51 protein-coding genes and 1 tRNA gene are annotated in these 57,671 nt (G+C 65.3%); 40 read left to right on the forward strand and 12 right to left on the reverse strand.

The genetic code is table 11. The features are described 5' to 3' along the window. Window positions 1-299 precede the first annotated feature (299 nt). Complete coding sequence (locus EB835_RS11705) at window positions 300-794, reverse strand: GNAT family N-acetyltransferase (RefSeq protein WP_135809654.1); 495 nt, start codon at window positions 792-794, stop codon at window positions 300-302. A gap of 97 nt (window positions 795-891) precedes the next feature. Then, window positions 892-1,647 carry a lipoate--protein ligase family protein gene (locus tag EB835_RS11710; protein ID WP_240688706.1) on the reverse strand — a complete coding sequence of 252 codons (756 nt, stop codon included), beginning with the start codon at window positions 1,645-1,647 and terminating at the stop codon, window positions 892-894. Window positions 1,648-1,756: 109 nt separating this feature from the next. On the opposite strand from EB835_RS11710, the gene tmk reads away from it, so the two are divergent. Both tmk and EB835_RS11720 read left to right on the forward strand, forming a co-directional pair. Further along, a complete protein-coding gene (gene tmk / locus EB835_RS11715) occupies window positions 1,757-4,666 on the forward strand; it encodes a dTMP kinase (protein ID WP_135809655.1) in 2,910 nt (969 codons plus the stop codon). A gap of 1 nt (window position 4,667) precedes the next feature. Continuing rightward, entirely contained in the window at window positions 4,668-5,825 is a 1,158-nt protein-coding gene (locus EB835_RS11720; protein WP_135809656.1) for a DNA polymerase III subunit delta', read from the forward strand. 38 nt (window positions 5,826-5,863) lie between these two features. Here the strand turns inward: EB835_RS11720 and EB835_RS11725 are convergent, their stop codons facing one another. Further along, window positions 5,864-6,991, reverse strand: coding sequence for a M20/M25/M40 family metallo-hydrolase (locus EB835_RS11725; protein WP_346763152.1), 1,128 nt, complete (start codon window positions 6,989-6,991; stop codon window positions 5,864-5,866). Window positions 6,992-7,221: 230 nt separating this feature from the next. Here EB835_RS11725 and EB835_RS11730 point away from each other — a divergent pair. Next, window positions 7,222-7,294, forward strand: a tRNA-Thr gene (locus tag EB835_RS11730). Window positions 7,295-7,454: 160 nt separating this feature from the next. Here the strand turns inward: EB835_RS11730 and EB835_RS11735 are convergent. Further along, window positions 7,455-8,063, reverse strand: a complete 609-nt coding sequence (locus EB835_RS11735; protein ID WP_135809657.1) for a TetR/AcrR family transcriptional regulator — start codon at window positions 8,061-8,063, stop codon at window positions 7,455-7,457. On the opposite strand from EB835_RS11735, the gene EB835_RS11740 reads away from it, so the two are divergent. Together EB835_RS11740 and EB835_RS11745 are read left to right on the forward strand one after the other, a co-directional pair. Further along, a complete protein-coding gene (locus tag EB835_RS11740; protein ID WP_135809658.1) occupies window positions 8,041-8,655 on the forward strand; it encodes an HXXEE domain-containing protein in 615 nt (204 codons plus the stop codon). The genes EB835_RS11735 and EB835_RS11740 overlap by 23 nt on opposite strands. Before the next feature lie 82 nt (window positions 8,656-8,737). Then, window positions 8,738-9,172 carry a hypothetical protein gene (locus tag EB835_RS11745; protein ID WP_135809659.1) on the forward strand — a complete coding sequence of 145 codons (435 nt, stop codon included), beginning with the start codon at window positions 8,738-8,740 and terminating at the stop codon, window positions 9,170-9,172. 199 nt (window positions 9,173-9,371) lie between these two features. Here EB835_RS11745 and EB835_RS11750 read toward each other — a convergent pair whose 3' ends face one another. Together EB835_RS11750 and EB835_RS11755 are read right to left on the reverse strand one after the other, a co-directional pair. Continuing rightward, window positions 9,372-9,683 (reverse strand): hypothetical protein, encoded by a 312-nt coding sequence (locus tag EB835_RS11750; protein ID WP_135809660.1) that lies wholly within the window; start codon window positions 9,681-9,683, stop codon window positions 9,372-9,374. An 88-nt stretch (window positions 9,684-9,771) separates the two neighbouring features. After that, window positions 9,772-10,173, reverse strand: a complete 402-nt coding sequence (locus EB835_RS11755) for a hypothetical protein (protein WP_135809661.1) — start codon at window positions 10,171-10,173, stop codon at window positions 9,772-9,774. A gap of 297 nt (window positions 10,174-10,470) precedes the next feature. Here EB835_RS11755 and EB835_RS11760 point away from each other — a divergent pair, with 297 nt between their 5' ends. The 3 genes from EB835_RS11760 (at window position 10,471) to EB835_RS11770 (ending at window position 14,876) form a co-directional block, all read left to right on the forward strand. Beyond that, window positions 10,471-11,679: an acetyl-CoA C-acetyltransferase gene (locus EB835_RS11760; RefSeq protein ID WP_135809662.1), complete on the forward strand. Its 1,209-nt coding sequence runs from the start codon at window positions 10,471-10,473 to the stop codon at window positions 11,677-11,679. Between the two features lies 1 nt (window position 11,680). Then, the gene (locus EB835_RS11765; protein ID WP_135809663.1) at window positions 11,681-13,858 is read left to right on the forward strand and encodes a 3-hydroxyacyl-CoA dehydrogenase NAD-binding domain-containing protein; all 2,178 of its coding nucleotides are present in this window, start codon (window positions 11,681-11,683) and stop codon (window positions 13,856-13,858) included. Between the two features lie 97 nt (window positions 13,859-13,955). Then, entirely contained in the window at window positions 13,956-14,876 is a 921-nt protein-coding gene (locus tag EB835_RS11770) for an NADP-dependent oxidoreductase (RefSeq protein ID WP_135809749.1), read from the forward strand. Here the strand turns inward: EB835_RS11770 and EB835_RS11775 are convergent, their stop codons facing one another. Further along, a complete protein-coding gene (locus EB835_RS11775; RefSeq protein ID WP_135809664.1) occupies window positions 14,877-15,503 on the reverse strand; it encodes a TetR/AcrR family transcriptional regulator in 627 nt (208 codons plus the stop codon). 132 nt (window positions 15,504-15,635) lie between these two features. Here EB835_RS11775 and EB835_RS11780 point away from each other — a divergent pair, with 132 nt between their 5' ends. From EB835_RS11780 to cls, 4 genes are all read left to right on the forward strand, one after another. Next, complete coding sequence (locus EB835_RS11780; RefSeq protein WP_135809665.1) at window positions 15,636-17,249, forward strand: carboxyl transferase domain-containing protein; 1,614 nt, start codon at window positions 15,636-15,638, stop codon at window positions 17,247-17,249. Window positions 17,250-17,257: 8 nt separating this feature from the next. Continuing rightward, entirely contained in the window at window positions 17,258-19,282 is a 2,025-nt protein-coding gene (locus EB835_RS11785; RefSeq protein WP_135809666.1) for an acetyl/propionyl/methylcrotonyl-CoA carboxylase subunit alpha, read from the forward strand. Window positions 19,283-19,329: 47 nt separating this feature from the next. Beyond that, window positions 19,330-20,502 carry an acyl-CoA dehydrogenase family protein gene (locus EB835_RS11790; protein ID WP_135809667.1) on the forward strand — a complete coding sequence of 391 codons (1,173 nt, stop codon included), beginning with the start codon at window positions 19,330-19,332 and terminating at the stop codon, window positions 20,500-20,502. Window positions 20,503-20,641: 139 nt separating this feature from the next. Next, window positions 20,642-22,114, forward strand: a complete 1,473-nt coding sequence (gene cls, locus EB835_RS11795) for a cardiolipin synthase (protein WP_135809668.1) — start codon at window positions 20,642-20,644, stop codon at window positions 22,112-22,114. Window positions 22,115-22,219: 105 nt separating this feature from the next. Here the strand turns inward: cls and EB835_RS11800 are convergent, their stop codons facing one another. Then, window positions 22,220-23,041 (reverse strand): HAD-IIA family hydrolase, encoded by an 822-nt coding sequence (locus EB835_RS11800; RefSeq protein WP_135809669.1) that lies wholly within the window; start codon window positions 23,039-23,041, stop codon window positions 22,220-22,222. A 192-nt stretch (window positions 23,042-23,233) separates the two neighbouring features. Here EB835_RS11800 and EB835_RS11805 point away from each other — a divergent pair, with 192 nt between their 5' ends. Then, a complete protein-coding gene (locus EB835_RS11805; protein ID WP_135809670.1) occupies window positions 23,234-23,572 on the forward strand; it encodes an ArsR/SmtB family transcription factor in 339 nt (112 codons plus the stop codon). A 23-nt stretch (window positions 23,573-23,595) separates the two neighbouring features. Continuing rightward, window positions 23,596-24,075, forward strand: coding sequence for an SRPBCC family protein (locus EB835_RS11810; RefSeq protein ID WP_135809671.1), 480 nt, complete (start codon window positions 23,596-23,598; stop codon window positions 24,073-24,075). Between the two features lie 62 nt (window positions 24,076-24,137). On the opposite strand, the gene EB835_RS11815 is transcribed toward EB835_RS11810, so the two are convergent. Continuing rightward, the gene (locus EB835_RS11815) at window positions 24,138-24,836 is read right to left on the reverse strand and encodes a histidine phosphatase family protein (RefSeq protein WP_135809672.1); all 699 of its coding nucleotides are present in this window, start codon (window positions 24,834-24,836) and stop codon (window positions 24,138-24,140) included. Window positions 24,837-24,932: 96 nt separating this feature from the next. Here EB835_RS11815 and EB835_RS11820 point away from each other — a divergent pair, with 96 nt between their 5' ends. From EB835_RS11820 to EB835_RS11865, 10 genes are all read left to right on the forward strand, one after another. Then, window positions 24,933-25,457, forward strand: a complete 525-nt coding sequence (locus tag EB835_RS11820) for a MaoC family dehydratase (protein WP_135809673.1) — start codon at window positions 24,933-24,935, stop codon at window positions 25,455-25,457. An 8-nt stretch (window positions 25,458-25,465) separates the two neighbouring features. After that, the gene (locus EB835_RS11825) at window positions 25,466-26,269 is read left to right on the forward strand and encodes an HpcH/HpaI aldolase/citrate lyase family protein (protein WP_135809750.1); all 804 of its coding nucleotides are present in this window, start codon (window positions 25,466-25,468) and stop codon (window positions 26,267-26,269) included. Window positions 26,270-26,289: 20 nt separating this feature from the next. Then, entirely contained in the window at window positions 26,290-26,955 is a 666-nt protein-coding gene (locus EB835_RS11830) for a peptide deformylase (protein WP_135809674.1), read from the forward strand. An 85-nt stretch (window positions 26,956-27,040) separates the two neighbouring features. After that, window positions 27,041-28,219 carry a hypothetical protein gene (locus EB835_RS11835; RefSeq protein ID WP_135809675.1) on the forward strand — a complete coding sequence of 393 codons (1,179 nt, stop codon included), beginning with the start codon at window positions 27,041-27,043 and terminating at the stop codon, window positions 28,217-28,219. 82 nt (window positions 28,220-28,301) lie between these two features. After that, window positions 28,302-28,832 (forward strand): peptide-methionine (S)-S-oxide reductase MsrA, encoded by a 531-nt coding sequence (gene msrA, locus EB835_RS11840; RefSeq protein WP_135809676.1) that lies wholly within the window; start codon window positions 28,302-28,304, stop codon window positions 28,830-28,832. After that, window positions 28,820-29,692, forward strand: a complete 873-nt coding sequence (locus EB835_RS11845) for a nitroreductase family protein (protein WP_240688707.1) — start codon at window positions 28,820-28,822, stop codon at window positions 29,690-29,692. Before msrA ends, EB835_RS11845 begins: the two co-directional genes overlap by 13 nt. Beyond that, a complete protein-coding gene (locus EB835_RS11850) occupies window positions 29,689-30,990 on the forward strand; it encodes an MFS transporter (protein WP_240688708.1) in 1,302 nt (433 codons plus the stop codon). Before EB835_RS11845 ends, EB835_RS11850 begins: the two co-directional genes overlap by 4 nt. A 189-nt stretch (window positions 30,991-31,179) precedes the next feature. Beyond that, a complete protein-coding gene (locus EB835_RS11855) occupies window positions 31,180-35,037 on the forward strand; it encodes an efflux RND transporter permease subunit (RefSeq protein ID WP_240688709.1) in 3,858 nt (1,285 codons plus the stop codon). Window positions 35,038-35,061: 24 nt separating this feature from the next. Beyond that, entirely contained in the window at window positions 35,062-35,823 is a 762-nt protein-coding gene (locus tag EB835_RS11860) for a CPBP family intramembrane glutamic endopeptidase (RefSeq protein WP_135809677.1), read from the forward strand. A gap of 190 nt (window positions 35,824-36,013) precedes the next feature. Continuing rightward, window positions 36,014-38,521 (forward strand): PhoX family protein, encoded by a 2,508-nt coding sequence (locus EB835_RS11865; RefSeq protein ID WP_135809678.1) that lies wholly within the window; start codon window positions 36,014-36,016, stop codon window positions 38,519-38,521. 96 nt (window positions 38,522-38,617) lie between these two features. Here the strand turns inward: EB835_RS11865 and EB835_RS11870 are convergent, their stop codons facing one another. Continuing rightward, on the reverse strand, window positions 38,618-39,259 hold the full coding sequence (locus EB835_RS11870; protein WP_135809679.1) for a VOC family protein: 642 nt from the start codon (window positions 39,257-39,259) through the stop codon (window positions 38,618-38,620). Between the two features lie 161 nt (window positions 39,260-39,420). Next, a complete protein-coding gene (locus tag EB835_RS11875) occupies window positions 39,421-39,909 on the reverse strand; it encodes an inorganic diphosphatase (RefSeq protein WP_135809680.1) in 489 nt (162 codons plus the stop codon). 108 nt (window positions 39,910-40,017) lie between these two features. Here EB835_RS11875 and dacB point away from each other — a divergent pair, with 108 nt between their 5' ends. Genes dacB through tilS form a run of 3 tightly spaced genes read left to right on the forward strand, consistent with a single transcriptional unit; the run spans window position 40,018 to window position 43,557 of the window. After that, entirely contained in the window at window positions 40,018-41,535 is a 1,518-nt protein-coding gene (gene dacB / locus EB835_RS11880; protein WP_240688710.1) for a D-alanyl-D-alanine carboxypeptidase/D-alanyl-D-alanine endopeptidase, read from the forward strand. After that, a complete protein-coding gene (locus tag EB835_RS11885; protein WP_135809681.1) occupies window positions 41,532-42,548 on the forward strand; it encodes a zinc-dependent metalloprotease in 1,017 nt (338 codons plus the stop codon). Before dacB ends, EB835_RS11885 begins: the two co-directional genes overlap by 4 nt. Continuing rightward, a complete protein-coding gene (tilS, locus tag EB835_RS11890; protein WP_240688711.1) occupies window positions 42,535-43,557 on the forward strand; it encodes a tRNA lysidine(34) synthetase TilS in 1,023 nt (340 codons plus the stop codon). Before EB835_RS11885 ends, tilS begins: the two co-directional genes overlap by 14 nt. Window positions 43,558-43,560: 3 nt before the next feature. Here the strand turns inward: tilS and EB835_RS11895 are convergent, their stop codons facing one another. After that, window positions 43,561-44,838, reverse strand: coding sequence for an amidohydrolase family protein (locus tag EB835_RS11895; RefSeq protein ID WP_135809683.1), 1,278 nt, complete (start codon window positions 44,836-44,838; stop codon window positions 43,561-43,563). 102 nt (window positions 44,839-44,940) lie between these two features. On the opposite strand from EB835_RS11895, the gene EB835_RS11900 reads away from it, so the two are divergent. The 13 genes from EB835_RS11900 (at window position 44,941) to EB835_RS11960 (ending at window position 57,511) form a co-directional block, all read left to right on the forward strand. After that, window positions 44,941-46,212, forward strand: coding sequence for an MFS transporter (locus EB835_RS11900; RefSeq protein WP_135809684.1), 1,272 nt, complete (start codon window positions 44,941-44,943; stop codon window positions 46,210-46,212). 47 nt (window positions 46,213-46,259) lie between these two features. Beyond that, window positions 46,260-46,811 carry a hypoxanthine phosphoribosyltransferase gene (hpt, locus tag EB835_RS11905; protein WP_135809685.1) on the forward strand — a complete coding sequence of 184 codons (552 nt, stop codon included), beginning with the start codon at window positions 46,260-46,262 and terminating at the stop codon, window positions 46,809-46,811. A 179-nt stretch (window positions 46,812-46,990) separates the two neighbouring features. Further along, the gene (gene ftsH, locus EB835_RS11910) at window positions 46,991-49,183 is read left to right on the forward strand and encodes an ATP-dependent zinc metalloprotease FtsH (RefSeq protein ID WP_135809686.1); all 2,193 of its coding nucleotides are present in this window, start codon (window positions 46,991-46,993) and stop codon (window positions 49,181-49,183) included. Then, window positions 49,183-49,806 (forward strand): GTP cyclohydrolase I FolE, encoded by a 624-nt coding sequence (folE, locus tag EB835_RS11915; RefSeq protein WP_135809687.1) that lies wholly within the window; start codon window positions 49,183-49,185, stop codon window positions 49,804-49,806. The genes ftsH and folE overlap by 1 nt, the downstream gene beginning before the upstream one ends. A gap of 57 nt (window positions 49,807-49,863) precedes the next feature. Further along, window positions 49,864-50,709 (forward strand): dihydropteroate synthase, encoded by an 846-nt coding sequence (folP, locus tag EB835_RS11920; protein WP_135809755.1) that lies wholly within the window; start codon window positions 49,864-49,866, stop codon window positions 50,707-50,709. Further along, window positions 50,706-51,623 carry a 2-amino-4-hydroxy-6-hydroxymethyldihydropteridine diphosphokinase gene (gene folK, locus EB835_RS11925; RefSeq protein ID WP_135809688.1) on the forward strand — a complete coding sequence of 306 codons (918 nt, stop codon included), beginning with the start codon at window positions 50,706-50,708 and terminating at the stop codon, window positions 51,621-51,623. Before folP ends, folK begins: the two co-directional genes overlap by 4 nt. Window positions 51,624-51,651: 28 nt before the next feature. Then, window positions 51,652-52,113, forward strand: a complete 462-nt coding sequence (locus EB835_RS11930) for a DUF3180 domain-containing protein (protein ID WP_135809689.1) — start codon at window positions 51,652-51,654, stop codon at window positions 52,111-52,113. Then, window positions 52,110-52,610 carry a PH domain-containing protein gene (locus EB835_RS11935; RefSeq protein WP_135809690.1) on the forward strand — a complete coding sequence of 167 codons (501 nt, stop codon included), beginning with the start codon at window positions 52,110-52,112 and terminating at the stop codon, window positions 52,608-52,610. The genes EB835_RS11930 and EB835_RS11935 overlap by 4 nt, the downstream gene beginning before the upstream one ends. Window positions 52,611-52,612: 2 nt before the next feature. Continuing rightward, window positions 52,613-54,475, forward strand: a complete 1,863-nt coding sequence (locus tag EB835_RS11940) for a PH domain-containing protein (RefSeq protein ID WP_135809691.1) — start codon at window positions 52,613-52,615, stop codon at window positions 54,473-54,475. Continuing rightward, window positions 54,472-55,362 (forward strand): Rossmann-like and DUF2520 domain-containing protein, encoded by an 891-nt coding sequence (locus EB835_RS11945; protein ID WP_135809692.1) that lies wholly within the window; start codon window positions 54,472-54,474, stop codon window positions 55,360-55,362. Before EB835_RS11940 ends, EB835_RS11945 begins: the two co-directional genes overlap by 4 nt. Window positions 55,363-55,405: 43 nt before the next feature. Next, the gene (gene lysS, locus EB835_RS11950; protein WP_135809693.1) at window positions 55,406-56,965 is read left to right on the forward strand and encodes a lysine--tRNA ligase; all 1,560 of its coding nucleotides are present in this window, start codon (window positions 55,406-55,408) and stop codon (window positions 56,963-56,965) included. Window positions 56,966-56,970: 5 nt separating this feature from the next. Continuing rightward, the gene (locus EB835_RS11955; RefSeq protein ID WP_135809694.1) at window positions 56,971-57,216 is read left to right on the forward strand and encodes a hypothetical protein; all 246 of its coding nucleotides are present in this window, start codon (window positions 56,971-56,973) and stop codon (window positions 57,214-57,216) included. After that, the gene (locus EB835_RS11960) at window positions 57,182-57,511 is read left to right on the forward strand and encodes a histone-like nucleoid-structuring protein Lsr2 (protein ID WP_039206464.1); all 330 of its coding nucleotides are present in this window, start codon (window positions 57,182-57,184) and stop codon (window positions 57,509-57,511) included. Before EB835_RS11955 ends, EB835_RS11960 begins: the two co-directional genes overlap by 35 nt. The last annotated feature ends 160 nt before the right edge of the window (window positions 57,512-57,671 follow it).

The following is a 57,671-nucleotide window of genomic DNA, read 5'->3' on the forward strand; positions in this document are numbered from 1 at the left end:
TAACCCTGTCCTGATCAGGTCCCAGAATTGGGCCTCGACCGTGCTTGGCAGGGAACGGGGTCCGGGACGGACCATGGCAACATCCTCCTCACTGGAGGTGTTGCGACGACTCCTTGAACCCAAGCGCCGAGAACGCGTTGGATCGACCAGACAATCGCGGGTTCCTGAGACTGACCTCGACATAGAGGCCACCGCAGCCGCAGCAGCGGCGTCAGCTGTGCGACTCGGCCGGCCGGTAGACACGAGACGTCGCCGCTCGGAGCCGTTGAGGTTTCTCGACGTGCGTTCCTGCGATCGCGTCAGCCGCGCGACGAATCCGCGAAGTCGGTGAGTGCCTGCCCATCGAGGCGATAGGTCTCCCATTCGTCCTGCGGCTCGGCTCCCAGCGATTCGTAGAATCCGATCGAGGGTGTGTTCCACTTGAGCACGCACCACTCGAGCCGAGTCAGTCCACGCTCCTGGCAGATCTGGGCCAGCCGACCGAGCAGCGCCTTCCCAGCACCCGAGCCACGATGTTCGGGAGCCACGAAGAGATCCTCGAGCCAGATGCCGTTCTTGCCCGTCCAGGTAGAGAACGAATGGAACCAGATCGCGATGCCGATGACCTCGCCGGCCGACTCGGCCACGACCCCGAACGTGTTCGCACGGCCATCGTCGGGGAACATCACTGCCGCGAAATCCGCCTCGGTGGCCTCGACAGCATCCGGCTCCTTCTCATAGACGGCCAGTGCATGGACGAGTCGCAGGATGTCAGGCAGGTCCGCAGACCCTGCTTCACGAACGGTGACGGTCATGGTGTCTGCTCCCAATGTCGTTCGGTCAATGTCATTCGGGTTCCGAAATTCGTACTGAGTCCCCGACCTTCGCCGCACTCAGCATCCGCCACCGGCTTCAGAGCCGGTGCCTGTCCGCATGGGCGGCCACCTCGGCGAGCTCCTCGGCGGTGGGGGACAGGGGTGAATGCGGATCCGCGTCGGAGTAGAAGGCGGCGAATGCCTCGGCGACGGAATCGATCGTCACCTCGGGATGGATCTCACTGATCGATCCGCCCGTCGACGGGTCCCATTCGATTCCGAGTGCGGCTTCGACATCGGTGAGCACTGCGCGGATCGGATCGGGGTCCTCGACGACGACGGACGAGGAGAAGAGCCAGGCGCCGGAGACCACCCTCTGAGCGGTGCCGATCGCCTTGATCCGTCCAGCCACGTTGACGCTGTGCTCGCCGGGACAGTATTCGCCGGGAATCTCACCGAGGCGGGCATCGATGCCCAGCCCCAGCAGCACCTCGACATAGTCCTGCCCGAAACCGGTGAACCGGGCATTGGTGTTCGTGATGAATGAATCACTCGGTTCGATGTGATCGATGACCAGCGAACCCGGATGATACGCCGCCGCACGCCCGCCGAGGCTGCGCAGGGCAGGCGTGAAACCGTGGTCCCGTGCCGCTTCGATCGCGGTGGCGAAACCGGGCAGGAAACGATCCCGGGCACCGAACGCCAAGGTCGGGGCCGGTCGGTACATCCGCAGGGTAGCCCCGCGACGTCCCGCCTTGACCGAATCGAGGAGGACGCGGGCGAAGGCGAGTTCCTCCACGGGTCCCAGGCCTTCTGCAGCCACCGTGGTCATCGCCAGTCTGTCTGTGTGCACGAGTTCAAGAGTAGAGGATCGGCAGGCTTCAGCCGTGTTCGGGATGTCGCAGATCGCACTCCGTTCCAAGAGATATGTCAGTCGGGGCAGATAGTGTAGGGCTGTGAGCATGTTGACGACTACAGGACACCGACTGCCCGGAGCCCCCGGCCGATTGGTCACCGAGACCGCCGCCTGGGGTGCCCTGATCGCGCTTGTCGCGATCGGCTACGTCGTGGCAGGAACCAGCGGACTCGTCGCGACGGTGGGCGGACGCGCCTTCACCGCGATGGGGGAGTCCATCAGCGCCGGAGGGTTCGACAATCAGATGGGCAGTCTGTCGCTGCTCATCGTCTTCGCCCTCTCCTGTGCCGGTCTCTTCATCCCCGCAAAGGTCTTCGCCTCCCGACCGCCGGCGGTGCGCAAGACCGCTCTGAGCATCTCCGCGGTCATCGAAGCCGCACTCCTCGTCGTCCTCAGCCTTGCGCCCAGCGCCTGGCTGACCTGGGTCGCAGCATTGTTCCTCGGTGCCGTGGTGGGCCTGCTCATGAGTATCAACCCGTTCAGACACGAGAAGCCGTGGCGCCGTGTCGGCATTCCCGCAGCGGTCCTCGTCTTCGTCTCCTGTGCCTTCCAGATCCTCGGCGGATCCACTGCCGGCACTCAATCGCTCGGGTGGGTGGCTCTGCTGGTGGGCATCGGCATGGCCGCCGGCTCCGTCATCATCTTCCTCACGCCCGAACGCGCGCTGCACGCGGAGTCCGCGACGACCGGACAGTTCCCCGAACTCAAAGCCCGGGTGGCACGTCCCGCCGAAGCGATCGCGAATCCGTGGGTGTGCATCGGCCTCTTCGTCGTCCTCGGCGCCACCTTCATGCTCGCTCAGCCGACAGCGATCGGCCACGGCTACGGTCAGGCCGGTTTCGCGCTCATCATCGCCTGCTGCCTCGTCGGATGGGCCATCGGATTCGAGATGGGACCGACGTTCGCCCCCGGAATGTCCCGTCCGCGTGTGTCGACGTTCGCTCTGCTCGTCTCGGGAGTGCTGTTGCTGGCCACCGGCGGAATCAACGAACTCTCCGGCAAGGTCGTGCTCTCGGCCGCGATCGCGTTCCTCGTCGGCATCGGCGTGCGTGCTCAGCCCTATGACTTCTCCCGCCGTTACGGGGCGGTCGCCGGTGCCGGCCTGGCACTGGTGATCAACGCACTCGACCTCGGCGGCACGGTCGAAGTCGGATCGAGCCCCGACTGGGTGCTGGCGCCCAGCGACGTGGCATTCCTCATCTTCGGCATCGCCGCCCTCATCGCCGGAACCATCGGACTCTTCACCTTCGACCCGCACAAACTGCAGGGACTGTCCGTCGACATCGTCCACGGATTCCGGCCACCCACCCAGCCCGAGACCGCAGCCGGCGGACTCGGAAATTCGGCCGAACGCCTCGGCGCAGGGTTCTTCATCGCCATCGAAGGCGGCGACGGATCCGGCAAGTCCACGCAGATCAAACGCATCTCCGCTGCCCTGGCCGATGACGGCTATCACGTGGAATCCACTCGCGAACCCGGCGGCACCGAACTGGGGACGAAGATCCGTTCCGTCCTCTTCGACTCGGACCCGCCGAGCCCACGCACCGAAGCCCTGCTCTTCGCCGCCGACCGCGCCCATCATGTGGCGTCCTTAGTCGATCCCAGCCTCGACGCCGGAAATATCGTCATCACCGATCGGTACATCGATTCGACGATCGCCTACCAGTCGGCCGGTCGCAGCTTCGACGAGAAGACGATCCTCGCGCTGAGCCGGTGGGCCACCCAGGGACTCGTGCCGAACCTGACGATCGTCCTCGACATCGAACCCGAGGTTGCCGCGGAGCGGATGGGCAGACGCGGTGAAAGCAACTACCTCGACGAGGAGAATCAGCAGTTCCACCAGCGGGTTCGTCAGACTTACCTGTCCCGTGCACACAAAGAACTCGACAGGTACCTCGTCTTCGATGCGTCGATCGATGCCGATGAGCTGACCGAACAGATCCTCGCCGCCATCCGTGCCCGCCTTCCGCAGACCATGGTCAAACGCGACACCGGCACCGAGGAGGCCCCCGCCTCCACTTCGAACGCTGAGGCCGACAGCGGCCCAGAACGCGGTTCCGTACCCATCGCTGCCGTAGCCGCCGGAGCAGTGCCCGAAGAGAGCACTGCCGGAGCAGCCGCCGACAGCGATGAAGACCTCTCCGATGACAGCCGTGCAGCTGAGGCTGACCACCGCGATGCAGACAACGACGCCGACGGCAGCGACGCGACCGCCGAAGCGGCCGCTGACGACACACAAGACGATGATGCGAGCAGCGATGAGGGGGTGCATGAGCGTGGACCCCACTTCGTCCCCGCTTCCGGAGATCGTTTCGTCCCCTCTGCCATCTCCGACGCCGAGGCTGAGATCTCGGGTGCCGTTCCCACTGAACGCGTCGACCTCGGAGCCGATCTGCGGGAGGACCCGGCCGCCTCCTCGAATGGGCAGGAACCTGCAGACCGAGTCGAAACACACTCGGCGGCAGCGGACGATTCTGAGGCGGAGACCGATGACTCGGGATCGGCTGGGGTCGACGAGGACGCGGCGACAACGGTGCTTCCAGCCCGAGGAGCCACCTCGGAAGCGCTCATCGACGACAGCGACGATGCCGAAGGCGTGCCGACAGACCGAATCGCCGCGGACGAAGACGCGGAGACCCGAATCGTCAATCGCGACGATGCCGAAGAAGCCGAAACCCGAGTGGTCCACCGTGCAGAACCGAGCAGCGGGGCTTCGGACGATCTCGACGCCGAATCGACCGCTGATGCTGAGACGGGCGACTCAGCCGACGAATTGGCCGAGGACCCGGCGGACGCTGGTGACGCAGAGACCACGGTCCTGCCGGTCCGCAGCGCACGGGAGATGAGCCGTGAACGGCTGCAGGCCCAGGCGGAGATCGAACGACAGGCTCGAGAGCGGCTGCGCAGGCAGCGCGAACGCAACAGTCGGCGGTTCAGCAGCCCGGAGGATTCCTGAAGTGAGCGTCTTTGACGAACTCGTCGGCCAGGATGACGTCATCACCCAGTTGGGCTATGCCTTGGACGATCCGGCGGCGATGACCCACGCGTGGCTGTTCACCGGTCCGCCCGGCTCAGGCCGGTCGAATGCGGCTCGCGCCTTCGCCGCCGCCCTCATCTCCGGGGGCACGGAATCCAACGAAGTGACCGCCCGGGTGCTGTCGGGCCATCACGAGTCTCTGACGATCATGTCGACCCAGAAGTCGGTCATCTCGATCGAAGAGGTCCGTGAGCTCGTGTCCAAGGCGCAGGCGTCGCCGGTGAACTCGAAATGGCGGGTCGTCATCATCGAAGACGCCGATCGGATGATGGAACGCACCGCGAACGTGTTGCTCAAGGCCATCGAAGAGCCGCCTCCGGGTACCGTGTGGCTGCTGTGCGCGCCGAGTCCGATCGACGTGCTCACCACCATCCGGTCGCGGTGCCGGCCGGTGCGCCTGCGCATTCCCTCCAGGGATGCCGTGGCGCAGCTTCTGATGCAGCGCGACAACGTCTCCGAGGACCGTGCGCATTGGGCCGCGGCCGTGGCCCAGAACCACATCGGGCGCGCGAAATACCTGGCGCTCAACGAGTCGGCCGATGCCGAACGCAAACAGATCCTCGCTATTCCGGGCAAACTCACCTCGGTGGGGGCGACGATCCGCTTGGCCGGTCGTATCGTCGACGCCGCCGCAGAGACTGCGAAAGCACGAGTCGAAGAGCGCAACGCCGTCGAACGCGCTCAGCTTCTGACCACTCTGGGCGTCGAAGGGGAGAAGACGATCCCGCCCTCGGCCCGAGCACAGATCAGGAAGCTCGAGGAGGAGCAGAAGCGTCGCTCGGTGCGGGCCCGCAATGATGAGCTCGACCGGATCTTCCTCGAACTCATGAGTCTCTATCGCGACATCCTCATTTACCAGCTGGGGATCCGTGACGGGTGGATCAATGCCGGCGAGGTCGACCTCATCGCCGAGCAGGCGAACCGGGACGGCCCTGACACGACCCTGCTGCGCATCGACGCCATCACCGAAGCCAGACACCGCTTGCAGACGAATATGTCCCCGGTGCTCATCGTCGAGGCGGCCTTCGTGCTGCTGTCGAATCCGTGGCTGCAGGAAGACCGCACCGACGCGATCTGACGGCCGAAGCTCGCGCTGCCTGGGGACTCGCTACTGCCTCAGGCCTCGCCGAGGAGCTCTGCGACGAGTGCCGCGGTGAGTTCGATGCGGCGAGGAATCCAGATCTGCAGGGCATGTTCGGTTCGGGCGTGGGAACCTCCGCCGACGGTGCCGAGACCGTCAAGGGTCGGTGTTCCGACCCCGGCGGTGAAGTTGCCGTCGGACCCTCCGCCGACGGCGACCGACCGCAGCGGGGGATGCCCGAGTCGACCGGCCAGCCGTTGGGCCCGGGCGTAGAGGCCCATCGCCATGTCCTCCTCGAGAGGGGCACGGTTGATTCCGCCCTTGAGCTCGATCTTCGCGCCGGCGACTGTGGGCCGCAGAGCGCGCAGAGCGGCATCGATGCGCACCTGTTCATCCGCCGAGGCGGCTCTGGAGTCGATGCCGACAACGGCTTTGGCAGGCACAGTATTCGTGGTCGATCCGCTGGTCATCACGGTCGGGACGACCGAAGTCCCGACCGCAGGCCTGTGCAGTGCGGCGATCTCGATGACTTGGTTGGCCACCTCGATGGTGGCATTGATGCCCTTCTCCGGCTCGACTCCGGCATGCGATGCCAGACCGGTGACGTCGAGTTGGTAGATCGCAACACCCTTGCGAGCGATCTTGACGGCACCGTCGGCGGCACCGCTTTCGAACACGAGAGCGGCTGTCGCCCCGCGTGCTTCGTCCTCGATGATCTGCCGGGAGCCCGGAGAACCGAGTTCTTCATCGGCGGTGATGAGGAGGCTGACACCGTCAAGCCTGCCGAGTTCGGCCCGGACCTTCGCCAGCGCGTAGACGGCTATGAGCAGTCCGCCCTTCATATCGTCTGCGCCGGGCCCGCGGACCACTCCGTCCTTGACCGAGTAGGGGAAATCGGCGAGAGTGCCGGTCGGCCAGACGGTGTCGTGGTGGCCGATCAGCACGACCTTGCGCTGGCCGCTGCCGAAGCGCCACAGCACATGTGGGTGGCCATTGGTCTCGATGATCTGAGGTGCGGCGCCGAGCATTCCGGTGCCGATGCGGGAGACGAGACGGGCACTGCGGGCCAGCGATGAAGGGTCGTTGGAGAATGACTCGCATTCGATGAGCGCCTGGAAATCGCTCATGAAGTCGTCGGAGTCGAACTCTGCCACGGATGCCACCGTCACCTTCTGCGCTATCTGATCGTCTGTCCTGTCCAGGTTAGCGTCTTCTCTTTCACCCGGCGCTCTCGGCATAGTCTGACGGCACCGAGGTGGCCCGTCCTTCCGCCGCAGAGCTCCCACCGCAGGTGGAGCAGATTCGCGGTCCCAGACGTCCCCGCGGGGACGCCGATTCGGTTCGTCGCTCGTTTTGACCACCGGTGTCCTGGTTGGCTAAAGTTAGGTCGGTTGCCGCCTTAGCTCAGTCGGCAGAGCGATTCACTCGTAATGAATAGGTCGCGGGTTCGATTCCCGCAGGCGGCTCGGCAACAGCCCCTCCCACCAAGAACAACACTGGCGGGGAGGGGCTTTTCGATTTCCGGACTTCGGCGAACAACAATGCGGTTACGATGCGCTTTGGGTTGAATGCGGTTACGATGCGCTTTGGGTTGTTCTCAGTGCCCTCGGAGGTATCGGCAAAGACTCATCTGGTGTCGATGGCGATGCGAAGGTATCGGTCGAGCAACCTCGGTCCCAGCTCGCTCGCCACAGCAGCCTCCGATCTCGCCAGCCGGAGGGAGAGGCCATCCATCAGTGATTGAAGGAGTAATGCGTCCTGCTCGACGTCTGCGTCCACGGAGCTTTCCGTTTCCTCGTTCTCAGGGATCGGGATTCCCCGACGTGCGCGGACGATTCTCGAGTAGAGACTGTGAAGCTTGGAATCGGTCTGCTGCTTGAGCTCCGTCAGCCTCGGGTCCGTTTCGGCATGGGCGACGAATGCCAACCAGACCATGTATTCGCGGCGACGTTCGGCGTCCAAAGGCAGTAGGTCAAGCAGGATCTCCTTCGTCCACCCGTGAACATCGCCCCACCGCGGACGGCGTGACAGACGGTTTTCGACGGTCGCTGAAGTCTGCGCCATGGCATAGCGGATCATCTCGGCGCGGGTCGGGAAATGGTGCTGGACTCCTCCCGCGGTGACGCCGGCTTCTGCGGCGACCGAGCGGACGCTCACCCCCGCGATCCCATCCCGCGCCACAACGCGCTGGAGTGCTTCCGCCAATCTGTTCTTGCCGCCTCTTGAATCGCTCACAACCCCAGGTTACAGTCGTATGGTCGAACAATACAACTGTAAGGGAGCAGTGATGATTATGACTTCGGCGGCAGTCGGACACAAAGACCATTCCGCGATTGGCGATGCAATCGGCCAGACAATGCTGTGGCTGGCAGTCGCTGTCTCCGTCGTGGTGCACAACACCGAGGAATGGCTGCTCGATATGTCGGGCTGGATTGCCGCGCATCCGTGGTTTCCTGGGAGCTCATTGCACGGTGACAGGAGCGAATTCGGCCTTGTGCTCGCTCTGGTAGCTGGTGCCGTCGTTGCCCTTGCGCTCTTCGCGATCATCGTCCGTCCAACCTGGAGTGCCGAGGTTCTGGTGTGTGTGGCGTATGCACTCATCGCCAACGCGGTGAGCCACTCGGTCTTCAGTCTGCTGTCGTGGTCGGTGATGCCGGGCCTGATCAGCGGCCTCGCTCTCCTCGTGCCGCTTAGTCTGATGATCGTGCGTCTGGTCCCACCCGTGCAATGGAGGATCTCGACCGTGATTCTGACCGTTCTGGTCGCAAGCGGAATCACAGCCGGAGCTTTCATGCTCGTTGCTGCGTCCGCAGGCATCAGGGCGTGAAGGTGCGCTCATGGTGAGAAAGCGATCTGGGGCCGCATATGACAGACCGTCAGCTGTCGGGTCGCACCGGGGGTCTCCGGGGATGTCCGTCTCAGTGGCGTCCGGGATCGCCATTGTGGCGCTGCTCGTATGGCAGTTCTCCGGTGTCGCTGACGGTGGCTCTCAAGTCCAAGTCCTCAACTCGGATCTGGCCGTAGTCTGGCAGACCGTCATCGTCGCCTCCGTCGGAGTGAGCACGCTGTGCTCCTTGGTGATGTGGCGATTGAGGAGATGGACAAAGCCTCTCGCGCTGGTCAACGTCGCAGCCAACGTGGCCGCCGCGACGGCGATCGTTGTCCTGGCTGCAAAGGGTGTGTTCTTCGCGGAAACGCCGTCCGCACTGACTGATACGGGAGACGATGCCGTGGAACTTACTGGGATCTTCCTTCTCCTCGTCGTGATCGTGGCGATTTGGGACGGTCTCGACGGACTTCAGCGTGTGGCTCGGGTTGACCATGTTGAGCGAAGCGTCCGGTAGATGGGCGGGGTACTCCGCGCTCCGACGAAAGTCCGCGGTGCAGTGGTGAGAATCGATTCCGCGCGTGGAACGACGCACCCAGCGAAAGAGACTGGTATGACTACGAACGACGACCCACCATGGACAGGGCTGGTTCCCGTTGACGACACGGCCCTGTTCGTCACCGATTCGGGCGGGCGCGGCACGCCGATCGTCTACCTCAATGGAGCCTACGCGGATCGGAGGCATTGCAGTCGGCTGATCTCAGCCCCTCCATGTCGAACCCCGCACTCGTCAGGAACCTGCCCTTGGGGATTATGTTGTCCTCGCTGCCGGATCCTATGCTGATGATCATCATCGTCGTCGGGCTTGGCTTCTGCCCGGTCTCGACGACATCAGGCAGGACCGCCTTGATCGTCTCCTCGTCGGTGATAACACTGGTTGAGGGTCCCTTGTCGAACTCGAACGCGCCGGAGGAATGTGTCGGCAGATCCAGGTCGATCGCTGCACCTTCGTGGTCGGGTTGGGACACCCCTTCGATCGCTATCGTGCGAGCACTGCGGAGGCGTGCTGAGACCAGTCTATTGCCTGTCCCCGTGCCCGAAGGTGCAGCGAACGGGCTACTTCTTCTTCGGCTTGAACGATGTCGAGCACTTCCAGGTCGTCTTGCCCTTCTTCGCGGTGACGGTCACGGAAACCTTCTTGCCCGGTGTTGCCCCGGAAATGTAGTACTTCAGAGAGGCCTTGCCCTTCTTCGATGCGGTAGCCTTCTTCTTCGTCTTCGTCGTCTTGTAGTGGGCGATCGTCGTCACCTTGGCCTTCGAACCGACCTTCGAGACTTTGACAGAGGTATTCGAGTACTGGCGCGGCTTCTTGATCGACATCGTGGCCGAGCACTTCTTCGTCGCTGCTTCCGCCGGGGCCGCGTCGACGGCGATGGGGCCGGCGAGGAGGCCGACGGCCAGAGTGAGTGCCAAGAGCTTCGAGCCCGACTTCGTGCGGGCAGGGGTGGTCAAGGACATGATTCTCCAAGGGATTCCGAGCTGATGTGTCGATTTATCATAATCACTTCTGTCGTCAAAAGAAACATGAACTCGTCGACAACCGAAGAAGTCGTGAGATCCAGTCTGAGAAGCCGCGAAACCCAATCGAAGAAGTTATGGGGCCCGATCGCAGGACGGGCTCACTCCCGCCTGCACCGAGGCTCGAACGCGTGTGTTGCCCGTCACCCGAAACCGGGGCACAATGGGACGTGCGAATGTTACTGAACGATCGATCAGATCTCGTGGTCGATCTTCCATCCAGACTGTGAGGAACACATGAGCGAAGCGTTCATCTATGACGCAGTGCGCACCCCACGCGGCAAGAACCGCGGTGGTGCGCTGCACAGCGTCAAACCCATCGACCTCGTGACCGGGCTCATCGACGCTGTTCGTGAGCGCAACCCTGATCTCGACGACAAGGCCATCGACGACATCGTCCTCGGCGTTGTGTCCCCAGTCGGCGAACAGGGCTCGGACATCGCCCGCGTCGCCGCCATCGTCGCGGGACTCGACGAGTCCGTCGCCGGTGTTCAGGTCAACCGCTTCTGCGCCTCCGGACTCGAAGCCGTCAACCTCGCCGCCCAGAAGGTCGGCTCCGGATTCGAGAACCTCGTCCTCGCCGGCGGCGTCGAATCGATGTCGCGTGTGCCGCTGGGATCCGACGGCGGAGCGTGGGCACAGGACCCGACGACGAACTACGACACCTACTTCGTCCCGCAGGGCATCGGTGCCGACCTCATCGCCACCACAGAAGGCATCACCCGCGCAGACGTGGACGCCTTCGCCGCCGAATCGCAGAAGCGTGCCGCCGCGGCATGGGAGAACAACCTCTTCGAGAACTCGATCATCCCGGTCAAGGACATCAACGGCATCACCGTGCTCGACCGTGACGAGCACATCCGCCCCGGCTCGTCCGTGGAATCCCTGTCGCAGCTGCCCCCGGCCTTCGCCAAGCTCGCAGCACAGACCGGCTTCGACGAGGTGGCTCTGCAGAAGTACCACTGGGTCGAAGCCATCGACCACGTCCACACCGCCGCGAACTCGTCCGGAATCGTCGACGGCGCCTCGCTCGTCATCCTCGGCGACGAGGCAGTCGGCCAGACGATGGGGATGAAGCCCCGCGCCCGCATCGTCTCGACCGCAGTCACCGGCTCCGAACCCACCATCATGCTCACCGGACCGACCCCGGCGACGAAGAAGGCCCTCGACAAGGCGGGCATGACCGTCGACGACATCGATCTGTTCGAACTCAACGAGGCATTCGCCGCCGTCGTGCTCAAGTGGATGAAGGATCTCGACATCCCCCACGAGAAGGTCAACGTCAACGGCGGAGCCATCGCCATGGGCCACCCGCTGGGAGCCACCGGCGCCATGATTCTGGGCACTGTCCTCGACGAACTCGAACGCCGCGACCTCAAACGTGGACTCGTCACCCTGTGCATCGGCGCAGGCATGGGCATCGCGACGATCATCGAAAGGGTCTGACATGACGAACACTGAAACCACCGCTGCCGACTACCAGCGCACCACCGATGCCGATGGCATCGTCACCGTCGTCATCGACGAGCCGGGTGCCAAGGTCAACACCATGAACGACTACTTCGCAGCCGCCCTCGAGGCGACCGTGGAGTGGCTCGAGGCCAACGTCGACGACATCACCGGCGTCGTCCTCACCTCCCCGAAGAAGACCTTCTTCGCCGGCGGAAACCTCAACAAGCTGCGCGAGGCCGACCCGGCCCATGCCGCAGAGGAATTCGAGACCGTCGAACATCTCAAGAAGGTGCTGCGCCGCCTCGAGACCTTCGGCAAGCCGGTCGTCGCCGCCCTCGGCGGTGCGGCACTGGGCGGCGGACTCGAACTCGCCCTTGCCTCTCACCATCGGATCGCCGCCGATGACAACCCGAGCGCCCGCTTCGGCTTCCCTGAAGTCTCCCTCGGGCTGCTGCCCGGCGGCGGAGGCGTCGCCCGCTCGGTGCGCATGCTCGGCATCCAGACCGCACTGCAGAACGCTATCCTGCCGTCGACGAAGTTCAAAGCCGCCGACGCACAGGCACTCGGCCTCATCGACGAACTCGCCCCCGCGGCCGAACTCGAATCCAAGGCGAAGGCTTGGATCAAGGAGAACCCGGAAGCCGTGCAGCCCTGGGACGTCAAGGGCTTCAAGATCCCCGGAGGCTCCCCGTCCTCGCCGAAGATCGGTGCGTTGCTTCCCGCACTGCCGTCCCTGCTGCGCAAGCAGGGCAAGGGTGCGCCGATGCCGGCTCCGCGAGCCGTGGTCGCCGCAGCGGTCGAAGGCGCCCAGGTCGACATCGACACCGCGCTGACGATCGAATCCCGCTACTTCGTCAACGTCACCCACACCTCGGTGGCGAAGAATATGATCAAGGCGTTCTTCTTCGACCTGGGACACATCAACTCCGGCGGCTCACGACCCGACGGTGTCTCACCGCGACAGGTCAAGAGGCTCGGTGTGATCGGCGCCGGAATGATGGGCGCTGCGATCGCCTACAGCGCAGCGAAATCAGGCATCGAGGTTGTGCTCAAGGACGTCGAACTCGCCAGCGCTGAGAAGGGCAAGGCCTACGCCGCCAAACGTGAGGAATCGGCTCTGGCGAAGGGCAAGACCACCGAGGCGAAGTCCCAGGCCGTCCTCGACCGGATCACCCCGAGCGCCTCCGCCGAGGACTTCGCCGGAGTCGACTTCGTCATCGAAGCGGTCTTCGAATCCGTCGACCTCAAGCAGAAGGTGTTTCAGGAGATCCAGGACGTCGTCGAGCCCGACGCAGTTCTGGGTTCGAACACCTCCACCCTGCCGATCACGGAACTGGCCACGGGAGTCAACCGGAACAAGGACTTCATCGGCGTCCACTTCTTCTCACCGGCCGACAAGATGCCGCTGGTCGAGATCATCTGCGGCGAGAACACCTCCGACGAGGTCCTCGCCCGCACCTTCGACCTCGTGCAGCAGATCAAGAAGACCCCGATCGTCGTCAACGACTCACGCGGATTCTTCACCTCCCGGGTCATCGGCACCTTCATCGCCGAGGCGGTCGCTGCCGTCGGCGAAGGCGTGGAGCCGGCCAGTGTGGAACAGGCGGCACTGCAGGCCGGATACCCCACCGGTGCTCTGCAGCTGCTCGACGAACTCACGCTGACGCTGTCGCAGAAGATCAATCAGGAGACCCGCGACGCGGTCGAGGCCGCGGGCGGCACCTGGGTCGCCCACTCCTCCGAGGCCGTCTTCGACTGGATGGTCGAGCAGGGTCGGACCGGACGCAAGGACGGTGCCGGCTTCTACGACTACGACGAGAACGGAAAGCGCACCACGCTGTGGCAGGGCGTGCGCGAAAAGTACGAGTCCGGGTCGAACGATCAGCCCTTCGCCGATCTGCAGGAGCGGATGCTCTTCGCCGAGGCGATCGAGACGATCAAATGCCTCGACGAGGGAGTGCTCACCTCGGTGCCGGATGCGAACATCGGTTCGATCTTCGGCATCGGATTCCCCGCCTGGACCGGTGGCGTTCTCCAGTACGTCAACCAGTACGAGGGCGGACTGTCCGGCTTCGTCGACCGGGCGAATGATCTGGCTGCGAAGTACGGCGAGCACTTCACCCCGCCGGCTTCGCTGGTCGAGCGCGCGAAGACCGGTCAGACCTACGAGTAGGATCTGCCTGCTGGAATAGCCCCATGGCCTTCCGGTGTTGTCCAGTCACGCTGACATCGAGTTCAGCCGCACTGACATCAACCGGAAGGCCATTGCTATGCGTGCCGCAGTCTACGACGCCTACACCGAGAACTTCGACGACATCACCGTCCGGGACCTCCCAGCTCCCAAAGTCCCACCCGCCTCGGTGCTCATCGAGGTCAGAGCCGCAGGGGTCAACCCAGTCGACTGGAAGCTCGTCGGCGGACACCTCGACGCCTTCATGCCCACCCAGTTCCCGGTCACGCCCGGTTGGGACGTCGCCGGGGTCGTCGTCGGCCTCGGCTTCGACACCCCCGAATTCTCCATCGGCGACGAGGTCATCGCCTACGCCCGCAAGGACGTGCTCTCGACCGGCACGTTCGCCGAAAAGGTCGCCGTTCCGGTCCGCGCCGTTGCGCGCAAGCCGAAGAGCCTGAACTGGGAGCAGGCCGGCGGGCTGCCGCTGGCCGGCGGAACCGCCCTGCGCACTCTCGAGGCTCTCGGTGAGATCGAGGGAAAGACCATCCTCGTCCACGGAGCCGCCGGGGGAGTGGGCAGCTTCGCCGTACAGATCGCCGCCGCCTACGGCGCCCGCGTCATCGGCACCGCTTCAGAACGCAACCACGGCTACCTGCGCGAACACGGCGCCGATCCCGTGACCTACGGCGACGGGGTGGTCGAGCGTATCCTCGAGGCAGCCGGCGGCAAGGTCGACGGCGTCGTCGACTTCGTCGGCGAGCAGCTCGAGACGACCCTGGCTGTCCTCGCCGAGGGTGGGGCACACGCCTCGGTCGCCGATCCCAGCGTGGCCGAGCACGGCGGACGCTACATCTGGGTCCGTCCCGACGGGTCGGAGACCGCCCGCCTCGGCCAGCTCGCCGACGAAGGTAAGCTGACCGTCGAGGTGGCCGGCACCTACGGCCTCGACGAGGTGCCGCAGGCCTTCCGCGACAACTCCGAAGGCCACACTCGCGGAAAGCTCGTCATCGTCCCCTGATTAACCGAGCCCCAGCGCCGCCGCGGCAGCGGCACGCAATTCGACCCCGACCACCTCGGCGCTGGAGCGGCGAGCCTGGTGCGGGGTCGAATTCATCATTCCGAATGCGGCGTGCACGCGGACCGTGGATGTCTCCAGAGTCCACGATGGGTGGGCGGCTTCGACGACCTCTGCCCACCGGCTGACATAGGCACGCTGCAGGCGGCGCACGGTCCGGCGCGATTCGTCCGGCAGCGCCTCGAGGTCGCGGTCCTGGATGCGGATGAGCTCGGGCTCGCCCATCGCGAAGTCGACGTGGAAGTCGATGAGGCTGCGCAGGGTCCGGGCCGCCTCGGTGGGGGAGATCCCCGAGGCGGTGTCGCAGGCTGCGGCGACGATCTCCTCACCTCCGGACTGCAGATAGGCGGAGATGCCGACGAGCAGCTCTTCGAGCACAGCCTCCTTCGACGAGAAGTGCCGATAGACCGCAGGTGCTGAGATCCCCGCACCCTGACCCAGGTCGTCGAGGCGCACTCCGTGGAAGCCGTGTCGGGCATAGAGCGTCTTCGCGACCTCGAGCAGCTGCTCGCGTCTGGCCGCCTTCGCCGCCGCCCGCGCCGTGGGTCTGGCCGTGTCTTCGGTCGACATCTCTGACTTCCCTCCCTCGTTCTGCGCACATGTCCGGTGATCCGTGGACCGTGTTGATCGTGCGTTGTCAGTTTTGCCTGTGAGCAGTATCATAGCAGTCAGTTAAGAATCATTAACTGAAATGAGGATGGAATGAGAGCAGTGGGAACTGCGGTCAGTCCGGCGACGGGGCAGGTCAACTCCGAGGCCCACGCCGAGCTCATCGCCGAACTCCGGGAGCGCATTGCGGACACGGCCCGCGGCGGTTCCGAGAAGGCCAGGCAGCGTCACATCGATCGCGGAAAGCTTCTGCCTCGTGATCGTGTCGAGCATCTCCTCGATCCCGGCACACCCTTCCTCGAACTCTCCCCGCTGGCCGCCAACGGCATGTACGACGACGCGAGTCCCGGAGCTGGCATCATCACCGGCATCGGCCGGGTCGCCGGCCGCGAATGCGTCATCGTCGCCAACGACGCCACGGTCAAGGGCGGCACCTACTACCCGGTGACGGTGAAGAAGCATCTGCGTGCGCAGGAAGTCGCGAAGGAGAACAATCTCCCGTGCATCTACCTCGTCGACTCGGGGGGAGCGAACCTGCCGAACCAGGACGACGTGTTCCCCGACCGTGAACACTTCGGCCGGATCTTCTACAACCAGGCGACACTGTCTGCCGCAGGCATCCCGCAGCTGGCTGCCGTTATGGGTTCGTGTACCGCTGGTGGCGCCTACGTCCCGGCCATGGCCGACGAATCGATCATCGTCTCCGAACAGGGCACGATCTTCCTCGGCGGCCCACCCCTGGTCAAGGCAGCCACGGGTGAGGAAGTCACCGCCGAAGAACTCGGCGGCGGCGCACTGCACTCACGGGTCTCCGGCGTCACCGACCACCTGGCCGCCAATGACTCCCACGCCCTGGAGATTATGCGCGACGTCGTCTCGACCCTCGGGTCCAAAGGCGGAGCCAATTGGGATGTCATCGACTCCCGCGAGCCTGCCCACGCTCCCGCCGAGCTGACGTCTGTGGTGCCCGTGGATTCGCGGACGCCCTACGACGTCCGCGAGGTCATCGCCCGCCTCGTCGACGGGTCCGAATTCCATGAGTTCAAGGCAGAATACGGCACCAGCCTCGTCACCGGCTTCGCCCACCTCGACGGACACCCGGTGGGGATCGTGGCCAACAACGGAATCCTCTTCGGCGAGTCCGCCGTCAAGGGCGCCCACTTCATCGAACTCTGCGACCAGCGCAGCACTCCGCTCATCTTCCTCCAGAACATCTCCGGTTTCATGGTCGGCCGCGACTACGAGGCCGGCGGCATCGCCAAGCACGGAGCGAAGATGGTCAACGCTGTCGCCACCGCCCGCGTGCCGAAGTTCACCGTCGTCATCGGCGGTTCCTTCGGTGCCGGAAACTATTCGATGTGCGGGCGCGCCTACTCGCCGAGGTTCCTGTGGATGTGGCCCAACGCCCGCATCTCCGTGATGGGCGGCGAACAGGCAGCCAGCGTCCTCTCCACCGTCAAACGCGACCAGATCGAAGCCCGCGGTGAGACCTGGTCCGCCGAGGATGAGGACACATTCAGGCAGCCCGTCCGCGACCAGTACGAGGCTCAGGGAAACCCCTACTACTCGACGGCCAGGCTCTGGGACGACGGAATCATCGAACCCGGCGACACCCGTCAGGTGCTGTCTCTGGCCCTCGAACTTGCCCGTTTCGGACCGATGGAACGCCCGCTGGGAGCCAGCGGCTACGGCGTCTTCAGGATGTGAGCCCCACTATGTTCAACACAGTACTCATCGCCAACCGCGGCGAGATCGCCCTGCGCGTCATCCGCACCTGCCGCCGTCTGGGCATCCGCACCGTGGCCGTCTATTCCGACGCCGATGCCCAGGCCGCTCACGTCAAGGCCGCCGACGCTGCCGTTCACCTCGGCCCGGCTGCGGCTTCCGAATCGTACCTGCGCATCGACAAGGTCATCGCCGCCGCCGAGGTGACCGGTGCCGAGGCTATCCACCCCGGCTACGGGTTCCTGTCCGAGAACGCCGACTTCTCTGCCGCGTGTCAGGCTGCGGGTATCGTCTTCCTCGGTCCTGGTGCCGACGCGATCCGGACCATGGGTGACAAGATCACCGCCAAGCAGGCCGTGTCCTCCCGTGGAGTCCCGCTCGTGCCCGGCACGAAGGATGCCGCGATGAGCGACGAAGCCCTCATCGCCGCCTCGGCCGACATCGGATTCCCCGTCCTCATCAAACCCTCCGCGGGAGGCGGCGGCAAGGGCATGCATGCCGTCTTCGAAGCTGAGAGTCTGCCCGCGGCCCTCGAGACCGCTCGCCGTGAGGCAGCGAGCTCCTTCGGCGATGACACCCTGTTCCTCGAACGCCTCGTCGCGACCCCGCGCCATATCGAGGTCCAGATCATGGCCGATTCCCACGGCAATGTCATCCACCTCGGCGAGCGGGAATGCTCTCTTCAGCGTCGCCACCAGAAGGTCATCGAGGAGGCTCCGTCGGCTCTGCTCGACGAGGCGACTCGGGCCCGGATCGGGCAAGCGGCCTGTGAGACCGCGAAGTCTGTGGGGTACCGCGGAGCCGGCACCGTCGAGTTCATCGTCGGCGCCGATCGTCCCGACGAATTCTTCTTCATGGAGATGAACACCCGCCTCCAGGTCGAACACCCCGTGACCGAAGAGGTCACAGGCATCGACCTCGTCGAACTCCAGCTGCGCATCGGCGCCGGGGAAGAGCTGCCGCTTACTCAGGACGACATCACATTGACCGGGCACTCGATCGAGGCCAGAATCTACGCCGAGGATCCCTCGCGCGGATTCCTGCCCACAGGTGGGCGGGCACTCGACGTCGTCTTCCCGGCAGGAGAGGGAGTCCGCGTCGACGCCGGCCTCGACGCCGGACAGCAGATCGCCTCGGACTACGACCCGATGATCGCCAAACTCATCGTCCATGCGCCAGACCGGGCCGCCGCGATCGCCCGCCTCGATGCTGCGCTCGCCGCCTCGGCAGTGCCGGGGATCGTGACGAACATCGACTTCCTGCGGACCCTGCTCGCCCTGCCAGAGGTCGTCGCGGGAAACCTTGATACGTCTCTCATCGACAACCTCGGCGAGGATCAGCTGGCCCACACGGCGAGTTTGGTCGACTGGCAGATCGCAGCCGCCGCGGTGCTCGTCACAGCTGGCCGTGCAGGTACCGAACTCACCGGCGCGATCACGAAGTCGGATCTGTCGGGCGCCGCCGGAAGCCCAGCAGCAGGAAGACCGCCGACAGCCTCGGCGTGGGGGAGGCCCACTGCCTGGCGAACCTCGCGTCCGAACTTCCGTCCCAGCGTGGAGCTGAACTTCGGGGGAGATGTCGCCGAGGTCGAAACGATCGTCGACGACGTCACGATCGATGACAGCGGCCTGTGGCGGGTTCTCGTTGCCGATACTCAGTACACCGCCCGAATGTTCTCCGACGCCGGTGCTCGCACCATCTGGGTCAGCAGTGACCGCGGAGTCTACGCGTTCACCCGTCCCCAAGCCGACACCTCACTGACCCCCGGTCTCGAAGGCGCCGATGTGCTGGCCCCGATGCCCGGCTCCGTCGTCGACATCAAGGTCGCCACCGGTGACCATGTCGACCAGGGAGACCCAGTCGTCGTGGTCGAGGCGATGAAGATGGAGCACGTGCTCACCGCGCCGGCGTCCGGAATCGTCACCGTCACCGCGGTCCAAGGCACCCAGGTCGGACTCGACGAGGTGCTCGCCACCGTCGTCGACGAAGCCGCCGTCGAGGCCGCCACCGAATGACCACCAGTCACCTCAACCACAACCACGCCGCAAGCGGGGAGGAAACAATGGAAACCTTTGTTCCGGGCATGCTGCCCGAAGAATACGAAGACCTGCGCCAGGGCGTCGCGAAGTTCGCCGACGAAGAGGTCGCGCCCGTCTCGGCCGAACTCGACGCCAAGCACGAGTTCCCCTACGACCTCGTCGGGAAGATGGGACAGATGGGCCTGTTCGGCCTGCCCTTCGACGAAGAGTACGGCGGAATGGGCGGCGACTACTTCGCACTGTGCCTGGCCATCGAGGAGCTCGGCCGGGTGAACCAGTCGCTGGCCATCACCCTCGAAGCCGGCGTCTCGCTCGGTGCGATGCCGATCTTTCGATTCGGCGCCGAAGAGCAGAAGAGAGAATGGCTGCCCCAGCTCACCGACGCCTCCGGACTCGCCGCATTCGGTCTGACCGAACCCGAAGCCGGATCCGATGCCGGAGGCACACGAACCAAGGCCACGCTGGAGGGCGGGACCTGGACGATCAACGGCAGCAAGTGCTTCATCACGAACTCCGGCACCGACATCACCCGGCTGGTCACCGCGACCGCCGTGACCGGGACCCGGACCTCGAAGTCGGGCCGCGAAGTGCCAGAGATCTCGACGATCATGATCCCCACCGGGACACCGGGCTTCACCGCTGAACCGGCCTATGACAAGGTCGGCTGGAACTCCTCGGACACTCACCCGCTGACATTCGACAACGTGCAGGTGCCCGAAGAGAACCTGCTCGGTGAGCGCGGCCGCGGCTACGCGAACTTCCTGCGCATCCTCGATGAGGGACGCATCGCCGTCGGCGCGCTGTCCGTCGGCGCGGCACAGGGCTGCGTCGACGAATCCGTGAAGTATGCGAAGGAACGCCAGGCCTTCGGCAAACCGATCGCCGACTTCCAGGGCATCTCCTTCAAGATCGCCCGCATGGAAGCTCGTGTCGTCGCCGCGCGTTCGGCGTACTACCTCGCCGCCTCGCGGATGCTGGCCGGACTGCCGTTCAAGAAGGAAGCCGCCATCGCCAAGATGATCGCCGGTGAGGCCGCCATGGACAATGCGCGTGACGCCACTCAGATCCACGGCGGCTACGGCTTCATGAACGAATACCTCGTCGCCCGCCACTACCGAGACTCAAAGATCCTCGAAGTCGGCGAAGGCACCACGGAGGTCCAGCTCATGCTCATCGCCCGCGAACTCGGACTCTGATCCGAACTCGCACATCCTTAATCGCCCGCCGAGGCGGCCCCGCATTCCCGTACGGACGTGCAGGGCCGCCTCGGCGGGCGATATTCTGGTCCGACAACACCGTGAGGTGAGAAGGCTACCGAAGGGGAAGTGGGAGCAGATGGATCTCAGCATGGTGGCATCGGTGGCGACGACGACGTGGATCGTCATCGAATACATCGTGAAGATCATCGCGGTCGGGGTGGTGCCGGAGAACCGTCGGCCGTCTTCGTCATCGGCATGGCTGCTGCTCATCCTGTTCGTGCCGATCATCGGAATTCCCGCATTCCTGCTGCTCGGCAGTCCGTATATCAATCAGCGCCGGGCTCGCATCCAGGCCGAAGCCAATGAGCTCATGCACGAAGGCGCAGATGATCTGCCCGACGTGCCGCCGTCGCTGGTCGCCGCACCCGAATTCGTCTCCGTCGCCCAGCTGGGGCGCGCACTGACCGCACTGCCGATGGTCACCGGCGACAGCCACGGGGTGTTCTCGGACTACGATGCGTCGATTGCGAGGATGGCCGAACTCGTCGACGGGGCCGAGCAGTACGTCCACGTCGAGATCTACATCATGGCGTGGGATTCGACGACTGATGTCTTCTTCCGGGCGCTGGAACGGGCATCGGCGCGAGGGGTCGAAGTCCGTGTCCTCTTCGACCACATCGGGTCGAGGAAGTATCCGGGATTCCACAAGCTGGGCAAGCGACTGAACGCAGCCGCCATCGAATGGCACCTCATGCTCCCTTTCATTCCGTGGCGGGGCAAAACCCGGCGCATCGACCTGCGCAACCACCGCAAACTGCTCGTCATCGACGGCAAACGGGCGATGATGGGTTCGCAGAACATGATCGATTCGAGTTACCTCAACAGGAAGAACTCGCAGATCGGTCGGAGCTGGCACGACATCATGGTCGAACTCTCCGGGCCCATCGTCGCCGGCATCGAGGCGGCGTTCTCCACTGACTGGTACTCCGAATCAGGCCAGGCGCTGGGCATCCGACCCTACGAACGCGACGGCAATGAGCCCGAGGTCGGCGGGGCGACGAGCGCGATGCAGCTGGTTCCCTCGGGACCCGGATTCACGACCTCGCCGAACCTCAAGGTCTTCACCTCGATGATGTATCTGGCGCAGGAGCGCCTGGCCATCGTCAGCCCCTACTTCGTGCCCGACGAATCCCTGTTGGCCGCAGTGGAGACCGCAGCCCGGCGCGGAGTCGAGGTGGAACTCTACGTCAGCGAACAGGCCGACCAGTACATGGTCGACCGAGCGCAGTCGTCCTATTACCGGTCCCTGCTCGAGGCGGGGGTGCGGATCTTCCTGTACCCGAAACCCGCCGTGCTGCACACGAAGTGCTTCATCGTCGACGACATCTATGCCGTCATGGGCTCATCGAACATGGACATGCGCTCCTTCGGCCTCAACTACGAGATCAGCCTGCTGACCACCGGCGGCGACTTGGTCGGAGACATCATCGAGGTCGTCGCGGACTATCAGGATCTCAGCCGAGAACTCACCTTGGAGGAGTGGGAGAAGCGGCCGTGGCGCCGCCGCTATATGGAGTCAGTCATGCGCCTGACTTCCGCGCTGCAGTAGCTGCGAATCCGGCGCGCCGGAACTCAGGTCACTATCGGACAGTCTTCGCGCTCAGAAGTATCCGTCAGCGACCTGAGTCTTTGAGCGCTCGGGACTTCGCGACGCTCAGGCGGAGCCGGTGGTGTCGGGGCCGAGCTCTCCGCGGCTCTCCAGCGGCACATCAAGCAGCTCGTGGACTCCGTCGACGATCTCGTTGGGGCGGAACGGGAAGCGGCGGACATCCTCGGTGGTCGAGATTCCGGAGAGCACGAGGACTGTGTGCATGCCCGCTTCCATCCCGGCGATGATGTCGGTGTCCATGCGGTCGCCGATCATCGCGGTGCTCATCGAGTGCGCGCCGATCCGGTTCAGGGCCGAGCGGAACATCATCGGATTCGGCTTGCCCACGACATACGGCTCGCGGTTCGTGGCCTTCGTGATGAGTGCGGCGATGGCGCCGGTCGCCGGCAGGACTCCCTCGGGGCTGGGGCCGGTGGCATCCGGGTTCGTGACGATGAAGCGGGAGCCGGCGTCGATGAGGCGGATCGCCTTCGTGATCGCCTCGAACGAATAGGAGTGGGTCTCACCGACGACGACGAATTCCGGATCGTGTTCGGTCATGACGAACCCGGCCTCGTGGATCGCGGTGGTCAGCCCCGCCTCGCCGACGACGAAGGCCGTGCCGTGTTCGACCTGATTGGAGAGGAAGTCCGCGGTGGCCATCGCCGACGTCCAGATGTTCGACTCGGGGACATCGAGTCCGTTCGAGCGCAGCCGGGCGGAGAGGTCACGAGCGGTGTAGATGGAGTTGTTCGTCAGCACCAGGTAGGGGATGTCTGCCTGGCGCCATTGGGCGAGCAGCTCTGCGGCTCCCGGCAGGGGGTTGTTCTCCTTGACCAGGACACCGTCCATATCGGTCAGCCAGCAGTCGATCGAATCGCGATCCATGTCTCTCCTCGAGTCAGCGGGTGGGCCGAAGCGGCACACTCCCAGCCTAGTCGGCCCGGCCGCCGATGCGGACCCGGGAACCGAACCCACCGTGTCCGCGGGGGATGGAGACGGCGAATTCATCGGGATCGACCCTTGACACCGACACCAGGAACTGTATTGTAGATACTACTTAATTAAGGAAGTGCTTCAATGAATCTGGATCTGGTCTTCGCTGCTCTTGCCGATCCGACACGGCGGGCGATCATCGATCGTCTCCGCGCCGGTGACCTGAGTTCCGGAGACCTGGCCGAGCCGCTGCCGATCAGTCGGCCCGCCGTCTCACAGCACCTCAAGGTTCTCGAAGCCGCCGGACTCATCACCCGGTCGAAGAGCGCGCAGAGGCGCATCGTCTCACTCAATGCCGACAGACTCTCGGGCGCCACCGAGTGGCTGCTGGCAGCACACGAGGAATGGCAGCAGCGCTTCGATGCCCTCGACGATGTCCTCGCCGAGGATGCGCCACAGCACATAAGACAATCGGAACAGTGATCGACTCAAGGAGGAGAACCATCATGAACACCACCGACACCAGTAGCGACACCGAGGCCACCGACCAGCCGAGCTTCACCATCGTCAGGGACTTCGCCGCACCCCGTGCCCAGGTCTGGGACGCCTGGACGAACCCGGACACCATGGCCCGCTGGTTCCATCCCGAGACCCTGATCACCCCGCGGGAATCGGTCACCGTCGACCTCCACGTCGGCGGCACCTACACATACACGATGCGCATCCCCGACACCGGGCAGGAGTTCCCGACAGCCGGACGGTACCGCCGCATCGAGGAACCGCACCGACTCGACTTCACGTGGGGCAGTCCCGATGCCATCGACGACGCCCCGCTCGTCAGCGTCATCCTCGACGAGGTCGACCCCGTCACCACGCGGATGACCTTCACCGTCGTCGGCCTCCCCGACGACTCCGGATCCGACGCCAGCGCCTACGACGGCTGGGACTCCGCATTCAACGTCTTCGACGCCGAGATCATCGGCTGACCGTATCGCTGCACCCCTGACCTGACACCGGGCCGCCTCAGCACTCGCCGAGGTGGTCCGGTTCAGCTCTCGCCGAGGTGGTCCACGTCTGCCAGCCGGCGCAGAGTGCGATTGCCGAACACAGCATCCTCGGTCAGCTCCGTGATGCAGCCCGAGCGCGCCGCGAACGCCGCCCAGCCCATCGCCTCGAGCGGCAGCTCGAGCCACCGACCGATGACGAAAGTGTGTGCGAACCCGTGGGTGACGACGACCTGATGACCTGCCGGGCGCGCGAGGATCTCATCCATCGCCGCATAGACCCGTGCGCCGAGCTCCCGCCTCGTCTCCGCGCCCTCGATGCCTTCGTCATGATCGAGGCGGGCCTGATGATCGAGCATGCGCTCGCCGCCCGACACATCGTCGGGCTTCGGTGACACATCGACGGGCTTCGGCGGAAAGACGAACCGCTCATCGAGCCAGGCCTGCTCCCGGCCTTCGGCGACTCCGTACGATTTCTCGCGTAACCCGGCTGCCACCTCGGCGCGGGTGCCGAGAGCCTCGGCGACCACCTCGGCGGTTTCCCGGGTCCGGGCGAGATCGGAGGTGAACACCTCCGCCGAGGCATCGGTCGGGATCCGCCTGCGCAGCTCGGCGGCGATGGACCGGGCCTGAGACCGTCCGCGCTCGGTCAGGGGCGAGTCGAACCACCCGCCCACGCGGCCCTCGACATGGTGGCGGGACTCGGGGTGGGTGACGACGTAGAGCGTGCGGGTGCCTGCCATGATGATTCCGAGACTACCCGACACGAAGACTGCCCCGGCTACCTCGGTGTCCGTGCCAGACGATAAGCTCGCAGTACGACGAGTGAGGAGCGACACATGGGTGAGAAGGTCATCGAACAACGAGGTCTGTGGCTTGACGAGATGGAAGTCGGCGCGACGTACAGGCACGCGCCCGGGCGGACCATCACCGAGGCGGACAACACGTGGTTCACGGCCGTGACCATGAACACCCAGGCCCTCCACCTCGACGCGGCCTTCGCTGAGACCGAACCCTTCGGCCAACGACTGGTGAACTCGATGTTCACCCTGGCCACGCTCATCGGGCTCTCGGTCACCCAGCTGACCCAGGGCACGATCGTCGGCAACCTCGGCTTCTCCGAGGTCAGCTTCCCCGCACCCCTGTTCCACGGTGACACCCTCTACGCGGAGACGACGATCCTCGAGAAACGGAATTCGAAGTCGCGCCCCGGACAGGGCATCGTCACCCTCGAACACCGCGGCTTCAACCAGGACGGCACCCTCGTGGCCAAGGCCGTGCGACAGACCATGATGTTCGACTCGAGCCACGCGAAGGACACGGAGAACACCGCCGCAGACGACCAGACCGAATCAGGAGAGTGAGCACCCCCATGGCCCTGGAATTCAAACCCGCCTGGCTCTTCTGCCCCGGCGACCGTCCCGACCGGTACACGAAAGCCGCCGAACGCTCCGACATCGTCATCCTCGACCTCGAGGACGCTGTCAACGAGGCGGACAAGGACACCGCCCGCGAGGCGATCATCGACTTTCCGCTCGACCCCACCCGCACGGTCGTGCGCGTCAATGCCAGGGACTCCGAGCACCTCGGCGAGGATCTCAAGATGCTCGCACAGACCGAATACACGGCTGTGATGCTGCCGAAGTCACAGCGCGGCACCGACCTGACGGTCCTCGCCGGCTACCAGGTCATCGCCCTCATCGAGACCGGACTGGGTGCCCTCAACGTCGCCGAGATCGCCGCCGCACCCAATTCCTTTGCCCTCATGTGGGGTTCCGAGGACCTCATCGCCGACCTCGGAGGAGGCTCCTCACGCAACGCCGACGGGGACTACCGCGATGTCGCCAAGCATGTGCGCAACCAGACCCTGCTCGCCGCCCGCGCCCACGGCAAGTTCGCCCTCGACTCGATCTGGGCCGACATCCCGAACCTCGAGGGACTCGCGCTCGAAGCCGAAGACGCCGTGCAGTCCGGATTCTCCGGCAAGGTCTCCATCCACCCCAACCACGTACCCGTCGTCCGCGACGCCTTCCGCCCCAACGACGAACAGCTGACCTGGGCGACGTCCGTGCTCGAACTCGCGAAGACCGAGAAGGGCGCCTTCGCCTTTGAGGGCAAGATGATCGACGCCCCGCTGCTCAAACACGCCGAACTCATCGTCGCCCGCGCGCACTGATCCACGGAGGGACTTCGGAGATGCACGAGGCCGACGCGACCATCGCCGCCCAGATCCGTGCCGTCCTCACCGCCGCCGAGGCGGGGGATGGGACCGCTCCCATCGTCGAGGCCGGTGACCCGGTGCTGCGCTGCGAGACCCGACCCTTCGACGGGCAGGTCGACGATGCCGAGCTGCAGCAGCTCGCCGAGGTGATGCGTGCGACCATGCTCGCCGCCCCCGGCGTCGGCCTGGCCGCCCCACAGGTGGGCATCGGTGTGTCGATGTTCGTCGCCGAGGACCCCGGTGCCCGGGATCCCGAGGTCGCCGAGGTGCGGCAGAGGGAGCCGATGCCGCTGCGGGTGGTCCTCAACGCCGAATACTCACGCGCATCATCTGATGATGTCGCCTTCTATGAAGGCTGCCTCTCGATCCCCGGCTACCAGGCCGTCGTCGCCCGGCCGCGGGAGATCGAACTGCACGGCGTTGACCTCGACGGTGGCTCAATCGCCGAGGTGATCACCGGCTGGTCCGCCCGCATCGTCGCCCATGAGACCGACCACCTGGCCGGAATCCTGTTCCTCGACAAGGCCGAGATGCGGTCGCTGGCGACGAACGAATCGGTGGCGAAGTTCTGGCACCAGCCCTCCACGCAGAAGGCCGCGGCCGAGCTCGGCTTCTCCCTGCCCAGCGGCATGGTGATGTGAGGATCGCCGAGTCGGCCCGGCTGCGGCACCGATGACAACGCTCGACTCTCACTGACAGCACAGGTGAGCATGTTGGGATGAGGGCATGCGACTTCCTGACATCCCCCAGCGCCATCACCGAATCGTCCGCACCGCTGCCACCCTGGCCGCGACGTCCCTCGCTCTGGTCCGCAGGCGAGATGTCTCTGCCGACGATCAGCGGTACCTTCGGCTGGGCACAGCACTTGCGACCGGTGGTCTGACCTGGCTCACCGGAACCACCGCGTTTCTCGGCAAGGTCGGCGGATCGAGCGGCATCGACGACTTCGTCGACTACTTCACCGGCCGGGGCACGGGACCCGTGCGCTACTCCACTGAGGCCGCCGCGGACCTCAGCGCGGGGCAGCTCGAGTCCGACTTCGACCCTGAGGCATGGTGGGAGGAGAATGCCGACCTGAAGTCACCGTCCTTCCTCAACGCAGCTGCTGCAGTTGCCGCTGGCGCGGCCGGCTGGGCGCTGTGGCCGGTGAGCGAGAACCTCGTCGAAGCCGTCGACCATCGACTCCCGACAGGCGTGGGCCGTGGTCTCACTGCCCTGATCAGCGGTGGACTCGTGGCACTGACAGCCGCAGCGATCGAGACCGTCGGATCCTGGGCCGACGCGGGTGAGGAGACGCATTGGGCCCCGGTCGAGATCGAGCTTCCGGCACATATCCGCGAATCGGTCGACCTGCTGCTGTCCCAGCCGCACCCGAATTCTCCGGAAACCGCGGAGGCGGTCCGCGAGCAGTTCGTCTCCGCACAGTTCTTCGTGTGGGTGGCCTACCCAGACTCCCTCCATTCGGGGGATGAACCGGTCCTCCTCGACTCCCAGCAGCTGGCGCAGGCGCTCGAAGGAGACGACATCGTCTCGATCGACGTGCGCCCTCGCGACGTGAGCTCTTCGATCGTGCCGGCGATGCACACCTACCCGGTCACCGGAATCGTCGGCACCTCCGACCGGTCCGAGGACGGCGTGGAGCTCAGCCTCGAAATCGTCGACGGGCGCCTCAATCGCATCGACCTGGGCGAACAGACCGTCGACACCGACGCAGATATGCTCACGGCCGCGGCCCTGCGTGACTCCGTGCCGGGCACTCTCCACCCCGAGAAGACTGGAGACGAGGACGGAGCCGGCTACTGGTCGAGTCTGGAGATCACGGACGGCGCCTTCGACGAACAGGTGCACACGCTGGAGACCTGGCCACGACCGGAGGAGCTGAGCATCCGCGTCGATGGGCAATGAGCCCATCGCCGAGAAGACTGTCGGTGTCTGCGGGGCCACCTCGTTGCGGGAATAACCTGAATCAGTCATCGTTATACGAGTTATGAGCGATCTTCGTACCCTCACCCTCGGTGCCGGCTGCTTCTGGTGCCTCGACGCCGTCTACCAGCGGACCACCGGCGTGAAAGAAGTGGTCTCCGGATACACGGGCGGGCACACCGACGATCCCGGCTACCGCGAGGTCTGCTCCGGCACGACCGGCCATGCCGAAGCCCTGCAGGTGACCTTCGATGCCGACATCGTCCCCGAAGACATCATCCTCGGTCTCTTCTTCACCGGACACGATCCCACGAGCCTCAACCGGCAGGGCTACGACGTCGGCACCCAATACAGGTCTGCCATGTTCTACCGTGACGAGGACGAGAAGCAGCAGTTCGCCCAGGCCATCGAATCCGCGCAGACGCTCTTCGACTCACCGATCGTGACCACGCTTGAACCCCTCGGCACCTTCTATACCGCCGAGGCTGTCCACCAGGACTTCTACACCGCGAACCCCGACAACGGCTACTGCCGTGTCATCATCGACCCGAAGCTGCGCCGCGCCCGCGCCGAATTCGCCGAATGGGTGAGCTGATGGGCGGACACAAGGACAAGAAACACAAGTCCAAGAAGACCAAGCGCTCCGGCAGAGACTTGAACGGCGATGCCTGCGAAGTGACCAAAGACCGTGTGCGTGCCCATTTCCTCGACGGCAACACCGGCCCGTGGGCGAAGAACCTTGCCGCGCAGGACGCACAGACTGCCCACTCGACCCAGAGTGCAGATGACGCTGACGCCGCCGAGGCTGCCGCCGTCTCGGCGAAGAGCAGCACCGCAAGCGTCACGCCCACCCGCCGCGGACCCGACTACTCAGTGCCGTCATCGATCGATATCGTCGCCGATCCCGTTCTGCACGCGCTGAGCACCCGACGGTCGATCTCGAAGGTCGACCCGGAGACCCCGAACGACTCCGACCTGCTCGAGATCATCCGTTCGATCTCCGCGGTCGCCGACCACAAAGCCCTGCGTCCCTGGCGCTTCCTCATCATCCGCGGAGACGACCGGCACCGCCTCGGCGCAGCCCTCGACGAAGCCGCCGGGGTGGTGCGCAAACCCGGCGAGACCAACACCAAGCCGCTGCGGGCCGAACTCCTCCTCGCCCTCGTCGCCTCCCCGGTCAAGCACGACAAAGTTCCCGAATGGGAGCAGCATGCCACCGCCTCCGGTGCCGGACACCTTCTCGAGCTCGCCCTGTGGCAGGCCGGTTGGGGAGTGATGTGGCGGTCAGGAACCCTGACGAACAGCGAACCGGTCCGTCGCCTCCACCGTCTTGACGATCACGAACTGCTCATGGGCTGGTTCTACATCGGCGCCGTCCCCGAACGGTACCGACAGCGCCTGGCCACGAGCACTCGTCCCCTGCCGAAACCCGAGCAGTTCCTCGATATCCTGTGAGCGCGCGTGAGAACGACGGCATCCACGACGAGGCGGCCGTGACCCCATCCGGCGATGATGCCCGGCAGGCCGAGTCCCGCCGTCTGCCCAAGGAGATCTACGTCCTCGTGGCAGCGGCCTTCATCGTGGCCTTGGGGTACGGAATCATCGCGCCCGTCCTGCCGCAGTTCGCGGCGAGCTTCGACTTCGGGGTCACCGCCGCAACCATCGTCGTCTCCTCCTTCGCGTTCTTCCGGTTCGTGTTCTCCCCGTCCTCGGGCCGCCTCGTCGATGCCTTCGGCGAACGCCGCATCTACATCACCGGACTCCTCATCGTCGCCGCCTCCACCGCGGCCGTCGCATTCGCTCAGGACTACTGGCAGCTCCTGATCTTCCGCGGACTCGGCGGCATCGGCTCGACCATGTTCAGCGTCTCCGCGATGGCGCTCATCGTTCGGCTCGCCCCGATCGACGCCCGGGCGAAGGCGTCGTCGACCTATGCGACTGCGTTCCTCGTCGGCAATATCGCCGGCCCCGTCCTCGGTGGTGCGATGGCCGGGTGGGGGATGCGCATCCCGTTCATCATCTACGCCGTCGGCCTGCTCATCGCCGCCATCGTCGTGCGCGTCTTCCTCGCCTCCACCGCCGCCTTCGGATCCTCGACGAAGTCCGGACGCGCCCGACTGGAAGCGGAGAAGGACGAGAAGCAGCAGGAAGTCATGTCCTTCCGGGAAGCCTGGAAGGATTCGGCCTACCGCTCGGCACTCATATCCGCATTCGTCCAAGGCTGGTCGGCGATGGGCATCCGCGTGGCCATCTACCCCCTCTTCGCCATCCAGGCTCTCAAAGCCGATACCGCCGTGGCTGGCCTTGCCCTGACCATGTTCGCCATCGGCAATGCCTCGGCAGTCACGGTTGTCGGACGCTTCGCCGACACCGTCGGGCGCAGACCCTTCATCCAATGGGGTCTGTTCGTCCTCGGCGTGACCACCGCGGCTCTGGCCTTCATCGACTCGATCTGGCTGTTCTTCGCCTTCTCCGTCATCGCCGGTGTCGGTTCCGGGCTGGCCAACCCTGCTCAGCAGGCCACCGTCGCCGACGTCATCGGGCGTGAACGCAAAGGCGGCCGGGTGCTCGCCCGCTACCAGATGGCTCTCGACGGCGGAGCCATCCTCGGCCCGATCATCGCCGGAGCCGTCGTCGATCGCTTCGACTACTCGTGGGCGTTCCTGCTCACCGGAGTTCTCGGCGTCATCGCCGCGGGACTGTGGTTCTTCGGCCGCGAGACCCGTCCCCGTCAGCCCGTTCCAGCTCGGTGAAACCGCCGCCGCTCGATGCATGGGCCGAGCTGCTGCAGGTTCACCGAGCTGAAGAAGAGGACCCGCTGAGCCCCGCTCCGATTCGGAGAAGTCAGGTTTTCCTCATGTGCGGTTCAGGGGACACTCACTAGGATGGCCCTGTCGGCGTTCTGCGTCGTCTCCCTGCCTACGACAAAGAAGGTCCCCTCCGTGAGTTTTCTGACTCGGCTGAGCTTGAAGAACCGGGCGCTCATCGCGCTCATCTCCGTCGTCGCCGTCATCTTCGGTGTCATCGGAGCCGGTGCCCTCAAGCAAGAGCTCTTCCCCTCCCTCGACAACCCGCAGGCCACGGTCACCGCCTCCTATGAGGGAGCTACCCCGGAGGCCGTAGAATCCGAAGTCACCGACCCCCTCGAAGGGGCGCTGACTGCACTTCCCGAGGTCGAGGACATGACCTCGACATCCTCGGCGGGAAGTGCGCAGATCACCGTGAGCACGAAGTACGGCGACGACTCCGATGACGTCGTCCGTGCCCTGCAGCGCGCAGTCTCTCAGGTGCAGCCGAGTCTGCCCGACGGGGTCGAACCGAATGTCATGATGATGGGCACCGACGATATTCCGGTGCTCGCTCTGTCCGTGACCTCGGACGCCGATGAGGACCGGCTGGCGGCGAATCTCGAAGACATCGTCGAGCCGGAGCTGAAGAAGGTCGACGGAGTCTCGCAGGTGCAGATCGCCGGAGCGAAGACCAAACAGGTCGAGATCAGCATCCGACGCGACGATCTCGAAGACGAAGGAGCCGACCTCGACGAGGTGGCCGGCATCCTCCAGTCCAACGGAGTCCCCACCTCGGCGGGTGAGCTCAAGGCCTCCGACGGCACGGCCCCGGTCGAGGTCGGCACCCGCATCCGCTCGATCGATGCGATCGAGGATCTGGTCATCTCCGGCAAGGATGACCCGATCACGGTCGCCGACGTCGCCGACGTCAAACTCGTCGACGAACCCATCGAGTCGATCTCGCGGACGAACGGGCAGCCCTCACTGTCCGTATCGGTGATGAAGGAATCCGACGCGAACACCGTTGACGTCTCGCACGCGGTGGCCGACAAACTGCCCGAACTCGAGAAGATGATGGGCGACAATACGGAGTTCGTCTCCGCATTCGATCAGGCGCCGTTCATCGAGCAGTCCATCCACGACCTGCTCAACGAGGGCGGTCTGGGTCTGATCTTCGCGGTCCTCGTCATCCTCGTCTTCCTGCTCTCGGTGCGGGCGACGATCATCACCGCCATCTCCATTCCGCTGTCGCTGCTCATCGCCATGATCGGGCTGTGGATGGGTGGGGAGACCCTGAACATGCTCACCCTCGGTGCGCTGACGATCTCGGTCGGCCGCGTCGTCGACGACTCCATCGTCGTCATCGAGGCGATCCGCAGACGTCATGCCTCCGGCGGGGACAAGTTCTCGAACATCCTCGCCGCCGTCTCCGAGGTGGCCGGAGCCATCACCGCATCGACCCTGACCACGGTGGCTGTGTTCCTGCCGCTGGCGTTCGTGACCGGGCAGACGGGAGAGATGTTCCGTCCCTTCGCCCTGACCGCAACGATCGCTCTGCTGTCCTCGCTGTTCGTGGCGCTGACGATCGTCCCGGTCCTCGCGTACTGGTTCCTGCGTCAGCGTGAGGCGAAGGTCAGACTCACCCGTGAGGAGAAGGCCGAGATCCGCCGCAGCCGCAAGTCGATGCTCTCGCAATGGCGGGCAGAGAAGAAGGCGGCGAAGAAGGCCGACAAGAAGCGCGACCTCGTCGCTGCCGGTGCCGAGGCTGAAGACACCGGTCCTCGCGACAGCACCGACTCCGCACTTCGATCCGGAGCCTCCGCCTCCACTCGTTCCGAGCCGACCGGAGTCGCTGCGGGCGGTCCGCAGTATGGAGAGTCCGAAGACGGCACGGAGGCAGTCGACGAGCTCGCCGGAATGCATTCGCCGGTGACACGCCTGCAGAAGACCTATATGCCGGTCATCGGGTTCTCGACGAAGCACCCGATCGTCATGATCCTCATCGCCGTACTCGTGCTCGGCGGCACCGGAGCGATGATTCCACAGCTGAAGACCGAGCTCTTCGGCGACACCGGTCAGGACTCCCTGCAGGTCTCGCAGACCTTCGACCCGGGAACCGATCTCGATGAGGCGTCGAAGCAGGCGGAGAAGGTCGAGGACATCCTCGGCGACGAATCCGATGTCGATAACTACCAGCTGTCGCTCGGCGGCACGACGTTCGGCTTCACCGACGACTCCTCGCTGACCGGCACCTACACCGTCAACACGAAGTCCGGAGTCTCGGCGCAGTCGATCTCGGCGAATCTGCAGAAGCAGTTCGACGACCTCGAGGGTGCCGGCGACGTCGAAGTGGCAAGTCAGAGCTCGACGCCGGGCGCACAGACGATCGACGTCACGCTCACGGCCACCGACGCCCAGGAACTCGACGACGCCACGCAGAAGGTCAGCGACAAGCTCGAGGGCGTGTCCTCGGCTCAGTCGGTGACGAGCGACATCGAAGCGGTCCAGCCCGTGATCGAGGTCAAGGTCGATCACGAGAAGGCCGCAGAGGAGAACCTCACCGAGGCGGCCATCGGCCAATATGTGCAGCGCGCCATGCACGGTCAGCAGATCGGCGAGGTCGTCATCGACGATGTCTCCCATTCGGTGCTGCTCTTCGACCGCAACGCAGACACCGTGGAGAAGCTGCGCGAACTCAAGATTCCGGGCAAGCCGGAGGAGACGGCTCCTGCCGGCGGCGCTGCGGGCGGTGCCGGTGCGGCTGGTGGTGCCGGGGGCTCAGGTGACGCCGGTGCGGCTGGCGGCGCTGGAGGAGCTGGCGGCGCCGGTGGTGCCGGAGACGCTGGGGGTGCTGGCGGCGCCGGAGCCGATGCAGCCGGCGGCACCGCCGGAGGCGATCCGAACGCGGGTGCTCCCGTGACATCGGAGCCGCGCTTCATCGAGCTCGATGACGTCGCCGAGGTCAAGGAGGTCAAAACCGCCCCGACGATCCGCCACACGGATTCGCAGCGCTCGACGACCGTGTCCGTGACCCCGGAGGGCGATGACCTCGGTGCGGTGTCGACCGATGTGCAGTCCGCCCTCGACGAGGTGGACCTTCCCGATACAGTGTCCGTCGACACCGGCGGTGCCACGCAGGAGCAGAACGAAGCGTTCTCGCAGCTGGGGCTTGCGATGCTCGCGGCGATCCTCATCGTCTTCGTCATCATGGTCGCCACGTTCAAATCGCTGCTGCAGCCGCTGATCCTGCTGGTCTCGATTCCGTTCGCGGCCACCGGTTCGGTTGCGCTCTCGCTGATCACCGACACCCCGCTGGGGCTGACGTCGATGATCGGTCTGCTCATGCTCATCGGCATCGTGGTCACGAACGCGATCGTGCTCATCGACCTCATCAACCACTTCCGAGTCCGTGGGGTCGATCTGCGCACCTCCATCGTCCACGGCGCCAGGCTGCGTTACCGTCCGATCCTCATGACCGCGGCGGCGACGATCTTCGCTCTGCTGCCGATGGCCCTGGGGCTCACCGGCGGCGGAGTGTTCATCTCGAAGCCGCTGGCGATCGTCGTCATCGGCGGTCTGGTCAGCTCGACGCTGCTCACCCTGATTCTCGTGCCCGTGCTCTACCTGCTCCTCGAGGGTGTGAAGGAGCGCCGGGCGGAGAAGAAATACGTGAAGAACATGGCCCGCGGAGAGGTCCTCGACACTGCCGAAGCCCGAGCGAACGAGCGAGAGACCGCAGCGGTGCCCGACGCACCGAAAGCTGCTGACGCCGAGTCCCGTGCCCCGGCACGGACAGAGGGAGAGACACCCACCGAGGTGGCCGAACCGACCGTGGACTCGACGTCCGCGGATGCGGGCAGGACCGCCTCGGCGCCGGACGGTTCGACAGAAGCCGACCACGTCGATGACGGACGGGTCGACGATGGTCGGGACGCTGCGCCGGGAACGGACTTCACTCTGCGCAGCCAGCACCCGCGCCGCGACGACGGGGACGGTGAACCCAAACACTGAGCCGTCCCGGCTACAGTTGAGGGCATGACGGCCGAGCTCGAACCACAGGAGAGAAAGCGCCTGTGGTTCGAGCTCGGCATCGTTGCGGCCCTGTCCTTGGGACAGTCCGCCGTCTACGCGATCGTGCGCCTGGCCGATATCGCCACCCGCGGACCGATCAGCGACGCTCAGGCGAAACTCAACACCGCGATCTCGCCCCGGCCGGGCTTCGACCTCATCTACCAGCTCCTGGACATCGCCTTCACCCTTGTGCCCGTCGTCCTCGCCCTCTACCTGCTCACCCGCGATCGGGAGCACCGGAACCTGAGCACGCGGCTGGGCGTCGACGGGCACAGGCTGCGCGACCTCGGCCACGGCGGTCTCGTCTTCCTCGTGATCGGCATCGGCACCCTCGGCGTGTACGCCAGCGGCCGGGCGTTGGGGATCACGGCCGAGATCCAGCCGTCCAACCTCGGCGATCACTGGTGGACGATTCCTGTGCTGCTGCTCTCTGCAGCGAAGAACGGCGTCCTCGAAGAGGTCCTCATCTTCGGGTTCGGAGCGCTGCGACTGCGGCAGCTGGGATACGGGCCATGGGCGATCATCATCTCTCTGGCGGTCTTCCGCGCCAGCTACCACCTCTATCAGGGCATCGGCCCGTTCCTCGGCAACGTCGCCATGGGCATCATCTTCGGCTGGTACTTCCTGCGCAGGGGCAGACTCATGCCGCTGGTGTGGGCGCACTTCATCATCGACGCCGTCGGGTTCCTCGCCCCGGGCGTACTCAGCCTCGTCGACATCGGCTGAGGCTGGGAGCCGAAGCAGGGCCGGAGTCCGAGACATGCACTCGTTCATGCGGGTTCATCCTCAGTTCACCGATGGGTAGTCGTAGGGCTTCCTGCTGGTGGAAGTCTCGACCGGGTGAGCCTCTCCGGTGTGCGCCATGAGTGGTGTGGACTGCTGAGGGGAGAGACGTCCCGATGCGAGGAGATTATCGATGCGAACCTTTCTGCCGATGGCCGACCATGTGCGTGGCAAGCGCAGCCCCGTCACCTGTGCACTGAAGTGTGACAACGCCTGCCTCAAGCCCACCTGCAACACATCGGCGAATGGGTACTTCCGCGATATCGTCAACGCCAAGCTCAGCCGCCGTGCGGTTCTCGGCGCCTCGGCCGCCGGTGCCTTGGCGATTGCAGTGACCACCGCGCCCAGCCCGACCGCTCGCTCTGCTGCCGCCGCCACCGCAGGCAGCCTGGCCTTCACCGCGATCGATCCGGTCCACCACGAGATCGACGAGTTCATCGTCCCCGACGGCTATTCCTGGCACCCGATCGTCCGCTGGGGCGACCCGCTGTTCCCCGACTCGCCGAAGTTCGATCCGGAGAACCAGAGCCCCGAGGCGCAGCGCCGCCAGTTCGGCTACAACAACGACTTCCTGTCCATCCAGGTCGATGACGGTGATTCGAACCGGGCGCTGCTGTTCTCCAACCAGGAGTACACGAACGACGCCATCATGTACCCCGAGGATATGGACGGAGCCGACCAGCGGGCGATCAGCCGCGAGGCGCACGGACTGACCGTGGCCGAGCTCGTCCGCAAGGACGAGAAGTCGACGTGGACGGTCGATGTCAACGGGCAGAAGAACCGGCGATTCCTCATCGACACCGAATACGAGTTCTCCGGCCCCGCCGCCGGCTCAGACCTGCTGCGGACGAAGGACTACCCGAACGGCGACAAGGTGCAGGGCACATTGGGCAACTGCGCCGGTGGACTCACTCCTTGGGGCACCCTCCTCTCCGGAGAGGAGAACTTCAACTCGTACTTCACCACCCCTGGAACCTCGGCGGCGGACAAACGCTACGGCCTGAGCAGCGAAGACTCGGCGAACGGCTGGGAAGCCGATGTCGACCGTTTCGACACGAACAACCCCGGATACGCGAACGAAGCGAACCGGTTCGGCTGGATCGTCGAGGTCGACCCCTGGGACCCTGACTCCACCCCGCACAAGCACACGAACATGGGCCGCTTCAAACACGAAGGGGCGAACATCACGATCTCCGAATCGGGCCACGCCGTGGCCTATATGGGTGACGATGAGAAGTTCGACTACCTCTATAAGTTCGTGTCGAAGGGGACCTATGTCGAGGGCGACCGCGCACACAACAAGACCCTGCTGACTGAAGGTGACCTCTACGTCGCGAAGTTCACCGGAAACTCACCGAAGTCCGAGATCGACGGCAGCGGCGACGTGCCCGCCGACGGAGAATTCGACGGCAGCGGACAGTGGCTGCCGCTGCTCAGGAACGGCAAGTCCCAGGTCTCGGGATTCTCCGTCGAAGAGGTCCTCGTCCACACGCGTCTGGCCGCCGATAAGGTCGGACCGACGAAGATGGACCGGTGCGAAGACGTCGAACCGAACCCGGTCAACGGCCGCATCTACGTAGCGTGCACCAACAACTCCGATCGCGGCACCGAGGGGAAGGCCGCCGCCGATGAGGCGAACCCGCGCACAGAGAACCGCGACGGGCACATCGTGGAGATCACCGAGCGCTCCGGCGACCACACGGGAACTCAGTTCGACTGGACGCTGCTGATCGTCTGCGGCGACCCGAAGCAGGGGGACGCCACCTACTTCTCCGGCTTCCCTGCCGACCAGGTCTCACCGATCTCGTGCCCGGACAATGTGGCGTTCGACACCGCCGGAAACCTGTGGATCTCCACCGATGGTGCTCCCGACGGCATCGGGTACTGCGACGGTCTGTTCAAGGTCACGATCGACGGCGACCAACGCGGCCGCGTCGAACAGTTCCTCTCCGTCCCACGCGAGGCCGAGGTCTGCGGGCCGCTGGTGCACGACGAGTACGATTCGGCGTTCGTCGCCGTCCAGCACCCAGGTGAAGACGGCTCGTGGTCCGACCAGCACTCGCAGTTTCCCGACTACGTCGATGAGACAGACGTCGACAAAGGTACGGCTGCGCTGCCGCGACCCACGGTCGTGCAGGTGATCAAGGGCGACGGCGGCTCGGCACCGGATCCGACAGAACCGCCGAAGGACCAGGACGCCGACGCTGACGGCGCAGGGGAGGACTCCGCGAACTCGGACGAGAACGGCAACGCCGACGGCGCCGGATCGGGCGAGAACTCCGAGGGCGACAAGACCGGAACGGACGCTGACAGCTCCGGTTCGACCGCAGGGTCCCAGGACGGTGCGAAGGATGCCGCCGCCGCAGCCGCGGCATCAGGAGCCGGAAGCGACGGCGGAGGCTCAGGGTCCGGAGGTTCCGGTTCCGGCTCCGGCTCCGGTTCGGGCGGAGGTTCGGGCGGCTCCGCATCCGACGGCGGCGACCTGCCGTGGACCGGAACGGACAGCACTCTGCCTCTGCTGGGCGGAGGTGCCGGGCTGCTCGCCGTCGGCGGAGCCATGGCCACGGCCGCACATATGCGCCGCAGGAACGCGGCTGGGGCCGAGGCCGAGGCACCAGCAGACGAGACCCCGGGCGACTGAGCCCAGTCTTTGCTTCAGACAACGCCGGAGCGCCGAGACCACCGCGTGTACACAGCAGTCTCGGCGCTCCGGCGTTGTCTCGGCGCTGAGAAGGTGTCAGATGACGACGGGGCCGTTCTTCGTCTCGAAGCTCACCGACATGATGCCCGGCGTCCCGTGGGGCGAGGACCAGTCGATGTTGATCTCCGGAATCGGCTTGGCATCCTGAGTCCCCAGCCAATCCCGCAGGCGATCACGGTCGCCCGCGATCTGCAGAGTGTCGATGGCGACCTCGGAGTTCGTCTTATACGTCGAGGGGTGCTGTGAGGAGTCGGCGGACCAGTTGATGAAGAACGGCAGCTGGGGATCGGCGATGAGCCCCTTGACGCCGATCTGCAGCCACTTGAGCTCCAAACCGGACTCTGGTGTGCGGTTGCCGTCGACGGCCTTGCGTTCGAGGCGGGTTTCGACAGCGGCGAGATCGTCGACCGAGACGCACCAGCCCATCCAGCCGCCGCCGAGCTCGGAACGAGCCCGGACAGCCTGGCCGAACGGTGTTGAGAGAGCGGCCGGGTGCTCCAAGGCTTCTACGACTTCGAGGTAGTGGCCGTTCGCGAGAGGGAAGATGAGGTTTCTGGTGCCGAATCGAGGATGCACACCGCCGTCGTAGGGAACCACTCCGAGCTTCTCCGAGATCCGCTCGGCAGTCGCGCGATATCCATCTGGTTCACTGGCGAATGACACATGATCGAGTTTCATGACTCGACGATGGCACAACCTGGCTCACACTGCCCCTTAGGGTCACCTAAGAAATCGTGATGATCGTCACGCTCCCGGCGGCCGGACATCCCCTGACACGACTCGGCCGCCCGGATGACGACATCCGGGCGGCCGAGAATCGAGAGTGCAGAAGGGAAGGCTCAGTGGCCCTCGGCCTTGAAGCGTTCGATGGAGGCGTTGATCTCCGCCTCGGCGGCTTCGCGACCGGCCCAGCTCGAGCCCTTGACGTACTTGCCGGGTTCGAGGTCTTTGTACCGGTTGAAGAAGTGCTCGATCGAGTCGAGCATGAACTGGTCCACATCCGAGATGTCGGTATAAGAGTCCCAGCGGGGATCTCCGGCAGGAACAGCGAGGACCTTGTCATCGCCGCCGGCTTCGTCTTCCATCTGGAACATGCCGATGGGGCGGATGTCGATGAGCACACCTGGAAACAGGGGCTCGGGCAGCAGCACGAGCACATCGAGAGGGTCGCCGTCGTTTCCGAGTGTGTCCTCGATATACCCGTAGTCGGCGGGGTACTGCATCGAGGTGAAGAGGTAGCGATCGAGCTTGACCCGACCGGTCTCATGATCGACTTCGTATTTGTTGCGGGACCCCTGGGGGATCTCGATTGTGGCCAACAGTTCCATAGTGCTCCTTCACGTTAGGGGTGCATCACTAGAATAGATGGTACAAGTCCCCCTCACCGCCCATCGACGGCGGCCACTGCACGGTCGTCGAGGAATGAGAGCCTGCGTTTGAACGACACCGATGCGCCGCAGAATCCGTCGGACTCCGGCTCCCCGCGCCGCGACCGCAGGCAGACGAGCTCGCGACGGAAGAAGGGCGGTGCGATCGCTGCGGGAGTCCTCGTCCTCGCCCTCGGTGCCTATGCCGTCGTCGACGCGTATGACCTCGTGCCCGGCCTGCCCGGCGTCCTCACCACCGAACCCCAGGTCGAGGTCCAGAGCGTGCCCGCCCCGCAAGCCCACGCCCAGCAGGCGTCCGCCCCCGCCTCGGCGGTCGACGATTCCGCCCCCGTCCCCACCCAGATCCCGAAAGAGATCGACGCCATTCTCAAGGAGTCGAAAGTCAAAGGCTTCGGCCTCGAGGTCCGTGACGGTCTCAGTGACGATGTCCTCTACGCGAAGAATGAGACGAAGCCGCGCACTCCTGCCTCCGTCACGAAGGTGTTCACCGCGGCCGCGGCCCTGTCCGCGATCGGCGGGGAGACGCGCTTGGCGACGACGACGGACTTCGACGCGGACACGAACACCCTGACCCTGACCGGTGGAGGGGACGTGCTGCTGGGCGCCGGGGACTCCGATCCCGGTTCGGTCAACGGCCACGCCGGCCTGCGGTCCCTGGCCGAGGACACCGCCGCGAAACTCAAGGACGAGAACATCACCGAGGTGGCTCTCAACCTGGACACGAGCCGCTACGTCGGCGAGGACTTCGATCCCGGGTGGGATCGGGTCGATATCGCCAAGGGCGTGATCACCCCTATCCAGCCCATCATGGTCGACACCGCCTATATCGGGTCGAAGCAGGCCGAATGGCGCGGCCGCAGCGAACACCCGGCGCAGGACGCGTTCTCGACCTTCGAAAAAGAACTGAAGAAGACCGGGATCACCGTCACCGAGGCGGCCGCCGAGTCCGAGGACTCCGACCCCGACGCCGCGGACGGGCCCGACACCACCGACGACGAGGGCTCTGACGAGCTCGCCCGGGTGGAATCGGCGACGATCTCCGAGATCGTCGAATACGCGCTCGTGCACAGCGACAACGTCGTCGCCGAGATGCTCGGCAACGAAGTCGCCATCGCCCAGGGCAAGGAAGGCAGCTTGGACAACGGCCCGGATGCGGTGCTCGAATCCCTCGGCGAGTCCGTCGACCTCGGTCGCACCCACCTCGTCGACACCTCGGGGCTGTCGTACGACAACCGGATCGCCCCGCATGATCTCACGACAGTCCTGCAGGCCTCCGTCGTCGCCGACGATTCTCTGGCCGGTCTCGTCAGCTACTTCCCTGTCGGCGGGCTGACCGGCACCCTGCATGATCGGTTCGGTGATGAGAAGAACGCCTCCGGCGTGGTGCATGCGAAGACCGGGACTCTCTCGACGGTGACCTCCCTGGCCGGAGGGGTGCTCGACGCGGAGGGACGCTATCTCGTATTCTCCATCCAGATCGACGACGTGGATAAGGACAAGATCTTGGAAGCCAGGAAGACCGTGGACGATATCGTCACCGCACTCGCGAACTGTGGTTGCCGATGATCATCGATGAGGATTTCGCCGCCCGCACCGCTCGTGAGCTCGTCTCCGCAGCGAAGGTCCCCGAACGGGGTGTGCTCGACGCGCTCGTGACCGGGATGAAGGACAATGCGCTGACCGCGCAGGACCTCGTGCTCGACTCGTTCCTGCTGCCCCCGGAGCAGGCCGATGCTGTCCGCAACAGGCTCGCCGCCGGTTCCGTGCTCGTCCTCGACCAGGTCAGCTGGGTCAAAGCCAATGCCCAGTCCGTCAACGGAATGCTCGACGAGGCGGCACTGCCCGCCCCCGTCAGCTCCGCCACCGCGAAGGCGGGTGCCGTCGAGGTCGCGGGAGTGCTCTCACTCCTGTCGACCCGCGTGCTCGGCCAGTTCGATCCCTTCTCCGTGAAGACGGGGAGACTGATGTTCGTCGCTCCCGCCGTGCTCATCGCGGAGAAGGCGATGGATGTCGACCCGCGTGACTTCCGCATGTGGGTGGCCCTCCACGAAGCCACCCACCAAGTGCAGTTCGCGACCGCCCCCTGGCTGCGCGAGCATATGCGCACGCTGCTCTCCGGGGCCGTGTCGACCCGGCTGACGATGCCGGGAGTCGGCGGCATCGTCGACCTCTTCGCCACATTCGGGCGCATCATCAAGGGTGAGGCCAGCATCGTCGACCTCATCCGCGACGAGAACATGCGCACCGCTCTGGACGAGGCCACCGCGATCCTGTCCCTGCTCGAAGGCCATGCCGATGTCGTCATGGACGAGGTCGGCGCCGGAGTGATCCCGAGTGTCCGCAGGCTGCGCCGCAGGTTCGAGGCCCGGCGTGATGCCAGCCAAGGCGGATTCCTCACAAATCTGCTCGGGATGGACCTCAAGCTCGCGCAGTATCGTGACGGAGCGAAGTTCGTTCGCGCCGTCCGCCGTGAGGTCGGGCAGAAGGGCTTCTCCCGCATCTATGCCGAACCTGCGAACCTGCCGCGCACAGCAGAGATCCACGAACCGCAGCTCTGGCTCGACCGTGTCCACGGCTGAGGGTTCGCACGGCAGGACCTCGCCGAGGCGGCCGAGCCTCGACCCGGCCAGCGGAGCCATCCGCAATGCAGTCCGGGCCGGACTCGCGGCAGCCGGAGCCTCGGATCCGGGAGTCATCGTCGCGGTGTCCGGGGGAGCGGATTCGATGGCGCTCCTCCACGCGACCGCATTCCTCCACCGCCGCGGTGAGATCCGCGCCCGTGCCGTCACCGTCGACCACGGACTCCAAACAGTCACCGCCGAGGTCGCCGCCCGCGTCGCTGCCGCCGCCGAATCATGGGGCATGCCCGCCGAGGTCATGCCGGTGAGCATCGATGCCGGAGAAGAAGGGCTCGAAGCCGCTGCACGCACCGCCCGCTATGCCGCCCTCGAAACCGCACGGACCGCGGCCGGAGCCGACTGGATCCTCACCGCCCACACCCGCAGGGACCAGGCCGAGACCGTGCTGCTCGGCCTCATGCGCGGATCGGGCACCCGGTCACTGGCCGGGATGAGCCCACTGACCGGACACCTGATGCGCCCCCTGCTCGGCCTCGACCGGGACCAGACCGAAGCATCGTGCCGGGCGCAAGGCGTCGAGGTCTGGAACGACCCGATGAATGCCGACACCGCGTTCACCCGTATCCGGGCCCGGCGGCTGCTGGCCGGAGTCGAAGCCGAACTCGGCCAGCCGATCACCGCGAACCTCGCCCGCACCGCCGATCTGTGCCGAGCCGACGCCGATTTCATCGATGCCCGTGCCGAGGCGGAGGGGCAGCGGATCAGGGGAGTCGCCTCGGTGCCGGTGGAGATCTTCACCGCACTCGACGACGCGGTGTTCAGCCGGGTCGTGAGAGAGTGGGTGGTCTCACTCGGTGTGCCCGGCCAGAACCTCGGAGCGGTGCGGGTCGCCGAACTCTGTGCCCTCATCCGCGACCGCGCACGCGGTCGCCTGTCCCTGCCGGGAGACACGGAAGTCGTCGTCTCGGACGGTCAGGCCGTATTCCGAACAGCCGCGAAAGCCCGCTGAGACTCAGCCCAGCCGAGCCCCGCCGATCAGCTCACCGCCGGAGGCGATGAGTCGGCCCGCCTTGAACACATCTCGATCAGGCGGGCAGTCCATGACCGCCGAGGTGACCGTATCGGCATCGACCAGCACGAAATCGGCGGGAGCACCCACTCCCAGACCGAACCGGGAATCGCCGATCAGCGCCGAGCCGTCCGGGCGGGCGCCGGCCATGACCCGGGCGCCCCCACGCGAGGCGATATCGAGACAGCCTTCGATATCGGCATCGAGCCGGAACCCGTTCGTGAACGCCAGCTGCCAGGTCCGACGCAGCAGATCGCCGTCGCCGTACGGGCTCCAGCAGTCCCGCTGCCCGTCCTCACCGAGCCCCAGAGTCAGGCGACGGTGAGCGATCGCAGCTTGGGGCAGCACTCCTTTGGCTGGGGCGACAGTCGTCAGGGCCACTCCCGCCTCGGCGAGGGCATCGAGGATCCCGGCCACCTCGGGTTCGGGATTCGTGTTGAGCGCGAAAGCATGAGACACCGTGACCTGCCCGGCCATGCCCGCGGCCCGAGTGCGGGCCGCGATCTCCTCGAGGGAGAACAGTCCCGCGGTGCCCGCTTCATGCAGGTGGATGTCGATGCCCTTGCCGTGCCTGTCCGCGAGAGCGAACACCGTGTCCAGGTGAGACGCCGGATCCCGGTCGTAGAGCAGCGGATCGAGACCACCGACGAGGTCGGCACCCTCGCTCAGAGCTGCATCGAGCAGCTCCCGCACACCCTTCTCGCTGACGATCCCTGCCTGCGGAAACGCCACGATCTGGCCTTCGAGAACATCGGCATGCGCCTCGAGCGCGGCCTTGACTCCGTGGAAGCGCTCGAGCCCGCAGTCGGCGTCGACCTGAGCGTGCGAGCGGATGCGTGTGCCCCCGGAGGCGATGATCCTCGCAATCGCATACGTGGCCTGATCGCCGACGCTGCGCTCACCGTGCCGCCAATTCCGGCGATCGTTCATGATGTACCCGTGCAGAGTGCCGTCGGCGGTGTGCGGGCGGAACGTCTGACCCAACCGATTCGAATCCAGATGAGCATGGACATCGCCGAGGCTGGGCAGCAGGATCCGCCCCGCCCCATCGATGACGTCGACCGCGGCAGCGGAGCCCTCGGGATCGAGCGTGGAAGGCGGAGCAGGGGAGGAGCCGTCAGCGGGCGAGAAGCCGGAGAACCGGCCCTCGGAGATCTCGACATCGACGGCCGGGGACTCGGGCACACGCGGAAACAGCCGCACATTCTTCACAGTCGTCATGGGTTCAGCCTAAGGCGTGAGAACGGTATACCATCGGAGGCGGCATGGGCCCGTCGCCGTCCCCGCCGCCGATCGATGACAGGCATCTGAAAGGATGTGGCCATGACGACTTCGCCCGAGCAGGGATTCCGACGCTCCCGCGGTCTCGACGTTCTGGCCTTGGCCTGTCTCGTCCTCATCGCCGCCTCACTGCGTCCGGCCGCCTCGTCGCTGGGCCCCGTGCTCTCCGAAGTCAAAGAGGGATTCTCCCTGGCTGAATGGCAGACCGGTCTGCTCACCGCTCTGCCGGGACTCGTGTTCGCGATCTGCGGCATCATCGCTGTGCCCCTGCTCAGACGATTCGGCCTGTTCTCCGCTCTGGCCATGAGCGCCGCCTTCATCGTCGCAGGCATCGGACTGCGCTCCATCGTCACCGAATGGGTGGCCTTCGCGCTGCTCACCGTCCTGGCCCTGGCCGGAATGTCGATCGGCAACGTCATCCTGCCCGTCTACGTCAAGTCCCGCTTCCCGCATCGGCCCACCCTCGGTGCCACGACGTTCACCGTCTCTCTGGGACTGGGTTCGATGCTGCCCTCACTGTTCACAGCGCCCCTGGCCGAATCGTTCGGCGGGTGGCGCGTCGGCCTCGGCTTCTGGGCCGTGCTGCCCTTCGCAGCCCTCATCACCTGGACGGTGCTGCGGACTCTGAAGTCCGTGCCCATCCTCTCCGGGCCGGCGGCAGAGCCCGATGGCGAACGGGTGGAAGCGCAGCCTCGGCGAGCGGTCTTCGCCTCGCCCAAAGCCCGGTACATGGCGATGTTCTTCGGCCTCCAATCGGCCAACGCCTATGTCCAGTTCGGGTGGGTGCCGCAGATCTACCGCGACGCCGGACTCGACCCGTTCCTCGCCGGAATCATGCTCACGATCGTGACCTTCGGCGGCCTGCCCGGCGGATTCCTCGCCCCGCAGATCATCGTCCGCAGCATCGCCCCACGCGCCTTCCTCGTCTCCTTCGGCGTCAGCGCCGTCGCCGGCTATACGGGACTGCTGCTCAGCCCGGCCACCACCCCCTGGCTGTGGGCGGTTCTGCTCGGCTACGGCGGATTCGCCTTCCCCGCCGCGCTGGCGCTGATCACCTCGCGCACCCGCGAGGTCTCCGTCACGGCCTCGACCTCGGCATTCGTCCAGTCCTCGGGTTATGTGCTCGCCGCGCTGGGCCCCCTGGCCGTGGGCGGGCTGCTCGGGTGGAGCGGCGGCTGGCAGGTGCCGCTGTGGTTCATGGTCGTCATCTCCGCGCTCATGGCGATCACCGGCTGGCTGTCAGCCGGTCCGGGAAATGTCGACGACGAACTGGCATCGCGGCCCGGGCACACTGGCACCGGTGAGGCAAAGTGACCCATAATGGAATCTCCAGGACCCACTTCTGAGGAGAATCAACACTCGTGGACATCAACGATCTCGGCAATGACATCGAAAAAGTACTCGTTTCGGAAGAGCAGATAGCCGCACGACTCGTTGAACTGGCCGCCGCCATCGATGAAGACTACAAGGGCAAGGACATTCTCCTCGTCGGCGTCCTCAAGGGGGCTGTCATGGTCATGGCCGACCTCGCGCGCGCCCTGCACTCACCGGTGACGATGGACTGGATGGCCGTGTCCTCCTACGGATCGGGCACCAAATCCTCCGGCGTCGTGCGCATCCTCAAAGACCTCGACACCGACCTCACCGACCGTCACGTCCTCATCGTCGAAGACATCATCGACTCGGGGCTGACCCTGTCCTGGCTGGTCCAGAACCTGCGCACCCGTGGCGCCGCGACCGTCGAGATCTGCACCATGCTGCGCAAGCCCGAAGCCGTCAAGGTCGACATCGACGTCAGGTACGTCGGCTTCGACGTGCCCAATGAGTTCGTCATCGGCTACGGCCTCGACTACGCCGAGAAGTACCGCAATGTGCCCTTCGTCGCGACCCTGGCTCAGCACGTCTACAGCTGAGCCCGCCGGCTCCGCATTTTACGCCCGCGGCGAACCTGGGCCGAGTCCGGGGCGTGTGACGGAACAGATCCGGCACGCATTCGGGCTATAGGGGTGCGAAGTACTAGGCTGTGGGGGATGTTCCCAGGCAGCCTCGGTAGCCTGAAACGGTTGCCCACATCTTTTTCCTGAGAGGACTTATGGCCGAGTCGAACAAACGTCGCCCCCTGCTGAACAAGGCGACGAAGGGCCCATTGGTCTGGATCGTCCTGGCACTGCTCGTCGTATCGATCGGTGCTCTGCTGTTCAGCCAGTCCGGATTCAGCCAGATCGACACCGAACAGGGTCTGGAGCTGCTGAAGGACGACAAGGTCGAACAGGCCAAGATCGTCGACAAGGACCAACGCGTCGACCTCACGCTCAAGGACGACTTCAAGGTCGACGACAAGGACTTCGGCAAGAAGGTCCAGTTCTTCTACGTCGAACAGCGCGGCGAACAGGTCGTCAAGGCCGTCGACACCGCGGGCCCGGACAAGGGCTTCACCGATGAGGTTCCCAAGCAGAGCTGGCTGATGTCGCTGCTGGGCACGCTCATTCCGTTCGTCATCATCTTCGTCGTCTTCTGGTTCCTGATCTCGCAGATGTCGGGCGGGAAGATGATGAACTTCGGCAAGTCGAAGGCGAAGCTCGTCAACAAGGAGAACCCGGACGTCACTTTCACCGACGTCGCCGGAGTGGACGAAGCCCTCGAAGAGCTCGAAGAGATCAAGGAGTTCCTCGCCGAACCGGATAAGTTCAAGGCCGTGGGGGCGAAGATCCCCAAGGGCGTGCTCCTCTACGGTCAGCCCGGTACGGGCAAGACGCTGCTGGCCAAGGCGGTCGCCGGCGAGGCCGGAGTCCCGTTCTACTCGATCTCCGGCTCCGACTTCGTCGAGATGTACGTCGGCGTCGGAGCCTCCCGCGTGCGTGACCTGTTCGAGCAGGCGAAGTCCAACGCTCCCTGCATCATCTTCATCGACGAGATCGACGCTGTCGGCCGCCAGCGCGGCGCCGGAATGGGCGGCGGCCACGACGAGCGCGAACAGACGCTCAACCAGCTGCTCGTCGAGATGGACGGATTCGACGTCAAGACCAATGTCATCCTCATTGCCGCGACCAACCGGCCCGACGTCCTCGACCCGGCGCTGCTGCGCCCCGGTCGCTTCGACCGGCAGATCCCCGTCGAAGCCCCGGATATGAAGGGCCGCAAGCACATCCTCGAGGTCCATGCCGCCGACAAACCGCTGGCCGACGAAGTCGACCTCGGCCAGGTCGCCAAGCGGACCCCCGGGTTCTCCGGTGCTGACCTGGCCAATGTCCTCAACGAGGCGGCTCTGCTCACCGCGCGTGAGGATGCGAAGGTCATCGACAACCGGATCCTCGACGAAGCCATCGACCGCGTCATCGCCGGTCCGCAGAAGCGGACCCGCCTGATGAACGACAAGGAGCGGCTCGTCACCGCCTACCACGAAGGCGGACATGCGCTCGTCGCAGCGGCCATGAATCAGACCGACCCGGTCACGAAGGTCACGATCCTCCCGCGCGGACGAGCACTGGGCTACACCATGGTGCTGCCCAGCGAAGACAAGTACTCGACGACCCGCAATGAGCTCCTCGACCAGCTCGCCTATGCGATGGGCGGCCGAGTGGCCGAGGAGATCGTCTTCCACGACCCGACGACCGGGGCGAGCAACGACATCGAGAAGGCGACGAACATCGCCCGCAAGATGATCACTCAGTACGGCATGAGCGAGAAGCTGGGCATGGTCAAGATTGGCGAGGACCAGTCCGAGCCCTTCGCCGGACGCGGCTACGGCGGCGGCGACGAGTACGGGGATTCGACCCTGTCCTCGATCGATGCCGAGGTTCGCGGTCTCATCGACTCCGCACATGCCGACGCCTACTGGGCGCTGACGCACAATCGCGATGTGCTCGACGACCTCGCCTACCAGCTGCTCGAACGCGAAACGCTCGACCAGGCGGCCCTCGAGGAGATCTTCGCACCCGTCGTCAAGCGCACCACCCGCGAGGTGTGGCTGGCACATGATGATCGTCCCGTGTCCGAACGCGGCCCCATCGTCCCGCCCGCACCGCAGAGTGAGCGCAATGCCGGTGACGGGTCGACCGGCGCCGAGGTGGACACCACCGATCTCCCCGGAGCCGGACCCACCGGGGTCAGCGGACCTCATGTTCCCCACAACCCGCCGGGACCCGAGAACCCGAACGGTCCCACCGGCCCGACGGGCGGCCCTGCTGGGGGATCGACCGGTCCCACCGGCCCGGGCACGGGTGGTCCCGGAACAGGCGGACCGGGGACGAATGAAACGAACGAAGACAGAGGGAACAACGACTGATGGCCGATATCGAAGAGGTCTCCGCCGGCCTCGGGCCCGCTCCCGCCGGGCAGGAGAACAAGGTCGACCAGGAGCGCATCGCCGCTGCAGTGCGTGAGATCCTCATCGCCGTGGGCGAAGACCCCGACCGGGAAGGTCTGGTTGAGACTCCGGGCCGGGTGGCCCGGGCCTATGAGGAGATCTTCGCCGGGCTCCACCGCGACCCGGCCGAAGTCCTCGGCGTCACCTTCGATCTCAGTCATGAGGAACTCGTCCTCGTCCGCGAGATCGACCTGTACTCCACCTGCGAACACCATCTGGTGCCCTTCCACGGTGTCGCCCATATCGGCTACATCCCGAGCAGGAACGGCAAGGTCACGGGACTGTCGAAACTGGCCCGCCTCGTCGAGATCTATGCTCGTCGCCCCCAGGTGCAGGAACGCCTGACCTCGCAGATCGCCGATGCGCTCGTCGACCACCTCGACCCGCAGGGCGTCATCGTCGTCGTCGAGGCCGAACACCTGTGCATGACCATGCGCGGCGTCCGCAAGCCCGGTGCCTCGACGATCACCTCGGCCGTGCGCGGGCAGCTGCGCGACAGCGCCTCCAGAGCCGAAGCGATGAGTCTCATCCTCGGTCGCTGAGACCAGAGCACGGATCACACAGCGATGGATCATTCAGCAGTGAAGACGACGCAGGTCATGGGCGTTCTCAACGTCACCCCCGACTCCTTCTCCGACGGCGGACTGTGGTTCGACCACGACCGTGCCGTCGCCCACGGACTCGAACTCATGGCCACCGGCGCCGACATCATCGACGTCGGAGGCGAATCGACGCGACCGGGATCGGCTCGCGTCGACGAAGCCGAAGAGCTGCGTCGCGTCGTCCCGGTCGTCCGTGAACTCGCCGCCGCTGGAGCCGTGATCAGCGTCGACACGATGCGTGCCCGAGTCGCCGAAGAGTCCCTGGCAGCCGGTGCTGACATCATCAACGACGTCTCCGCCGGACAGTCGGATCCCACCATGCTCAGCGTCGCCGCCGAAACGAGCGCTCCGATCGTGCTCATGCACTGGCGCGGCTACCTCGGCCAGGCGTCGGCGACCTTCCACTACGACGATGTCGTCGCCGAGGTGATCGCCGAACTGCGCACCCGCATCGACGAAGCCATCGCCGTCGGCGTGAAGCCGGAGAACATCATCGTCGACCCCGGCCTCGGCTTCTCGAAGAACGCCGATCACAACTGGCAGCTGCTGGCCGCGCTCGACGAATTCGCGGCCCTCGACCATCGTCTCCTCGTCGCCGCCAGCAGGAAGCGCTTCATCGCCTCCCTGCTCAGCCCCGACGACCCGAAGCAGGCCGAACCGGCGGCGAAGGACCAAGCCACGGCCACGATCTCCGCGATCTCCGCGCAGGCCGGTGCCTGGGCGGTCCGTGTCCACGATCCGGCCACCTCGGCGATCGCCTGCAAGGTCATCGCCGCGGTCGGGCAACACTCCCCGGCAGCGCACCCCGCAGCGAATCCGGGCTCCGGCGGAGTCTCGCAATGACCGGCATCGAGTCGGCCCCCGACCGCATCGAACTGCGCGGGCTGACGGTGCGCGGCAACCACGGGGTCTTCGACTTCGAGAAGCGCGAGGGTCAGGATTTCGTCATCGACGTCACCCTGCACACTTCGGTCGAACGGGCAGCAGCCACTGACGACCTCACCGAGACGATCCATTACGGGGAGCTGGCCGAAGACGTCGCCGGCATCGTCGAGGACAACACCTTCGACCTCATCGAAACCCTCGCCGAACGCATCGCCGACCACTGCCTGAACCTGTGCGAACATGTCGAAGTCGTCGTCCACAAACCCTCCGCACCGATCCAGCGGGCCTTCGACGATGTGCGCATCCGCGTCGAACGGTTCCGCACCACCCCTGCGGCCGCCTCGGCGGGAGAGACCGCGGCCACTGAGACCGAGGCGTATCTCAACCTCGGGGCGAATCTCGGCGATGCTGCGGACACCCTCGATCAGGCGGTTGCCGCGCTCGATCGGCACCCGGAGATCACCGTCACGCGCCGGTCCTCGCTCTTCCGCACCGCACCCTGGGGAGGGGTCGAACAGAACGACTTCCTCAACGTAGGACTGCTCGTGTCCACCTCACTGTCGGCGCTCGAGCTGCTGTCGGTGGCGCAGGGAATCGAAGTCGCCTGTGGGCGGACCAGGCAGCTGCGGTGGGGGCCGCGCACCCTCGACATCGACCTCATCCGCTTCGGAACCGAAGGCGCAGAGCTGGACAGTCGGACCCCGAGACTGACCCTGCCGCACCCGCGCGCCCATGAGCGCGCCTTCGTGCTCGCTCCCTGGGCCGAACTCGTCGGCGACACACTCATCGACACCCCACAGGGACGCCGGTCCATCAGCGCAGTCCTGGCGGAACTCGATGATCAGGACATCGCCCGAATCACCCCTGGATAACCGCTCGCGATCTGAGACACTGGGAACCATGCAGAGAACCTCCTCGTCCACCCTCGCCGTCTGGGCCGTGATCGGCACGGTTCTCGCGATCGTGGTCGATGTGGTGCTCGAAAGCCAAGGGTTCTCGCTGCCCGGACTGCCGTGGTTCGCCATCATCGGCATGCTCGTCCTCGCCGCCGTCCTGTTCCTGCTCGGCTGGCCGATCAAGAAATGGAACGATGGGGACCGCACGAAGGAGATCGACCCGATCCAAGCGGCTCGAGTGGCGATCATGGCCAAAGCCAGCGCCCTGACCGGAGCAGGTCTGGCTGGTTGGTACCTCGGGAACGCGGGCTACTACTTCCTGTCGGCCCCAGGCATCCGCAACGATCTGGCCGCAGGTATGCTTGTCGCGATGATCTCGGCCGCTGTGCTCATGATCGTCGGCATGATCGTCGAGGGATTCTGCGAGATCCCACCCCAAGACCCGCCGGGAGCTGAAACCGCATGAACCGCGACCCGTCCTTCACCATCGGAGCCGATGTGCCCTTCAACCGGGTCAGCCCGAAATACGGGATGAAGGAGGTACTCGCGGGTCTGACCCTCCTGGTGCCGCTGTTCGTCGTCGCTCTGGTCTTCGCGATCATCTTCACCTCCGATGTGCCCTGGCTGCATCTCATCTGGGTGGCCATCCTCGTCTACGGGATCATCTCCACCATCGTCATCCTTCGTCAGGCCCGGGCCATCGGCTATGCCGAACGGGAGGACGACCTGCTCATCCGCCGCGGGATCATGTTCCACAAAGCCACCGTCGTACCCTACGGGCGCCTGCAGTTCGTCGACGTCGACGCCGGACCCATCGACCGCATGTTCGGCCTGGCCACCGTCAAACTCCACACCGCCTCGGCGGCCACCGATGCGACGATCCCGGGGCTGCCCCGCGCCGAGGCCGACCGCCTGCGCGACAGCCTCGCCGGACTCGGCCAGGCCAACCTGGCGGGACTGTGACGATGAGCGAGGAACCGAACCCCGCCGAGCCGGCTCATACCTCAGCAGAGCAGACTCGCACCTCCGCAGATGCGGTGGAGAACAGGGGAGCCGTCGCCGAGGCGGCCGCCCCCGAAGTCTGGCACCGCGTCCACCCGCTCACGCCGATCCTCGAGAGCATCGGCGTCCTCGTCGGCATCGTCATCGCCGCCGCATACGGTCTGCAGAACTTCATCCAATCGGCGGTCGAGGACCTCGCCACCGGCAAGTCCGTCGACCTCACGTTCGCCGGCTGGCTGCGTTCCCATCCGCTCGTGATCCTCGCGGTCGTCGGCGGAATCATCCTCATCCTCCTGCTCACCGCCTTCTTCAGCTGGTTGGCCTGGAGGGTGATGGGCTACCGTGTCGACGCCGAGGCGATCTACTATCGGCGCGGACTGCTGTCGAAGAAGCTGCGCAAAGCCCGTCTGGACCGAGTGCAGTCCATCGACCTGCAGCAGAAGCTGCTGCCGCGCGTGCTCGGTATGGCCGAACTCGTCTTCGACGTCGCCGGCGGCACCGATTCGAACATCTCGCTGAAGTACCTGTCGAAGAAACGCGCCGAGGAGCTGCGCGACGAACTCCTGCGCACCGTCAGGACGAAGAAGCAGCAGGGTACGAACGCACCCGAGGGTGAAACGCGTGCGGTCGCGTCGGAGGACGGTTCGGTCAGCGCCGCGTCGCCGACCGAACCGGTGGGCTCCGCACCGGCGATCGGCGGCCTCGGAACCGGACCGGAGTCAGGTGTCGACCGGTCCGTTCCCGAACGCGGCGACGACAGCCTCGGCGTGCGACTGACCAAACGCCTCGGCGCCATGGCCGACGGTTTCTCCTCCGAAGCCGAAGGCAGCCTGGGCGATCTGCTCGCTCCGTATCACCTCTCGCCGAGGGTCGGGGACGAGGGCGAAATCATCCGGGTCCCCGTCCACCGTGTCGTCGTCGCCTCCCTGCTCAAGACCGAAACCCTCATCTCCGTCATCGTGGTGCTGGCTGTCGTCGCTACTGCCATCGTGATGTTGGCACTCGGCATCAAGGAGGCTTTCATTCCGATCCTCGTCGGTGTCCTGCCCGGTGTCTTCGCGGCCTTCTCCGTGTTCCGGAAGAATCTCGACAATGCGAACTTCGTCGTCCGCCTCGGCGAATCCGGGCTCGCCGTCAACCACGGACTGTTCTCCACCTCCCGCAAAGTCATTCCGCTCGATCGGATTCAGGCGGTGTGCCTGCATCAGCCGCTGCTGTGGCGGTGGGCCGGATGGTGGCAGGCCGAGTACAACATCGCCAGTGACAGCAGCGGCAATGACTCGAATCTGCTGCTGCCCGTCGGCGATGTCGACCAGGCTCTGCTCATGGTCGGCCTCGCTCTGCCCGACCCGCAGCTGCCCGAGGGGGTTGCCGCCGACACCCTCGTCCGCTCGGCGATGTACGACCGCAAGTCGACGCATCCGCAGTCGGCTGATGCCGAAGCCCTCTTCTACGGCCAACCCCGGTCCTCCAGGATCCTCGATCCACTCGTGTGGAAGCGGCGGGCCTATGCGCTGACCGGCTCGCTGCTCGTCCTGCGCCTCGGTGCACTCGACCGTCGCGTCGACTTCGTCCCGCATGTGCGCGTGCAGTCCCTGCGCTATCACCAGGGTCCGCTGATGCGCGCCCGCGGCCTCGGCACGGTGTCGGTGCACTCGACCGCCGGACCGATCGACCCGCGCGTGACCCATCAGAGCGACGAGGACGCCAAGCGGTTCTTCATCGAACACGCTGAACGCACCCGCATCGCTCGTCAGCGCTTCGACTCCGCCGGCAAGAGCGTGCACACCAAACGGACACAGACGCTCGAGGAGGACGACGGATGAGCCACGGCGACGCACCCAGGCTGGGCATCGGCATCATCGGCTGCGGCCGAGTCGGAGCGAGCATCGGTGCCGCCTGGAGGCAGGCCGGTCATGCGATCATCGGGGTCAGCGCCACCTCGGCGGCGAGCCTCGAACGTGCCGAGGCCATGCTGCCCGGAGTGCCCGTCCTCGACCCGGACGAGATCACCGAACGCGCCGAGCTCGTGGTCCTCGCCGTCCCCGATGACGAGATCGCGCCGCTGGTCACCGGCCTGGCCGACCTCGGGCGCATCCACGCTGGGCAGATCCTCGTGCACTGCTCCGGCCGGTACGGGACCGAGGTTCTCGAAGCCGGGACCAGCCTCGGCGCTCTGCCCATCGCTCTGCACCCGTCCCTGACCTTCACGGGAACCGAAGTCGATCTGAGCCGGCTGCGGCAGGCGACGATCGCGGTCACCGCACCCGCGCCGATCCGGCCGGTGGGGGAGGCCCTCGTCGTCGAACTCGGTGCCGAACCGATCGACATCGCCGAGGCGGACCGTCCGCTCTATCACGCGGCGATCACCCACGCATCGAATCATTCGATCACGATCCTCACCGAAGCCATGGAGCTGCTCACCGAGGCAGGGGTCTCCGATCCGTCAGCTGTCCTCCACACCCTTGTCGACGCCAGCGTCGCCAACACGATGCAGAACGGACCCAAAGCGCTGACCGGACCGATCAGCCGCGGAGACGTCGGGACCATCGAAGCGCACCTGGCGGCACTGAGCGAATTCAGCCTCAGCCGGTCGAACCCGGCGGTGCGCAACAGCTACATCGCACTCGCACGATCCACGACTGCGAAGGCCCTGGCCATGGGGCGCATCACAGAGGCCCAAGCACAGCAGATACTGACCGCTCTGGACTGACGTCGAATTCCCCCGCACGGCCCGTCCACGGTAGCCTTGAAGCATGGCGAACACCGACTCGAAGACACCTGAGAACGCAGACCTTTCACCCGAACACCTCGATCCGGAACAGATCCGGATCCGAAAGGACAAGCGCCAGCGTCTCCTCGACAACGGAACCGATGCCTACCCGGTCACGGTGTCCCGCACCCACAGCCTCGCCGAGGTCCACGCCGCCCACGACGGACTCGAAACGGGGGAGGAGACCGACGACATCGTCGGCGTCATCGGCCGCGTCGTCTTCGTCCGCACCACTGGCAAGCTCTGCTTCGTGACGCTGCAGGCCGGTGACGGCACCCGCCTGCAGGGCATGCTCTCGCTGCGTGAGGTCGGCCAGCAGCGCCTCGACGATTTCAAGACCGACGTCGACCTCGGTGATTTTCTGTTCCTGCACGGACGAGTCATCAAGTCCAAGCGCGGTGAGCTCTCCGTGCTCGCGGATTCCTGGGCCATGGCGTCGAAGGCAATCCGCCCACTGCCGGGTCTGCACACCGAACTGGCTGAGGACACCCGTGTCCGTCAGCGCTACCTCGACCTCATCACCCGTGAACAGGCTCGCGAGACGATGCTCACCCGCGCAAAGGTGATGTCGTCGCTGCGGAAGACCTTCGCCGACCAGGACTTCGTCGAGATCGAGACCCCGATGCTGCAGACCATGCACGGCGGAGCTTCGGCGCGCCCGTTCAAGACGCATATGAACGCCTACGACATCGACATGTACCTGCGGATCGCTCCGGAGCTGTTCCTCAAGCGGGCGATCGTCGGCGGAATCGAGAACGTCTTCGAGATCAACCGCAATTTCCGCAACGAGGGCGCTGATTCCACGCATTCCCCGGAATTCGCGATGCTCGAGGCCTACCAGTCCTTCGGCGACTACCATTCGATCGCTGATCTGACGAAGACCCTCATCCAGAATGCCGCTCAGGAGGCGACAGGCTCGCTCGTCGTCACTCTCGACGACGGCGCCGAATACGACTTCGGCGGAGACTGGCCGGTCGTGAGCATGTACGACTCCCTGTCCGAGGAATCAGGTGTCGAAGTGACCCCGGAGACCGGAATGGACGTCCTCGACAAGATCGCCGCCGACAACAACGTCGACCTGGGCGGTGTCTTCCGATCGCATGGGAAGTACGTCGAAGAGCTGTGGGAGCACTTCTACCAGGACAAGCTGTGGGCTCCGACCTTCGTCACCGATTTCCCGGTCGACACCTCACCACTGGTGCGTGAGCACCGGACGAAGAAGGGCGTCGTGGAGAAGTGGGATCTCTACGTGCGCGGCTTCGAACTGGCCACGGGCTATTCGGAGCTCGTCGACCCGATCATCCAGCGTCAGCGTTTCGAAGCTCAGGCCGCGGACGCCGCTCGCGGCGACGATGAGGCGATGGGCCTCGATGAGGACTTCCTCATGGCGATGGAACACGGAATGCCGCCGACCGGTGGAATGGGAATGGGACTCGACCGTCTGCTCATGGCACTGACCGGTTTGGGAATCCGCGAAACCATTCTGTTCCCATTCACCAAGCCTTTGGCTTCTTCGCAGGAGGATCCGGCTCAGGAGGGCTGATTACGATGATGGATATCCTCAAAGCGCTTCTCCCGTCGATCTGTGTGGGATTGCTGTTCTGGTATGTCTTCCGGAATATCGTCCGCGCGGATCGCAATGAACGCGAACAGGTTGATAAATACTATTCAGAGATTGAAGTTAGCGAAGTCGACGATAATCCGGAAACGGATGTTAAGATGACAACGACAAAATCCTCTGATTATGAAAAGAGCAAACATGGCAAGGGAAATGCGCCTCGTTCTCACGGATGATTTCGACGGAAGCGAAGCCGCGGAAACCGTTCGCTTCAGCCTCGACCAGGCCACGTACGAACTCGAGCTCTCAACAGAGAATGCGGAAAAACTCCGCGAGACGTTCGCCCCATTCATCGCCAAAGCACGTCGTGTAGCCAACACCGGTGGCCGTGGCCGCCGTGCCGGCTCGTCGGGTCCCAAGCGGGATACTGCGAAGATCCGCGAATGGGCGCAGAACAACGGATACCAGCTCGGTGATCGTGGACGGATCCCGCTGGAGATCGTCGAAGCTTACGAAGCAGCGGAGAAGTAAGAGGCTCATTCGAAGGCCGAAATCTTCCAAACAGGCCTGAGGGGTCAGCGAATTGGATCGCTGACCCCTCAGGCTTTCTATATGCGGTCTCGGCATTTCCATTACCCGGCATCCAGTTCTGCGGCAGAACCATCAGTGGTGGGACATCACAGGGAATTGC

The sequence above is a fragment of the Brevibacterium sp. S22 genome (assembly GCF_004745485.1).
In the GTDB taxonomy this organism is placed as follows: Bacteria; Actinomycetota; Actinomycetes; order Actinomycetales; family Brevibacteriaceae; genus Brevibacterium.

Excerpts from the sequence above, each read along its gene's own strand:
- EB835_RS11705 (WP_135809654.1), bottom strand. The coding sequence starts at position 794 with ATGACCGTCACCGTTCGTGAAGCAGGGTCTGCGGACCTGCCTGACATC.
- tmk (WP_135809655.1), top strand. The coding sequence starts at position 1,757 with ATGTTGACGACTACAGGACACCGACTGCCCGGAGCCCCCGGCCGATTG.
- EB835_RS11745 (WP_135809659.1), top strand. The coding sequence starts at position 8,738 with ATGTCCGTCTCAGTGGCGTCCGGGATCGCCATTGTGGCGCTGCTCGTA.
- EB835_RS11755 (WP_135809661.1), bottom strand. The coding sequence starts at position 10,173 with ATGTCCTTGACCACCCCTGCCCGCACGAAGTCGGGCTCGAAGCTCTTG.
- EB835_RS11760 (WP_135809662.1), top strand. The coding sequence starts at position 10,471 with ATGAGCGAAGCGTTCATCTATGACGCAGTGCGCACCCCACGCGGCAAG.
- EB835_RS11765 (WP_135809663.1), top strand. The coding sequence starts at position 11,681 with ATGACGAACACTGAAACCACCGCTGCCGACTACCAGCGCACCACCGAT.
- EB835_RS11770 (WP_135809749.1), top strand. The coding sequence starts at position 13,956 with ATGCGTGCCGCAGTCTACGACGCCTACACCGAGAACTTCGACGACATC.
- EB835_RS11775 (WP_135809664.1), bottom strand. The coding sequence starts at position 15,503 with ATGTCGACCGAAGACACGGCCAGACCCACGGCGCGGGCGGCGGCGAAG.
- EB835_RS11780 (WP_135809665.1), top strand. The coding sequence starts at position 15,636 with ATGAGAGCAGTGGGAACTGCGGTCAGTCCGGCGACGGGGCAGGTCAAC.
- EB835_RS11785 (WP_135809666.1), top strand. The coding sequence starts at position 17,258 with ATGTTCAACACAGTACTCATCGCCAACCGCGGCGAGATCGCCCTGCGC.
- EB835_RS11790 (WP_135809667.1), top strand. The coding sequence starts at position 19,330 with ATGGAAACCTTTGTTCCGGGCATGCTGCCCGAAGAATACGAAGACCTG.
- cls (WP_135809668.1), top strand. The coding sequence starts at position 20,642 with ATGGATCTCAGCATGGTGGCATCGGTGGCGACGACGACGTGGATCGTC.
- EB835_RS11800 (WP_135809669.1), bottom strand. The coding sequence starts at position 23,041 with ATGGATCGCGATTCGATCGACTGCTGGCTGACCGATATGGACGGTGTC.
- EB835_RS11805 (WP_135809670.1), top strand. The coding sequence starts at position 23,234 with ATGAATCTGGATCTGGTCTTCGCTGCTCTTGCCGATCCGACACGGCGG.
- EB835_RS11810 (WP_135809671.1), top strand. The coding sequence starts at position 23,596 with ATGAACACCACCGACACCAGTAGCGACACCGAGGCCACCGACCAGCCG.
- EB835_RS11815 (WP_135809672.1), bottom strand. The coding sequence starts at position 24,836 with ATGGCAGGCACCCGCACGCTCTACGTCGTCACCCACCCCGAGTCCCGC.
- EB835_RS11820 (WP_135809673.1), top strand. The coding sequence starts at position 24,933 with ATGGGTGAGAAGGTCATCGAACAACGAGGTCTGTGGCTTGACGAGATG.
- EB835_RS11825 (WP_135809750.1), top strand. The coding sequence starts at position 25,466 with ATGGCCCTGGAATTCAAACCCGCCTGGCTCTTCTGCCCCGGCGACCGT.
- EB835_RS11830 (WP_135809674.1), top strand. The coding sequence starts at position 26,290 with ATGCACGAGGCCGACGCGACCATCGCCGCCCAGATCCGTGCCGTCCTC.
- EB835_RS11835 (WP_135809675.1), top strand. The coding sequence starts at position 27,041 with ATGCGACTTCCTGACATCCCCCAGCGCCATCACCGAATCGTCCGCACC.
- msrA (WP_135809676.1), top strand. The coding sequence starts at position 28,302 with ATGAGCGATCTTCGTACCCTCACCCTCGGTGCCGGCTGCTTCTGGTGC.
- EB835_RS11845 (WP_240688707.1), top strand. The coding sequence starts at position 28,820 with ATGGGTGAGCTGATGGGCGGACACAAGGACAAGAAACACAAGTCCAAG.
- EB835_RS11860 (WP_135809677.1), top strand. The coding sequence starts at position 35,062 with ATGACGGCCGAGCTCGAACCACAGGAGAGAAAGCGCCTGTGGTTCGAG.
- EB835_RS11865 (WP_135809678.1), top strand. The coding sequence starts at position 36,014 with ATGCGAACCTTTCTGCCGATGGCCGACCATGTGCGTGGCAAGCGCAGC.
- EB835_RS11870 (WP_135809679.1), bottom strand. The coding sequence starts at position 39,259 with ATGAAACTCGATCATGTGTCATTCGCCAGTGAACCAGATGGATATCGC.
- EB835_RS11875 (WP_135809680.1), bottom strand. The coding sequence starts at position 39,909 with ATGGAACTGTTGGCCACAATCGAGATCCCCCAGGGGTCCCGCAACAAA.
- EB835_RS11885 (WP_135809681.1), top strand. The coding sequence starts at position 41,532 with ATGATCATCGATGAGGATTTCGCCGCCCGCACCGCTCGTGAGCTCGTC.
- EB835_RS11895 (WP_135809683.1), bottom strand. The coding sequence starts at position 44,838 with ATGACGACTGTGAAGAATGTGCGGCTGTTTCCGCGTGTGCCCGAGTCC.
- EB835_RS11900 (WP_135809684.1), top strand. The coding sequence starts at position 44,941 with ATGACGACTTCGCCCGAGCAGGGATTCCGACGCTCCCGCGGTCTCGAC.
- ftsH (WP_135809686.1), top strand. The coding sequence starts at position 46,991 with ATGGCCGAGTCGAACAAACGTCGCCCCCTGCTGAACAAGGCGACGAAG.
- folE (WP_135809687.1), top strand. The coding sequence starts at position 49,183 with ATGGCCGATATCGAAGAGGTCTCCGCCGGCCTCGGGCCCGCTCCCGCC.
- folP (WP_135809755.1), top strand. The coding sequence starts at position 49,864 with ATGGGCGTTCTCAACGTCACCCCCGACTCCTTCTCCGACGGCGGACTG.
- folK (WP_135809688.1), top strand. The coding sequence starts at position 50,706 with ATGACCGGCATCGAGTCGGCCCCCGACCGCATCGAACTGCGCGGGCTG.
- EB835_RS11930 (WP_135809689.1), top strand. The coding sequence starts at position 51,652 with ATGCAGAGAACCTCCTCGTCCACCCTCGCCGTCTGGGCCGTGATCGGC.
- EB835_RS11935 (WP_135809690.1), top strand. The coding sequence starts at position 52,110 with ATGAACCGCGACCCGTCCTTCACCATCGGAGCCGATGTGCCCTTCAAC.
- EB835_RS11940 (WP_135809691.1), top strand. The coding sequence starts at position 52,613 with ATGAGCGAGGAACCGAACCCCGCCGAGCCGGCTCATACCTCAGCAGAG.
- EB835_RS11945 (WP_135809692.1), top strand. The coding sequence starts at position 54,472 with ATGAGCCACGGCGACGCACCCAGGCTGGGCATCGGCATCATCGGCTGC.
- lysS (WP_135809693.1), top strand. The coding sequence starts at position 55,406 with ATGGCGAACACCGACTCGAAGACACCTGAGAACGCAGACCTTTCACCC.
- EB835_RS11955 (WP_135809694.1), top strand. The coding sequence starts at position 56,971 with ATGATGGATATCCTCAAAGCGCTTCTCCCGTCGATCTGTGTGGGATTG.
- EB835_RS11960 (WP_039206464.1), top strand. The coding sequence starts at position 57,182 with ATGGCAAGGGAAATGCGCCTCGTTCTCACGGATGATTTCGACGGAAGC.